The following is a 55,477-nucleotide window of genomic DNA, read 5'->3' as shown; positions in this document are numbered from 1 at the left end:
AAACAGCGGGCGTTATCAGCAGCGCCAATAACGTTTTAGTCCATTGATTCATCATGATGCCCGCCGCTTACTTGTTACCCAGGATCGAGTCGAGGTTGTCCATCATCTGGCCTTTTTCCTGAATCGGCGCGAGCTTGAAGAACATCTGCTGCAAGCCCTGAATCATCTGCAGATACTCCATCTTGCCCAGCGCAATCATGTCCTTTTTATTGGGTGAGCAAACAAACTCGCTGGTGCGCTGCACCCAGAACTCCTTCGGCTGCTGCCATTGGTCATTAACTTTCAGGTTGCGCATCATGTAAGCGATGCGATCAACCGACTGGCCGTTGAGAATTCGGACCTTGTTCGTTGAACACTGAACTTCGAGGTTGTAGGCATCGATCATCGGTTTGCCGGGTTCCTCATACACCAGCGTTACGGCGACCAACTTGGCCCCCTTGGTTTGTTTCGACGGCACGACTGAAGTGCTGTCGGCCACATACATGATGTTCTTGTGGGGAACGCCGTTGCCGTAAATGATCCACCAGTCACCAACGAGCTTCTGCTCCTCTGCCAAGGCTGAAGAGGTAGCGGTCATGAGTGCGGTCAGCAGAACAACGGATTGATTGAGTTTGAAAAACGACGACATGGTGTTGCTCCATTCCTTGGCGCTTTTGTAATGCACAAAAACAGAATGGAAATTTAGTGGTGAGGTTGGGCGCGGGGCAATTAGGGCGGATGTGCTAATGGCTTATTGCGATGCCCGTTTCAGTCAGGGCATGGTAATGGGGCAAGTATTTCTTGCCCCATTTCATAACGATGTCAGGCCGCCATTTCCGGGCTGAAGCTGGTGGATGTCAGACGCGTGATCGCAATTCCTAGTGCCTGATCATCGAATAATTTGTTTTTACGCACCGCAGCTCCGGACCCACCGTCCCAGTTCATCAGTGCTTTACGTACCGCAGGAACGGTTGGAGCAATCCTTTCCCGAATCAGCAACCAATCAACGGTCGCCAGCAACTCCATGCCGAAAGGTGACTCAAAACCGTCGATCAATTCAGCCGTTCGCTCTAAAGCTTGGGAGTATTCCTTGGCTTCAGTCTTGAGGTAGGTTTGCAAAAAGGCTTTGCGATCTTGATCAAACCAAATGACATCGGTGATTCCAGCATCACTGATGCGCTTGTCGCAATGTAGATAGCTGCCATCCAGATTGTTGAGCAGATGCTCCAATCGATTGGCATACGGGCCGAATTTATGAGCGACAAATTTGAGGTTTAGCGGATTCTCCGTACCTGGGATTTTCTCGATTGCACGTTCAAGAAACCAAGCCAGTTTCTGAATTTCGAGCAGGCTGCATTCCATGCCCAGAACCCAATAACGCCGGACCAATTCAGCAATCAGTGCTCGCGCCGGAGTGAGTTGCTCGACGCCATCGCGCTTAGCGACATTCAGATACTGATTGGAGGGTTCGAACACTAATACATCGACATCCAGGTCACCCAGCACTTCTACAATCTGCTCGCGCACTTCAGGCCACTTCAAACCACCGTTACCAGCGCCCAGCGGAGGAACAGCAACGGATTTCACATCGTTTTCAAGCAGGAACCGTCGCAGGTCATGCAAACCTTCGGTTATCCACGCCATTTGCGACGGAGAACGCCAATGGCGCTTGGTCGGGAAATTCACGATCCAGCGGGGGCCATCGAGTTCGTTGGTGGCCGTCACATGCATCTTGCCGGTTTCTACTTCCCCGGCCTTACATGCCGCTGCATACACGCGGTAATTCTGCGCAAAGCGCTCTTTGAACATCAGCGCGATGCCCTTACCCATCACGCCAACGGTATTCACCGTGTTGACGAGGGCTTCGGTTTTGGCTTCCAGCAGGTTACCTTGGGTAAATCTGATCATTGGAAATACCATGTGGGGCGCGCATGAACCGGCAACGTCAGGCCTCTGGCGGCGACGTCTGCTTCTATGCGTACTTTCATTGCATCGGTGTGGCACATGATGCCCAGTAGTCCCGTAATCGGTAAGTGATGGTGGATCAGCGCCTCAGCCTGATAACGCTCCATTTTGCGAGGGTCGTCAGGATCGCGCTTGAAGTCGCGCCGTTGAAGGATAGACCAATCGATCTGTTCGAGATTCGCCAGATCGCTGTAGTAGTTTGTCCAACTCGGGTAGGCATGTGCATTTGTGAACACAAATGGTAGGCCGAGCTCTTCAACGCGATAGAGGCTTGAGACCAGAATCACGATCTCATCGTTACTGCGTTGCTGAACACTCCAGCCCGAGTGAATGTTCTGCATCATCACCGAGAAGGGCGTGAAATAGAAGGGCACGTAGTCGGCCAGTACGCCTTCGGGTGCGATAGGCACCTGACGGGAACGGCGCTTGTCGATCAATTCGACGTTGCCGATGTTCACGTACTGAGGTGCCTGTACTTCCGAGTTTGAGCAATGAAGACCGTTGTCCAGAATCCATGGCAGGTTATCGCGATGGACGATACGCCAAATCAGAGCTTTCTCTGGATTCAGGTTGGTATAGATCATTGATAAAACATTCTCTGGTTCACGCTGGTCTGCACATTAACATCGGCCGTCTGTAATTTAGCTACGCAAAGTGCATCAACTTCTTCGCTGGGGGTGAAGATTTTGAAGAAGGCATCAGGTTTAACAACCCCCGGTGCGAGACACTCTGCCATGCAGATGCTTTTGCAATGAGGGTCCAGGTAATCGCGACTGCTCATGACATCCCACTCGATGGCTTCGAAACCCTGTTCGTAATCAAGTAGCTGTATTGAGTCGCCTGCTAACGGGTGGCGTGGAATGACTTTCCAGCCGTATTGCTTGGCTGTTGATCTGTAGACCGAGATCAACACAAATTGTGCCTCTGGCCTACTGCGCTGAACGCTTCCGTCAAATGGATTCTTCGCAAACCAGTGGAAGGGGACGTAGTTGTCGAGCTGCAGAGCCTGCCGCTTTTTCAGGATTTCAGCATCTGCGACGTCTTTGAAACCCGAGAGGCCGGCGCGAGGTTTCAAGCCATCCCTGAAAATCCCGTCCAGGTTTTCAACTGAAGTGAGATGGTAGAGAAGCTTCTGATCCTTGATGCTTTTAACGTCCGGCATAGTGGTCTCCTTGACCTGCACATCAACCTATATTGAATTCAGTCCCGGCCTCGCCCCGTGCTGATGTAACCCTCGATCCGTGAGGGTTGGTAGAACAATTGTCGTGATTCTAGTGTGCCATCACTTTTCACGGCAAGCCCAATATGGGAATCGAATAACCGGGCCAAATTGACTCACCACTGAACTCATTCCTCATCAAAATAATCGCGATCCAGCGTTGGCAACCGTAACAAACGGGATGTCACGCCCACCTCATGATCCATCATCAGATGCACCAGCCGCGTGCCGTCTACCAACACAATACCGTCCACCGATTTGGCAAAGTCGACAGCGTGCGCTGTGAAGCCGGACGTAGTGATGAAAACGCCACGCTTGGCTTTTTGCCCAGCGAGCGCTCCGTAGAACGCCTGCAGTTCAGGCCGGCCAACCGTGTTCTGCCAGCGCTTGGCCTGAACGTAAACCTTTTCCAGCCCCAATTTATCGAGCGAGATAATGCCGTCGATGCCGGCATCACCGGAACCGCCGACACGTTGCAGATCATTACGACTGGCGCCGTAACCCAGGCGATGAAGCACATCCAGCACGATCACTTCGAAGCGGTTGGGGCTGACTTGCAGCAAGTTATCCAAAAGGTCGGCCGCCGTGGCATCGCGCAATTCTTTTAGCGCTCGCTCCAGTCGGTCGTCGGGGCTTTCGGTGGCGGAGGCCAGATCTGGCTCAACGTTTGGTTGGTCATCCAGTGGCTCGGCATCAGGCGCGACTTTCAGCTTCACATTCATGTACCCGATTGCTAAATGCTCCACATCCTTGGCCGACAGCGGAAATGCATGCTCCTTGGCGTACTGCAGGCCTGCATCAGTCAACTTCCAATAACCGCGTTTGGCACTGCTGGAAAGGCCTGCACGCTTGAGACGATCGTGCGCCCAACCTGATCGGTTCTTGTAGGTAGCTTGGCCACTGGCGATCAGTTCTTCGCGCTGTGCTTCGGTCAGTTGCAGCATTTTCGCTGCTGCTTCGTGCGCGTCCCGAGCAATAGCGCCCTCGGGCTTTGTAGCGAGAAAACGCAGGATCGGCTCAATGAACTGATCGTAGGTTGGAACGGACATGGGCGCATCCCTGTGCTGATGGGTGTTTTTTAACTGACTGGCGGGCGAGTATAAATTAACGCTCGCTGAGGATGCCTTCGCGAGTTAGCGCTGGTGCGGTAAAAGCGTAAGTCGCCGTGTCTCGGCTCATTTATATGCCGAAAGGCCGAATAGGATATTTTTTAGCAGGCATTAAAAAGCCGGCTTGTGGCCGGCTTCTCGGGGACTGGCTTGGTTTATTTTTGGTAAACCGCGTCAGCCTTCAAAACGTACACCCGGATCTGCGTCCGGCTGTGGGACTTGGTCAGACGTTGGTCTGCCGCGTCAGGCGTCATCTGAGCCGCGGGAGCGGGTCGATGCGCAAATGTGGGGCGCAGGATACTGAGTTTTGTCGGGGATTCCCAGTCTCAAGTGCGGAATAGAGCCACCGCGGCGGGCAAAAATCGTAATTTGTACTGATTTTCGGGGCCTCTTCGCGAGTAGGTTCGCTCCCACAAGGGGTGGTGCAGGGTTGAAGATCCGTATCCGATCAGAGAAAAGGTACCACCGGTCGGCGTTTGCCCAGGGTCGACCACCAGAATACCCAGCCCAGAATGTGTATGCGCTGCTCATCGATCTGCGCTGCGCGGAAGATTTCGTCCGGGTATTCGGCGCTGTTGTGGCTGCGCAGGCGCAGGGCGTTGCCGGGCATGCGGTGCAGGTATTTGATGCGCAGCATGCCGTCGTGTTCGATGGCGTAGATTTCGCCGTCGACCACCTGGGTCAGGCCGCGGTCGATGCCGACGATGGAGCCGTCTTCGATGCGCTCGGCCATGCTGTTGCCGATCATGTGCGCGCAGATGGCGTCGCTTGGGCGGATTTCCAGTTGGGCGAGATGGGCGCGGGGCAGGCGGACGGTCTGCTCGGGGTCGAGGATGACGTGGGTTTTGTCGGCGCCGGCGCTGAGCGGTGTTTCCTTGAAAAACGGCAGTTCGATGTCGTTGGGGTTGATGATGGAATAGACGCCGTTGACGGACTGCGCGTCGAAGGTGTCGCCGTTGCTGGCAGGCGTTTGCAGGCGGGGTGACTCTTTGCTGCCTTCGCCGGTTTTCAGCCACTCGCTGTTGACCGAGAGCAGGCGTGAGACTTCCTCCATGCGATACGCCGGGACGCCCCGGGTGTACCAGTTATGAATGTTTTGGGCTTCCGTGCCCCAGAACTTTGCGAATCCCGTGGTGGTGATGTTCGCTGCTTCCAGGAGTGCCTTGAATCTTGGACCGCTAGTGTTCTTTCTCATAAACACCGAGTCTACGGCCGTGCCAGAGCGGTTTGAATAAACCGGCTGTTCAAAAAAAGCCTGTATTTTGCGACTGGATGTAAGGCGTGCTTGTGGGAAATCACTCACTTCGAAACTTTTCTGTAGTCCGCGATAAACACACTGTTTAAAGCGGCGTTTCTCAGGCACAAAAAACCCCGGATCAACCGGGGTTTTCTTCAAGCATCATGCAGCCAGCCGGCGCTTAGCCCTTGTAGGCAGCAACCGACTTGGTGATCGCGTCGCGAGCGGCATCAGCGCCAGCCCAGCCTTCGATCTTGACCCACTTGCCTTTTTCGAGATCTTTGTAGTTCGCGAAGAAGTGCTCGATCTGCTGGATCAGCAGCGGTGGCAGGTCGGTGTATTCCTTCACGTCGACGTACAGCTGGGACAGCTTGTCGTGTGGGACTGCGATGACTTTGGCATCACCGCCGCCGTCGTCGGTCATGTTCAGGATGCCGACTGGACGCGCGCGGATCACCGAGCCTGGAGCAACCGGGTAAGGGGTCACAACCAGCACGTCGAGGGGATCACCGTCGTCAGCCAGGGTGTTCGGGATGTAACCGTAGTTGGCCGGGTAGAACATTGGGGTGGCCATGAAACGGTCAACGAACAGGCAATCGCTGTCTTTGTCGATTTCGTATTTGATCGGCGCGTGGTTGGCCGGGATCTCGATCGCGACGTAGATGTCGTTCGGCAGGTCTTTGCCAGCCGGAATCTTGCTGTAGCTCATTGGGCGTTGCCCCCGTAGTTGACCAAAAACACTTGGCCGGATTGACCAAAAAGTGGCGGCGATTATAGGCATATTCCTACGTCGACGCCACGTACCAGAAGTCGTGCAGCGCTTACTCGTGCGCCTGATAGACCGGGTCTGTGGCCTGAAGTTGCCGCAGCCTGCCCAACGGATCCTGCCGGTAGAAAAGCTGCAGTTGCAAGTAGACCTGTGGATAAGCCGCGTGCAGCAGATCCGGAGCGCTGAAGAAGTATTCGCTGGTGACCGCAAAGAACTCCGCCGGGTTTTCCGCGGCGTACGGGTCGATGGCGGTTTCGGCATCGGGATTGCGGTCGAGCTGGCGGTTGAGGTCATCGTAGGCGTGTTGCATGACCTCGGCCCAGTCGCTGACGCGCATGTCGGCGTGCAGCGGCGGCAGGCCGTTGGCGTCGCCGTTGAGCATGTCGAGCTTGTGCGCCAGTTCGTGGATCACCAGGTTGTAGCCTTCCCAGCCACCACTGGCCATCACCCCCGGCCAGGCGAGGATGATCGGCCCCTGTTGCCAGGCTTCGCCGCTGTGCTCGCCGTCCCACTCGTGCTCGACGCCGCTGGCATCGCGATGCCGTTGCGGGCTGAGGAAGTCGTCGGGGTAGAGGACGATTTCGTGGAAGCCCTGATACCAGTTCAAATCGCCCAGATTGAGCAACGGCAACTGGGCCTGGGCGGCGAGCAGCAGGCGTTGTTCCTGATGCAGTTCGACACCGGGCAGGGCGGTCAGGTGTTTTTCTTCGAGAAACAGCACGCTGGCTTCACGCAACCATTGGTCTTCGGCGGCGCTGATGCCGTCGAGAAAGCTCAGGTGATGGCGCACCCGTTGCCACAGGTCGTCGGCAATCGGGTGCCTGGCCAGAATGCGCCGGCGACGCCAGGCGCTCAGTGACCACATCGGATCAGTGGGTTTCGGCTTTCGCGCCGCCGAAACGGCTGCGCACCACGCCGATGATCATCGGCACCAGCGACAGCAGGATGATGCCAACCACCAGCAACGACAGGTTCTTCTTGATGAACGGCACGTTGCCGAAGAAGTAACCCAGGGTCACCAGGCCGCCGACCCAGAGGATGGTGCCGAACACGCTGAACGCGAAGAAACGCGGGTAGGGCATTTTCCCGACGCCGGCGACGAACGGGGCAAATGTACGGATGATCGGCAGGAAGCGCGCCAGGGTCACGGTTTTGCCGCCGTGCTTGTCGTAGAAATCGTGGGTTTTTTGCAGGTAGTCGCGACGGAAGATTTTCGAGTTCGGGTTGCTGAAGAGTTTTTCGCCCGCCGTTCGGCCGATCACATAGTTGGTGCTGTCGCCGAGGATCGCCGCGAGCATCAGCAGCCCGCCCAACAGCACCGGATCCATGCCACCGCCCGCCGCCACGGCACCGGCGATGAACAACAGCGAATCACCCGGCAGGAACGGCATCACCACCAGACCGGTTTCACAGAAGATGACAGCGAACAGAATCGCGTAGATCCACGGCCCGTAGTTGGTGACCAGCAAATCGAGGTACACATCGAGATGCAGGATAAGGTCGAGCGGGTTGAAATCCATGGGGGCACCTGTGGTGACGGCCCGACTCGGCAGGCCTGTGCGGATGATTCGGGTGTAAGCCTACAGCGAGGTGTAGTTTTTCTTACAAGCCGGAAAGCTCGGGATTATACGGTCTGAGAGGTGAAAAGCGCGTTGGTTTTGTAGCGAGGGATGTCGGGGTGTGAACAAATGTCAGGCAGGCATTGATGGTGGCGGCAAGGTGGGTGTGGCGAGGGAGCTTGCTCCCGCTGGAGGGCGAAGCACTCCCAAGCCTTGATTTGCCTGACCTGTTGAGATGACTGAGGTGGGGCCGCTTCGCAGCCCGGCGGGAGCAAGCTCCCTCGCCACAACAGGCCCTTGATGAGTGCTAGAGCTCGTCGCTGATCGGCAGCACGTAGTTCTTGAACTCGGTGTCTTCCTTGAAACCAATGGATTCGTAGGTTTTCTGCGCCACTTCGTTGTTGCTGCTGGTGGAAACGCGCATGCGCACGGCCTGGGTTTCCTTGGCCATTTTCTTCGCGGTGCGGATCAGGTTGTCGGCCACCAGTTGGCGGCGGGCGTCTTCGGCGACATAGATGTCGTTGAGGATCCACACGCGCTTGAGCGACAGCGAGGAAAAGCTTGGATACAGCTGGCAGAACCCCATGAGCTTCTTGTCGTCATCATCGGCCAGGGCCAGATAAATCACCGACTCCTTGCGACGCAGGCGTTTTTCGAGAAACGCGCGGGAGGAATCCGGGTAGGGCAGGGAACCGTAGAACTCGCGATATTTGACGAACAACGGGGTCAGCAAATCCAGGTGTTCAAGGGTCGCTTGAATAATCCGCATGATAGGTCTCGTCTTCAAGTGGCTGTCTTCAACTGCTCTGACGGCGATGGGAAACCCTGCGGCCGTGCATCGATCCTGCCTGAAAGCAGCGCAGAAACGCAATGCGGAAACGGTTCAGGTTGTGGGCGGATCGAGTAGGAAGTTTCCCTTCATGTCCGCACCGGCCTCCGACTCCAGCGTCTGCACCTGTGCTTCGTCCTTCAGATTGACCCCCGACAGCTGCCGCCGGCAGGCCTCGCGCATCAGATACAGCAGGCGATGCGCCGCCATGCCGTAGCTCAAGCCCTCAAGCCGCACGTTGGAGATGCAATTGCGGTAGGCATCGGTCAGCCCGACTTTTGGATTGTAGGTGAAATATAAACCGAGGCTGTCGGGCGAGCTGAGGCCCGGACGCTCTCCGATCAGCATCACGACCATTTTTGCACCCAGCAACTGACCGATCTCGTCACCGATGGCGACGCGGCCCTGTTCCACCAGCACTACCGGGGCAAGCGACCAGCCGTCGGCGCTCATCTGCTCCTCCAGGCGGGTCAGAAACGGCAGGGTATGCCGATGCACCGCCAGTGCCGACAGGCCGTCCGCCACCACAATCGTCAGATCGACCCCGCCGGGGTTGGCCTGCGCGTAATCCCGCAGGCTCTGCGCCGAGGTGTCGCTGAGCTTGCGCCCCAGATCCGGGCGTTGCAGGTAGCTGTTGCGATCAGTCGCGGCGCTGTGAAGCAACAAGGTCTCGCGCCCGCGCTCGCTCAGTTGCGCGCTGAGCCCGGCGTGGTCGAACGGCAGATGCACCGCATCCCGTGCCTGAGCGTGGGCGAACTGGAAATCCAGCTGGGCGCTGGTCGGCAGGCTGGTGCCGGTGCGGCCGAGGGCGATGCGCGCCGGGGTCAGGCGGCGCAGTTCCAGCCACGGGTTTTGCGGGTCGACAGGCGGTTTTTCCATAACACTCATCCCAGTTGCGCCAGCGCCTGGCGGAAGGCCGGCGGCAGGTTGTTGCCAAAGCGAACCTTGCCGTCCGCCTGGGTGAAGATGCCCATGTTCGCCAGCCATTGCTCGAACTCCGGCGCCGGTTTCAGGCCCAGGGTCTGGCGCGCGTAGAGCGCGTCGTGAAACGAGGTGGTCTGGTAGTTGAGCATGATATCGTCGGAGCCGGGGATGCCCATGATGAAGTTGATTCCGGCCACACCGAGCAGGGTCAGCAGGGTGTCCATGTCGTCCTGATCGGCTTCGGCATGGTTGGTGTAGCAGATGTCGCAGCCCATCGGCACGCCGAGTAACTTGCCGCAGAAGTGGTCTTCGAGGCCGGCGCGGATGATCTGTTTGCCGTTATAGAGGTATTCCGGGCCGATGAAGCCGACCACGGTATTCACCAGAAACGGCTTGAAATGCCGCGCCACGGCGTAGGCCCGGGTTTCGCAGGTCTGCTGGTCGACACCGTGGTGGGCGTTGGCCGACAGCGCGCTGCCCTGACCGGTTTCGAAATACATCAGGTTCTGCCCGAGGGTGCCGCGCTTCAGGCTCAGCCCCGCGTCATAGCCTTCCTGCAATACATTGAGGTTGATGCCGAAACTGGCGTTGGCCGCTTCGGTGCCGGCGATCGACTGGAACACCAGGTCCAGCGGCACACCCCGGTTGATCGCCTCGATCGAGGTGGTGACGTGGGTCAGCACGCAAGCCTGGGTCGGGATGTCGTAGCGCTGGATGATCGCGTCAAGCATTTCCAGCATCGCGCAGATCGAGGCGATGCTGTCGGTGGCCGGGTTGATCCCGATCATCGCGTCGCCATTGCCGTACAGCAGACCGTCGAGAATGCTCGCGGCGATGCCGGAGGGCTCGTCGGTCGGATGGTTCGGTTGCAGCCGGGTCGACAAGCGCCCGCGCAGGCCGAGGGTGCCGCGAAATTTTGTGACCACGCGGATCTTCTGCGCCACCAGCACCAGATCCTGCACGCGCATGATTTTCGACACGGCGGCGACCATTTCCGGGGTCAGACCGGGGGCGAGGGCGCGCAGGCTGGTTTCGTCTGCCGCGTCGCTGAGCAGCCAGTCGCGGAAACCACCGACGGTGAGGTGGCTGACCACGGCGAAGGCTTGTTTGTCGTGGGTGTCGATGATCAGTCGGGTGACTTCATCGGCTTCGTAGGGAATCAGCGCTTCCTGCAGAAAATGCGTGAGCGGGATGTCGGCCAGCGCCATTTGTGCAGCCACGCGCTCGCCGTCATTGAGCGCGGCAACGCCGGCCAGAAAGTCACCGGAGCGCGCCGGGCTGGCCTTGGCCATGACGTCCTTGAGGCTGTCGAAGCGGTAGGTCTGGGCGCCGACGGAATGGGCAAATGCGGCCATGGGGCGGTGTCCTCCTGATTCTGTGGGTAACTCGGTCTCCCTGTGGGAGCGGGCTTGCTCGCGAAAGCGTCGTGTCAGACGACATCGTTGTTGGATGACACGACGCCTTCGCGAGCAAGCCCGCTCCCACAGGGGACCTTCATGCACTTCTATATAGCGGGCACCGGGCGACAGGCCCGGTGCCGGTGCAACTAGATACCTTCGAGCATAGCGTCTGCCGGGGCTTCGGCGCGTTGCTTGGCGGTGAGCTGGAAGTACAGATAACCAGCGGCCATGAAGCCAAGGAACACACAGCCGATCAGCGTGTTGAACCACGCCATCGCCACCAGGCACACCACGGCCAGAAACAGCGCAATTGCTGGCACCACCGGATAGCCCGGGGCGCGGAAGGTGCGTTCCAGGTTCGGTTCGGTTTTGCGCAGTTTGAACAGGCTGAGCATGCTGATGATGTACATCACGATCGCGCCGAACACCGACATGGTGATCATCGCTGCGGTCAGGGTCATGCCTTGCAGATTGACCAGACCGTCGCTGTAGATCGCCGCGATGCCGATCACACCACCGGCCAGAATCGCCCGGTGCGGGGTCTGGAAACGTGACAGCTTGGCCAGGCTCTTCGGCAGATAACCGGCGCGGGCGAGGGCGAAGAATTGTCGCGAGTAGCCGAGGATGATCCCGTGGAAACTCGCCACCAGGCCGAACAGGCCGATCCACACCAGCATATGCATCCACGATGAGTTGTTGCCGACTACCGCTTTCATCGCCTGCGGCAGTGGATCGTTGATGTTCGACAGTTGGCGCCAGTCGCCGACACCGCCGGCCATCACCATCACGCCGATGGCAAGGAACACCAGGGTCAGGATGCCGCTGACGTAGGCCTTGGGAATCGTGCGTTTCGGATCCTTCGCTTCTTCGGCGGCCATGGCCGCGCCTTCGATGGCGAGGAAGAACCAGATCGCGAACGGGATCGCGGCAAAGATTCCGGGGATCGAGCCCAGGGTGAACTCGTTGGCACCCGACCAGCCGTTGAGCACGAAGTTGCTGAAGCTGAAGCCCGGCGCGACCACGCCCATGAACACCAGTAATTCGGCGACCGCCAGCACGGTGACCACCAGCTCAAAAGTCGCGGCGATGCTGACGCCGAGGATGTTCAGGGTCATGAACACGAAATACGCGCCGACCGCTGCCACCTTCGGATCAAGCTCCGGGTACTGCACGTTGAGGTAGGCGCCGATGGCCATGGCGATCGCCGGTGGGGCGAAGACGAATTCGATCAGCGTGGCGATGCCGGCGATCAGTCCGCCTTTTTCGCCGAACGCCCGGCGGCTGTAGGCAAACGGCCCGCCCGCGTGGGGAATCGCGGTGGTCAGTTCGGTGAAGCTGAAGATGAAGCAGGTGTACATGGTCGCGACCATTAGCGCCGTGACCAGAAATCCGAGGGTGCCCGCGGTGCCCCAGCCGTAACTCCAGCCGAAGTATTCGCCGGAAATCACCAGGCCGACGGCAATGCCCCACAAATGCAGGGTGCCGAGTGTGGGTTTGAGCTGTGTGGTGGAAGTCATAAGTCCTCTCTGTTTTTTATTGTTCGATCTGTTGGACTTTCGGGTGCAGCGGTTGAGGTGGATGGATGCTGTTCACGCAGCGGCAGTTTTTGTGCAAAACCTGAATGACGGGTACGCAAGGGCCGTGCCAGAGCGGCCAGGCCTTGTGTCGTGTCATTTAGGACGCCATCGCTGGCAAGCCAGCTCCCACAGGTTTATGTGGTGAACCCATTATTGAGATCGAATTCAGATCCCTGTGGGAGCGAGCTTGCTCGCGAAGGCGGTTGAACAGGCGACACAGAAATATCTGTATCGCCCCCGGGTTTTAGAAGAAGCCCAACGGATTGATGTCGTAGCTCACCAGCAGGTTTTTCGTCTGCTGATAGTGATCGAGCATCATCTTGTGGGTTTCACGGCCGACGCCGGACTTCTTGTACCCGCCGAACGCGGCGTGCGCCGGGTACAGGTGGTAGCAGTTGGTCCACACACGACCGGCCTTGATCGCGCGGCCCATGCGGTAGGCGCGGTTGATGTCGCGGGTCCACAGGCCGGCACCGAGGCCGAACTCGGTGTCGTTGGCGATCGCCAGGGCTTCGGCTTCGTCCTTGAAGGTGGTGATGCTCACCACCGGGCCGAAGATTTCTTCCTGGAACACGCGCATTTTGTTGGTGCCCTTGAGCAGGGTTGGCTGGATGTAATAGCCGGTCGCCAGATTGCCCTCGAGTTTTTCCACCTTGCCGCCGGTCAGCAGCTCGGCGCCTTCACCCTTGGCGATTTCCAGGTACGAAAGAATCTTGTCGAATTGCTGCTCGGACGCCTGCGCGCCAACCATGGTGTCGGTGTCCAGCGGATCGCCACGTTTGATTTGCAGGACTTTCTTCATCACCACTTGCATGAATTCGTCGTAGATCGACTCCTGCACCAGCGCGCGGGACGGGCAGGTGCAGACTTCGCCCTGGTTGAAGAACGCCAGCACCAGGCCTTCGGCAGCTTTTTCGATGAAGGTCGGTTCGGCCTGCATGATGTCTTCGAAGAAGATGTTCGGCGACTTGCCGCCCAGTTCCACGGTCGATGGAATGATGTTCTCGGCGGCGCATTTCATGATGTGCGAGCCGACCGGGGTCGAGCCGGTGAAGGCGATCTTGGCGATGCGTTTGCTGGTGGCCAGGGCTTCGCCGGCTTCTTTGCCGAAACCTTGCACCACGTTGAGCACGCCCGGTGGCAGCAGATCACCGATCAGCTCCATCAGCACGCAGATGCCCAGCGGAGTCTGCTCGGCAGGCTTGAGCACCACGCAGTTACCGGCGGCCAGTGCCGGAGCGAGTTTCCACGCGGCCATCAGCAGCGGGAAATTCCACGGGATGATCTGCCCGACCACGCCCAGCGGTTCATGGATGTGATAGGCCACGGTGTTGCCGTCGATTTCGGCAGCGCTGCCTTCCTGCGCGCGCAGGCAACCGGCGAAGTAGCGGAAATGGTCGGCTGCCAGCGGGATGTCGGCGTTGAGGGTTTCGCGGATGGCTTTGCCGTTGTCCCAGGTTTCGGTGATCGCCAGCAGTTCGAGGTTCTGTTCGATGCGGTCGGCGATTTTCAGCAGGATCAGCGAGCGCGCCTGCACGGAGGTCGCGCCCCACGCATCGGCAGCGGCGTGGGCGGCGTCCAGTGCCTTGTCGATGTCTTCGGCAGTGGAGCGAGGAAATTCGGCAATCGGTTGGCCATTCACTGGCGAGGTGTTGGTGAAGTACTGACCTTTGACAGGCGCGACGAACTCGCCGCCGATGTAGTTACCGTACTTGCTCTTGAACGAGACTTTGGCGCCTTCAGTACCGGGGTGAGCGTAACGCATGATTTGTTCTCCTTGGCTTTGTACTTATTAGAGAAACGCGCAAGTGCGCTTGCTATAAGCGTAGAGCAAAGGTCGGGCCACTGCCGTGCAGGGCAGGCAAATCAAGGCTTTGCGTATTTTTTGTCGGACGGGCGGGCGGCGCCTGTGATGGTTTCGGTACAGAGGGGGTGACAGTTTGTACCGCTTTTGGCACAGCCAGTGACCGGCTGGTCTTGCCAGCATTGCAATGCGCCGATGGCTGGAGGATGCTGACTGCCAATCGCCCAGATGCACCCCTTGTGGCGAGGGGATTTAGCGAAACGTCGCACCGCCCCGATCGGCTGCGCAGCAGTCGTAAATCCGGTGTACGCGGTGAATCTAAGAAGCCACGTTGGTTTGATTGGGGCTGCTTCGCAACCCATCGGGGATAAATCCCCTCACCACAAGGTATGTGCCAGCCAATAAAGAGGCGGCACTGATCTCGGGGAGAATAATAAGAAATGCACGATAACCATTTGAGTCGCCATGCCCAGCAGGTGCTCACCGTCAGTCAGGGCAAGCCGCACCTGCACGGGCCCGGTGCCGATCCGTCGATTGCCCGCTCGTGGCTGCGCTGTCTTGAGGACTATCACCTCGACCCGGCCCTGACCATGGCGCCCACCGTGCTCGAGCACGGGCGCGTGCTTGAAAGCCGCGAACGCCTGCAACAGGTGTTGCAGATCGCCGGCAATGAAATGAGCAGCCTGCATCAACAACTGTCGGGCGCCGGTCATGCGGTGCTGTTGACCGACGCGCGCGGGGTGATCCTCAACTGCGTCACCGCACCGGCCGAGCGCAAAATATTCGAACGTGCCGGCCTCTGGCTCGGCGCCGACTGGAGCGAAGCCTGCGAAGGCACCAACGGCATTGGCACCTGTCTGGTCGAGCGCCAGGCACTGACCATCCATCAGGACGAACACTTTCGCGGCCGCCACACCGGCCTGACCTGCTCGGCGAGCCCGGTGTTCGACCCGCACGGCGAACTGCTGGCGGTGCTCGACGTGTCCTCGGCGCGCCACGACGTTTCGCGGCAGAGCCAGTTCCACACCATGGCGCTGGTCAATCTGTCGGCGAAGATGATCGAGAGCTGCTATTTCCTGCGCTGCTTCGATAACCAATGGCTGCTGCGTTTCCATCTTCAGGCCGAATCCGTCGGCTTGTTCAGCGAAGGGCTGCTGGCGTTTGACGGGGAAGGGCGGATCAGCGCGGTCAACCAGAGCGCGCTGAACCTGCTCGGGCATATTCGCGGTGGTTTGCTCGGCAAACCGGTGGAAGCATTTTTCGATTGTTCGCTGGACGAGTTGCTCGGTCGGGCCAGCGCCAATGCCAGCGCCAGTTGGCCGCTGCGCACCCGCGACGGACGGCATCTGTTTGCCTTGCTGCGTGGCGAATCGCGCAAGCCGGCGCCGATCCTGCCGGCTCCGGTCGTGGCCAAGCCGCAAGCGCTGGCGGGCATTTGCCTCGGCGACGCGGCGCTGCAAGCGGATTTCCGCAAGGCGCTGCGGGTGTTCGAACGCGACGTGCCGCTGCTGATCAACGGTGAAACCGGCTCCGGCAAGGAAGCATTCGCCAAGGCTGTGCATCACGCCAGCCAGCGCGCCAACAAAGCCTTCGTAGCCCTCAACTGCGCGGCGATCCCCGAAAGCCTGATCGAGAGCGAACTGTTCGGTTATCGCGGCGGAAGTTTCACCGGTGCGCGCAAGGACGGCATGCGCGGCAAGTTGCAGCAGGCCGATGGCGGCACTTTGTTTTTGGATGAAATCGGTGACATGCCGCTGGCGTTGCAAACCCGTTTGTTGCGGGTGCTGGAAGACCGGCAGGTGGTGCCGATCGGCGGCGAGCCGGAAGCGGTCAACGTGCGGATCATCAGCGCCACTCACCGTAATCTGCTGGAGCGGGTCGAAGGCGGCAGCTTCCGTGAAGATCTGTATTACCGGCTCAATGGGCTGGAGGTCGCGCTGCCGGCGCTGCGTGAGCGTAGCGACAAGTCGCAGTTGCTGGATTTTCTGCTGGCCGAGGAGGCCGGCGGCGAAACAATCGTGATCGACGACCCGGCGCGCCAGGCGTTGCTGGCCTTCAACTGGCCGGGCAACGTTCGGCAGTTGCGCAATGTTCTGCGCACATTGGCGGCATTGTGTGATGAAGGGCGAATCGGGTTGGAGGATCTGCCGGCGATGATTCGGCAGGGGCGGCCAACGCTGGAACTGAAGTCGGTTGAATCCGAGCATCCGCTGGAAGATGCCGAACGTCTGGCGTTGCTCAATGTGCTGGAACAAACGCGCTGGCACATGACCCAAACCGCGCAGCAGCTCGGGGTCAGCCGCAATACCCTCTATAGAAAGCTTCGTAAGCACGCGATCTCCCCTTAAACCGCGTCGCGCCATTCGCGAGCAAGCCCGCTCCCACAGGATCAGCGCCAACCTTGTGGGAGCGGGCTTGCTCGCGAAGGCGTCGGCGCAGGCGAAACACCAGGTGCGATTTTTCCCACCCTACGCTAACCTGCGGCCATGTTTTACGAGGTCGACTATGCACATTCATATTCTGGGTATCTGCGGGACTTTCATGGGCTCGATGGCGGTTCTGGCCAAAGAGCTGGGCCATCACGTGACCGGCTCCGACGCCAACGTCTATCCGCCGATGAGCACGCAGCTTGAGGCCCAGGGCATTCAGTTGACCCAGGGCTACGACCCGGCCCAGCTCGATCCGGCACCGGATCTGGTGGTGATCGGCAACGCCATGTCCCGCGGCAACCCGGCGGTGGAATATGTGCTGAACAAAGGCCTGCCGTACGTCTCCGGCCCGCAGTGGCTGGCCGATCACGTGCTGCAAGGGCGCTGGGTGCTGGCGGTTGCCGGCACGCACGGCAAGACCACCACCAGCAGCATGCTCGCCTGGGTGCTGGAACATGCCGGCATGAGCCCGGGGTTCCTGATCGGCGGCGTGCCGCAGAACTTCTCGGTGTCCGCACGTCTGGGCGGCACGCCTTTCTTCGTGATCGAGGCCGACGAGTACGACAGCGCGTTTTTCGACAAGCGTTCGAAGTTCGTCCACTACCGCCCGCGCACCGCGATCCTCAACAACCTTGAGTTCGATCACGCCGACATCTTCCCCGATTTGCCGGCGATCGAGCGGCAGTTCCACCACTTGGTGCGGACTATTCCGAGCGAAGGTCTGGTGATCCACCCGACCACCGAACCTGCCCTGCAGCGCGTGATCGAAATGGGCTGCTGGACCCCGGTGCAAACCACCGGCGTCGGCGGTCAGTGGCAGGTCAGGTTGCTCAAAGACGATGGCTCGGCGTTCGAAGTAATGTTCGAAGGCGTGTCCCAGGGCACTGTCGAATGGGAGCTGACCGGTCAGCACAACGTCGCCAACGCCTTGGCTGCGCTGGCAGCGGCGCGGCATGTCGGTGTGGTGCCGTCGATGGGCATCGCCGGCTTGAGTGCATTCAAGAACGTCAAACGCCGGATGGAGAAAGTCGCCGAAGTGCGCGGCATCACTATCTACGACGACTTCGCCCACCACCCGACTGCGATCGCCACCACCCTCGATGGCTTGCGCAAGCGTATCGGCGACGCACCGCTGATCGCGATCATCGAGCCGCGCTCCAACTCGATGAAGCTCGGCGCACACCGTGACGGTCTGCCGGACAGCGTGGTCGATGCCGATCAAGTGATCTGGTACGCCCCGGCCAACCTCGGTTGGGATCTGGGCGCCACCGCCGCGCTGTGCAGCGTGCCATCGATTGTCAGCGACTCGCTGGAAGGCATCATCGAACGCGTGAAGAGCCAGGCCCAGCCCGGCACTCACGTGGTGATCATGAGCAACGGTGGCTTCGGCGGTCTGCACGGCAAACTCGCCGAGGCACTGCAATGAACACTTTTGCCCAGAGCGGCGGCCCGGAACGCATCACGCTGGCGATGACCGGCGCGTCTGGCGCGCAGTATGGATTGCGCCTGCTCGACTGCCTGGTACGGGAAGATCGCGAAGTGCACTTCCTGATCTCCAAGGCCGCGCAACTGGTGATGGCCACCGAAACCGATGTCACGCTGCCGCCCAAGCCGCAGATGATGCAGGCGTTTCTCACCGAATATACCGGGGCGGCTGCCGGGCAGATCCGTGTGTACGGCAAGGAAGACTGGATGTCGCCGGTAGCCTCGGGCTCCGGCGCGCCGGCGGCGATGGTCGTGGTGCCGTGTTCCACGGGTACCTTGTCGGCGATTGCCACGGGCGCGTGCAACAACCTGATCGAGCGCGCGGCGGACGTCACCTTGAAGGAGCGGCGCCAGTTGATTCTGGTGCCGCGCGAGGCACCGTATTCGAGCATTCATCTGGAGCACATGCTCAAGTTGTCGAACATGGGCGTGACCATCCTGCCGGCTTCGCCGGGCTTCTATCACCAGCCGCAGACCATCGACGACCTGATCGATTTCGTCGTCGCGCGGATTCTCAATCTGTTGGGCATTCCACAGGACATGCTGCCGCGTTGGGGCGAGCATCATCTGAGCAGCGATGAATAAGCTGTTGATGATTGCGCTGGCGCTGCAACTGGCCGGCTGCGCCACCGCGCGCACGCTGGATGCCGCCAAGCCGGGGGCGCCGGTGGTGTATTCCGGGACGCGCCTGGATTTGTACGCGATGAATGGCGGGTGCTGTGCGATGGACCGCTTCGGAGCTGAGGCGCCGAGTTATCCGGGAGTGGACCTGCCGGCGAGTGCGTTGCTCGATACGCTGTTGTTGCCGTTGTCTTTGCTGACCGTGATTGGCGTGGGGTTTCAGGCGACTGGCGGATTGTAGGGGAGTGTGGCGAGGGGATTTATCCCCGATGGGGGGCGCAGCGCCCCCAAAATCTGAAAAACGACGACTGCTGCGCAGCCGATCGGGGATAAATCCCCTCGCCACAAAGTACGGTGTTTACTTGCCGAGCTTGCGCAACTCATCCGACTCGACGATCCGCACCCCATCCTGTTCTTCCAGCGCCAGGCGCCACATCGCCCGGGCCAGTTGGCAGGCTTCGATGCCGCGGTACTTGCCGGGAATCAGTTTGGAAAACGGCGCCGCCAGCTGTTCGCCCAGGCGCGGTTCGGTACGATCACCCAGCAACAGCGATGGCCGGCAGATGGTCAGTTGCGGCCAGTCCTGCGCGCGCAACGCCTGCTCCATCTCGCCTTTGACCCGGTTGTAGAAAATCGACGATTTCGGATCGGCGCCCAGCGCGCTGATCACGATCAGGTGCCGCGCGCCCATCTCCCGCGCACGTTTGGCGAAGGCCACCACCATGTCCAGATCCACCGCGCGGAACGCGGCTTCGGAACCCGCCTGTTTGATGGTGGTGCCGAGGCAGCAATAGGCGATATCGACGCGACCACCGAGTTGCGGCAGAAACGCTTGTGGGTCGCCCACCGGGTTTTCCAGGTGCGGATGCTCCGCCAATGGACGACGGGACGGGGCGAGCACGCGGGTGATCGTCGGCTCGTTGAGCAAACGGTCGAGCAGATGCTCACCGGTCAGTCCGGTGGCTCCGGCAAGCAAAACGTGCTGAGGCGTCAAGTACATAGTGTTTCTCCCTTGATACTGTTCAGCTTAGTTGCTGTTTGTTGCTCCGTCGTTCAATGCAGCACTCTGCAACGCTTTTCTGGCCTGCTGTTTACGCAGCAGTTGCCAGTGTGCCAGCACGGTTTTCGGTGCCCAGATCTGTGGCTCCGAGGCTTCGAAGTTATCCGCCAGTTCGCGCTCGGCGACGGTGGCCTTGGCCAGTTTGAAGGCCTGCTCCAGATCGTCGGTCTGGTTCAGGGCCTGAGCGAACAGAGCGTCGCCGAAGTAGGTGAAGTTGGCTTCTTCCGAGCAACCGAACGACACGCGATCGGCGCGCGAGGCGGTCATGATCAGTGTGCGCTCATCTTTCAGCGCGGGGATGAAACCGCCGGAATAGCACGATGAGATCACGATCACCTTGTCGCGATTTTTCAGTGGCGCGAGCACGGCGGCGAGTTCGTCGGCGGGCAGGTCGGCCAACTCCATGCGCGACTGGTCGAGCACCAGCTCGTGTTCGGCGGTGCCGTGGCTGGTCAGGTAGATGAACACCAGGTCTTCCGGGCCGCTGCGTTCAGCGAGGGTCTGCGCGGCGCGGCGCAGGTTTTCGCGAGTGGCCATCGGCCGGTCGACGAGGTGGTCGCGGTGGTTGACCAGACGAATCTGGCCGTAGGCACCGAAACGTGTGGTGAGCATGTTGGCGACGTAGTCGGACTCGCGCAGGAACACGCTTTGCTTGCCGTCGCCGCCGAGGGTCAGGGTGTACAGCTCGACTGCCGGAGTTGAGGCAGGCACGGCGGCCAGTGCGTCATCGAGCAGACGCCCTTGGGCCAGCAAGCCGAGTTCGAGGGTGTCGGGCAACAGCTTGCCGTCGGCGTCACGTACGCGCTGGCCGTTGATCCACGTGCCGCTGAGCACGGTGCCGTCAGTCAGCACCAGAGTGCCGCGTCCGGCGTAGCTGTCGCCGTCGAACCCGCCGATGTAGAAGCTGCCGTCAGACAGGTTCAAACGGCCCTGGCCGCTGAAGCGCCAGTCGTTGAAGTAGCCGATGTAGTGGCTGCCGTCGGCGCCGATCAATTCGCCCTTGCCGGTCAGCGCGCCTTCCTTGAACTGGCCGAGCCACACGTCGCCGTCGGCGTTCTCGTAGCGGCCCTTGCCGTGCAGCTGGCTGTTCTTGAAGCCGCCGACATAGATGTCGCCATCGGCACTGTTGAAGGTGCCATTGCCTTCGAGCTGGCCGTTGACGAAATGGCCGCTGAAGGTGTTGCCGCTAGAGTCGCCGCGCTGGCCTTCGCCGTTGGGTTTGCCGTGGGCGAACTGGCCTTGATAGGAGCTGCCGTCGTCCATTTCCAGACGGCCCAGCCCGGAATACTGGTCAGCCTTGAACTCGCCACGGTAGGTCATGGCGTTTTCCTTGAGGGTGCCTTCGCCATCGCGCCGGCCCTGCTTGAAACCGCCGGTGTAACTGCTGGCGCTGGTGGTCAGGCTGCCCTGGCCATCGAACAGCCCCTGCTGAAACTGGCCGCGATAGACTTCGCCGTTGCTGCCGTGCCACTCGCCCTGGCCATGCCATTGGCCCTTGTCGAACTGCCCGGCGTACCAACTGCCGTTGGGGTAGTCGACGCGGCCCTGGCCTTGCAGCAAGCCGTTGACCAGTTCGCCGCGATAGCGTCCGCCGTCCGGCAGCCGTGCATCCGGGGGCAACAGCGATTCGCCGTCGCCGCACGCGGTGAGCATCAGGGTCAGGGCAAGGGGTGCAAGAGAAGCGAGTGGGCGCATAGCGGGATCCGGGCAATTAGGCGACCGAGTATGCCGCAGCTATGTGACCTTATACAGCCGGGAAAACAGCGCTGATGCGAAACAGCGTGCGCTGTTTCGCATCCCGTGACTCAAACGAAGCAGAGCGACAGCGGTTCTGCGATATAGGCCGGTTTGTCCGAGCCTTCTATCTCAAGCGTCGCGGTGGCCTTGAGCAGCCATTGACCGGGTTTTTTCTCGGTCACTTCGGCCAGATCGACCTTCAGGCGCACTTTTGAATTGACCTTCACCGGCTGGATGAAACGCACGCTGTCCAGACCGTAATTGACCACCATCTTCAGGCCTTGCGGCAGCACGAGGATGTCTTCCATCAGTTTCGGGATCAGCGACAACGACAGGAAACCGTGGGCAATGGTGCTGCCAAAAGGCGTTTGCGCGGCTTTGACCGGATCGACATGGATGAACTGATAATCCCCGGTGGCTTCGGCGAACAGGTTGATGCGCTCCTGATCGATGGTGAGCCATTCGGAACGTCCGAGTTCCTTGCCGACATAATCTTTGAGCTCTGCAACGGGAACATAGGGCATTGAGACTCTCCTTGGGTTCATCGGTTTTATAGTTTTTCAGGTGGGGGATTTGACCGCCCTGCGAACCACTGTAGATCAACATGGCGATTTGCTCCGGTCAACCGACCATGCTTTTGGCGAATGCCGATCCATAGCGCTGCCGTGCTTATAATGCCGAGGACTTGCGGGGGGAGATGTCTGATGTTGTTACGTGGCCTGACCATGCTGGTGCTGTTCCAATTGCTCGGCACGGCACTCAACCATTTGCTGTTGCCGGTGCTGCCGGGGCCGATCATCGGCCTGCTGCTGTTGCTGGTGTTCCTGATCATTCGCGGTGAAGTCGGCGAGCCGCTGAACCTCGCGGCCGGCAGCCTGCTGCGCTATCTGCCGTTGCTGCTGGTGCCGCCGGCGGTGGGCGTGATGGTTTATGCGAGCGACATTGCCGCTGACTTCTGGGCCATTGTCGGCGCGCTGGTGTTGTCGTTGATCCTGTCGATGGCCTTCGCCGGGGTGCTGATGCAACGCCTGGTCAAGCGCCATGCGCCGCACTCGGAGGAGTCGTGATGCTCTTCGATTGGCAAGGCGCCTGGGCTTCGGTCATTCATCATCCGTTGTTCGGCATCGGCATCACCCTCGGTGCCTATCAACTGGTACTGGCGGCGTTCGAGAAAACCCGCTGGATCTTTCTGCAACCGGTGCTGGTCTCGATGCTGGTGGTGATCGGCGTGCTGGTCGGCTGCGGCCTGACCTACGCCGAGTACCGCAAGAGCACCGAAATCCTCAGCATTCTGCTGGGCCCGGCGACGGTGGCGCTGGCGGTGCCGCTGTATCTCAACCTCAAGCGCATCCGCCAATTGTTCTGGCCGATTTTTACTACGCTGGTGATAGGCGGCGTGGTCGCCACGGGCATGGGCGTGTTGCTCGGCTGGTGGTTCGGTGCCGAGCACATGATTCTGATGACCATGGCGCCGAAGTCGGTGACCTCGCCAATTGCCATGCTGGTGGCCGAGCAGATCGGTGGCGTGGCGGCGCTGGCGGCGGTGTTCGTGCTGATCACTGGGGTGATCGGCGCGATCTTCGGTCCGGCGTTGCTGACCCGGCTCGGCGTGCACCGCCCTGAGGCGCGCGGCATGGCGCTGGGCATGACCGCACACGCGGTTGGCACGTCGGTGGCGTTGCAGGAAAGCGATGAGTGCGGCGCCTTCGCGGCGCTGGCGATGAGTCTGATGGGCGTGGCCACGGCGGTGTTCCTGCCGTTGGCGGTGTCGATGGTGGTGTAAGGAAATGTCTATGAGTTTGCCGCTTTTTCCGCTCAACACAGTGCTGTTCCCCGGCTGCAACCTCGACTTGCAGATCTTCGAGGCGCGCTACCTGGACATGATCGGCCGCTGCATGAAGCAGGGCGGCGGTTTCGGCGTGGTGTGCATCCTCGATGGCCATGAAGTCGGCGTCGCGGCAGAAGGCTTTGCCCTGGTCGGCTGCGAAGCGCGGATCACCGATTTCCAGCAACAGGACAACGGTCTGCTCGGGATCCGGGTGCAGGGCGGGCGGCGTTTTCAGGTGTTGCGCACGGAAGTGCAGCGCGATCAGTTGATCCTCGCCGACGTCGAGTGGCTGGACGATGAGCCGGAGCAACCGTTGCAGGACGAAGACGCCGATCTGGTGGCGCTGCTCAAGGCCTTGGCCGAGCACCCGATGGTCGAGGCGTTGAACATGGGCACCGAAGCGCTGGGGCAGCAGTCGCTGGCCAATCAGCTGGCGTATCTGCTGCCGTTCGCCGAAGAAGACAAGATCGACCTGCTGCAACTCGACGATCCGCAGCAGCGACTGGATGCGATCCAGGCGCTGCTCGATGAGCTGCAGGGTGAGCTGTTCGCCTGAGTATCAGTAGGCGTAACGCAACATCGTGTCCGGCAGATGCCGCAGAACGAACAGGCTGAACAACGCCAGCAGCGCCGGCAGAACCAGCCACCAGACCTTGAACGGCATGGCGTTGAGCGGCGCCTTGCGCTGGCTCAGCCACAAGCCCGCCGCACATACGCATGCCGCCAGCATTGCGCCGGCCAGAATATCCGTCGGCCAGTGCGCCCCCAGATACACCCGTGACAAAGCAATCGACAGCGCCGGAATACAGCCGAGCAGCAGCCAGGTCAGGCGCATGCGCGGCGGTTGGCCGCGACCGGCGAGGACCGCCAGCACCAGAAACAGCGCGAACGAACCGGAGGCATGACCGCTGGGCATGCTGTAGCTGGTCAGCGGATCGGTCAGCACCTCCGGGCGTACCCGGGCGAAAAACTGTTTGGTGACGGTATTGAGGAGCGCGGTGCACAGCAGCACGCCACCGGCAAAGATTGCCTGGCGCCATTGCCGGCACAGCAGCAACAGACCGGTGAGCAGGGCGCTGAACATCAGCATATTGCGGAATTCACCGATCAGGGTGAACGTCACCGCGATTTCATCGAGCATCGGCTGCCGATGTTCCTGCACCAGGGTCATCACGCCCTGGTCGAGGGCGTGCAGATACGGATAGCCAATAAACAGGCCGATCAGAATCAACAGGCTCATGCTGCTGATCCAGATCGTCGCCCGGCGATGCTGGCGCAAGCTGCTGTTGACGCTCATGCCGACCATCACCGCAATACTGGCGGCAACGATGCCGGCCTGCAGCCAGAAACCTTCCGGCAGCGGCAAGCGGATCGCCGCTCCGGTGGCCCAACCCGGCAGCAGGTAGGCGACGCTCCAGCCGGCAGCGGCCAGCAGGCTGACGGCGGCGAAACGCGGGAAGGGCATGTCGCACATCCCGGCAACCATCGGCAGCATCGGCCGCAACGGGCCGATGAAGCGCCCGACCAGCAGGCTGGCGATGCCGTAACGCTGGAAGTAGGTTTCGGCCCCGGCCATCCATTCCGGATGGTGGCGCAGCCCCGGCAGGCGGCGGATGTTCTGATGGAAATGGCGGCCGAGGAAGTACGAGATCACATCGCCGAGTATCCCGCCGAGAAAGCCCAGCAGCAGGGTTTCACTCAACGACAGTGCGCCGCTGCCGGCGAGTACGGCCACGGCAAACAGCAACACCGTGCCGGGCACGATCAGCCCGGCAATGGCCAGACACTCCACGAATGCGACGATAAACACCGCAGCGGCCAGCCACTGCGGATTGGCGGCGAGCCACCCGGTCACGCTATCGAGCCATGGGCCCATACACACAACTCCATCAAATCTTCAATAAGTCCCGAAGGCTGCACAAAATATCAGCAATCACTCAGTACCCCTGTGGGAGCGGGCTTGCTCGCGAATGCGGTGTGTCATCAACGAGCTCGTATCTGACACGCCCTCTTCGCGAGCAAGCCCGCTCCCACAAGGGCGCATTGGGTTCAAAACCTGTGTCACTTCAGGACAGCAAAAAATAATCGCGACCTTCGACCTGGCCCCGGCGCAGCGGGTTCCGCGTGCACCACTGGGCATACGCGGCGTCGACGAAGCGGTACATCAGGTGTTCGTCGCGGCCATGGGGGATGCCCAGGCGGGTGGTCTGGATAATCTGGGTCGGCGCCGGCCCGGTGTCTTCCACCAGCATCAGCTCATGATCGAAACGCTTGGCGTCCCACATTGGCACCTTCAGCCCAAGCGCCTTGCACAGCAGCGTCTGCCCGGCGCAAAGCTTTTGCGAAGGACGCGGCCGGCCTTGGGCATCGGGATTGTTCAGCAGCATCTGCGCCAGACTCGCCGGCCCGCTGACCTCATCGACCCACGGGTAAGCGGACTTGATCAGCACCGCATTGCCCGGCCCCTGAGCGCTGAAGTTCAGCGAATCGCCACCGCGGGCGTAATACATATAGATGTGCCCGCCATCCAGAAACAAAGCCTTACGTTTTTCCGTATAGCCGAGCGATGCATGACTGCCTTTTTCCGCGCAGTAATAGGCTTCGGTTTCGATGATCCGGGCGCTGAGCCACAGATCGCCGACCCGGTGGCGGATGACTTTGCCGAGCAGATCGCGGGCCAGCACTTGCGCGTCACGGTCGAAAAAAACGTCCGGGAGGCCCAGTGGCAGGCGCTCGGCGATGGCGCGATCGGTCAGGTTGGACATGGCAAACGGTGTTTATCCAGGCGAAGGAGGTCGTGATGATAACAATCCGCGGCTTAATTACGGCTGAACGTCGGCAAATTGCAGTCCATTTCGACCATCCGCCTGTCACCGCTGTTAGTCCCGGGACGCGACAGCTATAATCTGCCGCTTTCCTCTTTGCCAAGACCCCAGCAGACCATGACTGAGTCCGTTCTTGACTACATGACCCGATTGGGTCGCGCCGCCCGCGAAGCTTCCCGGGTCATCGGCCGTGCCAGCACCGCGCAGAAAAACCGCGCCTTGCAGGCTGCTGCCAATGCGCTGGACGCTGCTCGCGCCGAGCTGGCCGCAGCCAATGAACAGGATCTGGCCGCCGGTCGCGCCAACGGTCTGGAGCCGGCACTGCTGGAGCGCCTGGAACTGACCCCGGCGCGCATCGACGGCATGATCGTCGGACTGCGTCAGGTGGCGGCACTGCCGGATCCGGTCGGTGCGATCCGTGACATGAGCTTTCGTCCGTCCGGGATTCAGGTCGGCAAGATGCGCGTGCCGCTGGGCGTGATCGGGATCATCTACGAATCCCGGCCCAACGTGACCATCGATGCCGCCAGCCTGTGCCTGAAGTCCGGTAACGCGACCATCCTGCGTGGTGGCTCCGAGGCGATTCATTCCAACCGGGCGATTGCCGCGTGCATTCAGCGCGGTCTGGCCGAGGCCGAATTGCCGGCAGCCGTGGTGCAAGTGGTCGAAACCACCGACCGTGCCGCCGTCGGCGCGATGATCAGCATGCCCGAGTATGTCGACGTGATCGTGCCGCGCGGTGGCCGTGGCCTGATCGAACGTATCAGCCGTGATGCCCGGGTGCCGGTGATCAAACACCTGGACGGCATCTGCCACGTATTTGTCAGCGAGCACGCCGATCTGGCCAAAGCCCAGCGCATCGCCTTCAATGCCAAGACTTACCGTTATGGCATCTGCGGCGCGATGGAGACCTTGCTGGTTGATCAAAGTGTTGCGAAGGATTTCCTGCCGTCGATGGCTGCCCAGTTCCGCGAGAAAGGCGTCGAGCTGCGTGGCTGCGAACGCACCCGCGCGATCATCGACGCGGTGGCGGCCAGCGAAGACGACTGGAGCACCGAGTATCTGGCGCCGATCCTGTCGATCCGCGTGGTCGACGGACTGGATCAGGCCATCGAACACATCAACCATTACGGCTCGCATCACACCGACTCGATCGTCAGCGAAAACCTCGCCGACACCCGGCGTTTCGTCGCGGAAGTCGACTCGGCGTCGGTGATGATCAACACCCCGACCTGCTTCGCCGATGGATTCGAATACGGATTGGGTGCCGAGATCGGCATTTCTACTGATAAGCTGCACGCCCGCGGCCCGGTGGGCCTCGAAGGACTGACCTGCGAGAAGTACATCGTGGTCGGTGATGGCCAGTTGCGCGGCCAGGCGACGGTCTGACTTGACCGACCTCGACTTGACAGCGCCGCTGCCTGACGGCGAACTCCGACCCCGGCGCATCGGCGTACTGGGCGGCACGTTCGACCCGGTGCACATCGGCCATTTGCGTGGTGCGCTGGAAGTCGCCGAAGCGCTGCTGCTCGACGAGCTGCGCATGATGCCCAGCGCCCGGCCGCCGCACCGCGATACGCCGCAGGTGTCGGCGCAGGATCGGTTGGCAATGGTCGAGTGCGCGGTGGCCGGAGTGCCGCCGCTGGTGGTGGACGCCCGCGAATTGCAGCGGGACAAACCGTCTTACACCATTGATACCCTGGAGTTGATGCGTGCCGAAATGGCCGCCGAGACCCAGGTTTTTCTGCTTTTGGGCTGGGACGCATTTTGCGGCCTGCCCACTTGGCACCGCTGGGAAGAGTTGCTCCAGCATTGCCACATCCTGGTGCTACAGCGCCCGGACGCCGACAGCGAACCGCCGGATGCCTTGCGCAACCTGCTGGCAGCGCGTTCGGTGAGCGACCCGCTGGCCCTGAAAGGGCCGAGCGGACAGATTGCATTCGTCTGGCAGACACCGCTCGCGGTTTCCGCCACCCAGATCCGTCAACTGCTGGCCAGCGGTAAGTCGGTACGTTTCCTGGTGCCCGACGCGGTCCTGGCCTACATCGATGCGCACGGTCTGTACCGTGCGTCGAACTGAACAAGGCGTGCTTCACTGATACGAATCCACGTATCGCCAAGCCGCCGAATATACGAGCAAAACGAGTTTTATATGACTGACAAAGACGTAAGCAAAGTTAAGCGCAAAGGCACGTTCAAGAGCGCACCGCTGCCGGAAGTCGCCAACACCAACGAGCCGCTCAAGGGCGACGAGCTGGTCAAGGTTGCCGTGGCAGCTCTGGAAGACGTCAAGGCACAAGACATCCAGATCATCGATGTGCGCGACAAGCAGAGCATCACCGACTACATGATCATCGCCACCGGTACGTCCAATCGCCAGATCAACGCGATGCTGGACAAGGTCCGTGAAGAAGTCAAAAAGCAGGGCGCCAAGCCGCTGGGCGAAGAAGGCAAGGGCGACAGCGACTGGGTGCTGCTCGACCTCGACCTGGTGATCGTGCACATGATGACTGCCTCGGCGCGTCAGTTCTACGACCTGGAACGCCTGTGGGCCGGTGCCGAGCAAAGCCGTGCGGCAGACGCCAAGCACCACAGCCCGGAAAACACCCACGAGCATTTCACCAAGCTCAACAAAGACCAGCTGTAAGGGATTGCTGTGCGACTGCGACTGATCGCCGTCGGTTCACGCATGCCCAAGTGGGTGGAAGAAGGCTGGCATGAATATGCCAAGCGTCTTCCGTCCGAACTGGCGCTGGAACTGGTGGAAATTCCGCTCAATACCCGTGGCAAGAACGCCGACGTGGCCCGTTTCATCCGCCAGGAAGGCGAAGCCATGCTGGCCAAGGTCGGGCCGAACGAGCGGATCGTCACGCTGGAAGTCCACGGCAAGCCCTGGAGCACCGAGCAACTGGCGGTCGAACTCGACCGTTGGCGGCTGGATTCGCGCACGGTCAATTTCATGGTCGGTGGCCCCGAAGGGCTGGCGCCGGAAGTCTGCGCCCGCGCCGATCAGCGCTGGTCGTTGTCGCCGCTGACCTTGCCGCACCCGCTGGTGCGGATCCTGATCGGCGAACAGCTGTACCGTGCCTGGACCGTGCTGTCCGGTCACCCTTACCACAAGTAGTCCTGCTCTCATGTCTCAGCCGATCCGCATCAAGGACCACGAAAAGGACGCCCGCCTGGTGCGTAGCCGCGTCGTGTTCGGGGCCATTGCGGTCATGCTGTTGATCTGCGTATTGATTGCGCGGCTGTACTACTTGCAGGTGATCCAGTACGAGTACCACTCGACGCTCTCGGAAAACAACCGCGTCCACGTGCAGCCGATTCCGCCGACCCGCGGCTTGATCTTCGACCGCAACGGCGTGGTGGTGGCGGACAACCGCCCGAGCTTCAGCCTGAGCATGACCCGCGAACGTTCCGGCGACTGGCAGCAAGTGCTCGACGTGATCGTCGAAGTGCTGCAGCTGACGCCCGAGGACCGGGTGATCTTCGAGAAACGCATGCGTCAGGGGCGTCGGCCATTCGAGCCGGTGCCGATCCTGTTCGAGTTGACCGAAGAGCAGATCGCCCGGATCGCGGTGAACCAGTTCCGCCTGCCAGGGGTGGAAGTGGTCGCGCAGCTGGTGCGCCACTACCCGCAGGGCGCGCATTTTGCGCACTCGGTGGGTTACATGGGGCGCATCAACGAGAAAGAGCTGAAGACCCTCGACCCGGTCAACTACAGCGGCACCCACCACATCGGCAAGACCGGCATCGAGCGTTTCTACGAGCCGGAACTGCACGGCCAGGTGGGTTACGAGGAAGTCGAAACCAACGCTCGGGGCCGCGTATTGCGCGTGCTCAAGCGTACCGATCCGATTCCCGGCAAGGACATCGTCCTGAGCCTGGACATCAAACTGCAGGAAGCGGCCGAAGCCGCGCTGGGCGGGCGTCGCGGCGCGGTGGTGGCGCTCGATCCGAAGACTGGCGAAGTGCTGGCGATGGTCAGCCAGCCGAGTTTCGACCCGAACCTGTTCGTCACCGGCATCAGCTTCAAGGCCTATGCCGAACTGCGCGATTCCATCGACCGGCCGCTGTTCAACCGCGTGCTGCGCGGCCTGTACCCGCCGGGTTCGACGATCAAGCCGGCGGTGGCGATTGCCGGTCTCGATTCTGGCGTAGTGACAGCGTCGAGCCGGGTGTTCGACCCCGGTTACTACATGCTGCCCAACTACGATCACAAGTACCGCAACTGGAACCGCACCGGTGACGGCTTCGTCGATCTCGACACGGCGATCATGCGTTCCAACGACACCTACTTCTATGACCTGGCGCACAAGCTGGGCATCGATCGGTTGTCGGCCTACATGAACAAGTTCGGCATCGGCCAGAAGGTCTCGCTGGACATGTTCGAAGAATCCCCCGGCCTGATGCCGTCCCGCGAGTGGAAGCGTGCGACGCGCAAGCAGGCGTGGTTCCCGGGTGAAACTCTGATTCTGGGGATTGGCCAGGGTTATATGCAGTCCACACCGTTGCAACTGGCGCAGGCCACGGCGCTGGTCGCCAACAAAGGCATCTGGAACCGGCCGCACCTGGCCAAGACCATTGAGGGCGCCAAACCGGTAGACGAGAACCCGATGCCGGACATCGTCCTGCGCGATCCGTCGGACTGGACCAAGGTCAACCACGGCATGCAGCAGGTGATGCACGGCGCCCGGGGTACTGCGCGCAAGGCAGCAATCGGTGCGCAATACCGCATCGCCGGCAAGTCCGGTACCGCTCAGGTCGTCGCGATCAAACAAGGTGAAAAATACGACCGTTCCAAGGTTCAGGAACGCCACCGCGACCACGCCTTGTTCGTTGGTTTCGCCCCGGCCGACAACCCGAAAATAGTGGTTTCGGTGATGGTCGAGAACGGTGAGTCCGGCTCCGGTGTCGCCGCGCCAGTGGTGCGTCAGGTCATGGATGCCTGGCTTCTGGATCAGGAGGGTCGATTGAAGGCCGAATACGCCGGTCCTATCAGTGCGGAGGCTACGGCCCGTGATGAATAATTTTGATCGCATGCTCTCTAGCGAGGATGTGATGCGTCGCCGGGCGACGCTGCTGCAACGCCTGCATATCGATGGCCCGCTGTTGATCCTGCTGCTGATCCTCGCTGCGGGCAGTCTGTTCGTGCTGTATTCGGCCAGTGGCAAAAGCTGGGATCTGCTGGGCAAACAAGCCACTTCGTTCGGCATCGGCCTGGTGTCGATGATTGTCATCGCCCAGTTCGAACCACGGTTCATGGCGCGTTGGGTACCGCTCGGTTACGTGATCGGCGTGGTGCTGCTGTTGGTGGTGGACATCATGGGCCACAACGCCATGGGCGCGACGCGCTGGATCAACATCCCCGGGGTGATCCGCTTCCAGCCCTCGGAGTTCATGAAGATTCTGATGCCGGCGACGATTGCCTGGTATCTGTCCAAACGCACGCTACCGCCGCAACTCAAGCATGTCGGCATCAGCCTGATGCTGATCGGCGTGCCGTTCATTCTGATCGTGCGCCAGCCTGACCTTGGTACGTCACTGCTGATTCTGGCCGGCGGCGCGTTCGTGCTGTTCATGGGCGGGCTGCGCTGGCGCTGGATCCTCAGCGTGCTGGCCGCCGCCGTACCGGTGGCGATCGCCATGTGGTTCTTCATCATGCACGACTACCAGAAGCAGCGGATCCTGACCTTCCTCGACCCGGAAAGCGATCCGCTCGGCACCGGCTGGAACATCATCCAGTCGAAAGCCGCGATCGGTTCCGGCGGTGTGTTCGGCAAGGGTTGGCTGCTGGGCACCCAGTCGCACCTGGACTTTTTGCCGGAAAGCCACACCGACTTCATCATCGCCGTACTGGGCGAGGAGTTCGGCCTGGTGGGCATCTGCGCGCTGCTGCTGATCTATCTGTTGCTGATCGGTCGCGGCCTGGTGATTACCGCCCAGGCGCAGACGCTGTTTGGCAAATTGCTCGCCGGCGCGCTGACCATGACGTTTTTTGTTTATGTTTTCGTCAACATCGGTATGGTCAGTGGCCTGTTGCCGGTGGTGGGGGTGCCGTTGCCCTTCATTAGCTACGGAGGAACTTCGCTGGTGACACTGCTGTCAGCGTTTGGGGTTTTGATGTCGATTCATACGCATCGCAAGTGGATCGCACAGGTTTGAATAAGGTGAAGAGTTCAATGCAAGTCATGCGCAGCTGGGCGACTCGTTACGCGCCGTGGGTCGGCCTGGTCGGCATCCTTGGCAGCGCGCAGGAAGCGCTGGCCGGCGATTACGAAGGCTCACCGCAGGTGGCCGAATTCGTCGGTGAAATGACCCGCGACTACGGTTTTGCCGGCGAGCAACTGATGGCGGTGTTCCGCGAGGCGCAGCGCAAGCAGGCGATTCTCGACGCCATCTCCAAACCCGCCGAGCGGGTCAAGCAGTGGAAAGAATATCGCCCGATGTTCATCACCGACGCGCGCATCGCCCGTGGTGTGGACTTCTGGCGCCAGCACGAGGCCGTGCTGGCCCGTGCCGAGCAGGAGTACGGTGTACCGGCACAAGTCATCGTGTCGATCATTGGCGTCGAGACCTTTTTCGGACGTAATACCGGCAATTACCGGGTGATTGATGCGTTGTCCACGCTCGGTTTCGACTATCCTCCCCGTGCCGAATTTTTCCGCAAGGAATTGCGTGAGTTCCTGCTGCTGGCCCGTGAAGAACAGGTCGATCCATTGACCCTCAAAGGCTCGTACGCCGGGGCGATGGGCCTGCCGCAATTCATGCCGAGCAGCTTTCGCGCCTATGCGGTGGATTTCGACGGTGACGGTCACATCAATATCTGGACCAATCCGGACGATGCGATCGGCAGCGTGGCCAGTTACTTCAAACGGCATGGCTGGCTCGCCGGGGAACCAGTGGTCAGTCGCGCCGATGTGCGCGGCGAGCAGGTCGATGAAGGCCTGACCACCGGCATCGAGCCGACGAAAACGGTCGGAGAGTTGCGGGCGTTGGGCTGGTCAAGTCATGATGCGCTGCGCGATGATATGCCGGTTACTGCATTTCGCCTCGAAGGCGACAACGGCCCTGAATACTGGATGGGCCTGAAGAATTTCTACGCGATCACGCGTTATAACCGCAGCGTGATGTACGCCATGGCCGTACATCAACTGTCTGAAGAGCTGGTAAAAGCACGGGGCGTCAAGTAATGCGGGCATTGCCTATCAATAAACCCCTGAAGCTGGTGGCATTCGCCGCGTTGGCGGTGCTGGTCGCCAGCTGTTCGACCAGCCGCGCGCCAACCCAGAAGACCTCGTCCACCGCCGTACGTGCGCAGCCGGGGCTGGACATCAACCGCGCGCACAAAGACGGCGCGCCGTGGTGGGATGTCGATGTTTCGCGCATCCCCGACGCCACGCCGACCCTGCACACCGGCCCCTACAAGGCCAACCCGTACACCGTGCTGGGCAAGACCTATTTCCCGTTGCAGGAATCCAAGACCTACGTCGCCTCGGGTACGGCGTCCTGGTACGGCACCAAGTTCCACGGGCAGAACACCGCCAACGGCGAAGTGTATGACCTGTACGGCATGAGTGCCGCTCACAAGACTCTGCCACTGCCAAGTTACGTTCGGGTGACCAACCTGGACAACAACAAGAGCGTGATCCTGCGGGTCAACGATCGCGGGCCGTTCTATTCGGACCGGATCATTGACTTGTCCTACGCGGCCGCGAAGAAGCTCGGTTATGCCGAAATCGGCACCGCGCGGGTCAAGGTCGAGGGCATCGATCCGCAGCAATGGTGGGCCGCCAAGGGCCGTCCGGCGCCGCTGATGCTCAACGAGCCGCAAGTCGCGCAGAATAGCGCCCCGGTGATCACGGCGTCGGCCGGTACCATCGAGCAGTGGACCCCGCCGCCGCAGCAACATGCCTCTGATACTGTCCCTGTACAGATCAGCGCAAAAAAAAACGCTTCTGCACCAGCGTCTGGCCAGTATCTGCAGGTGGGCGCGTTCGCCAACCCGGACGCTGCAGAACTCCTGAGGTCGAAGCTCAGCGGGATGGTGAGCGCTCCGGTGTTCATCAGCTCGATCGTGCGCAATCAGCAGACCCTGCACCGGGTACGCCTGGGGCCGATCGGGTCGCCGGGTGAGATCGCGCAGGTGCAGAACAGCGTGCGCCTGGCCAATCTCGGCTCGCCGAGCGTGGTCACCGAGTAAGAAACGTAGCACTTGATTGACGGTTCACTTGCGGTTTTGGGGGGTGAACCAGGTTGTTGGCTCGTCGAAGAACAAAAGCCCGGCAAGGGTGACTGGAGTGAGCAACTGAACACGCGATGGCCCGTTAGAAGGCTGTCTGAATAGTTTTGCCTTCGGGCAAGTTTCCATTAGCGATTTCGAGAGACGGATGAACATCACCACCTTTGCCAAACGCCTGTGTCTGCTAGTCCCGCTGCTCCTCTCGCCAGCCGCTTTCGCGGCCGAGATGATGCCGTCGCCACCTCAACTGGCTGCAAAAGCCTACGTGCTCATGGACGCCAGCAGCGGCAACGTGCTGGTGGAGAACAACGGTGACCAGCGTCTGCCGCCAGCCAGCCTGACCAAACTGATGACCGCGTACATCGCTACGCTGGAAATCCGTCGCGGCCAGATCGGTGAGAACGACCCGGTGACCGTCAGCGAAAACGCCTGGCGTACCGGCGGTTCGCGGATGTTCATCAAAGTCGGCTCGCAAGTGACCGTCAGCGACCTGCTGCACGGCATCATCATCCAGTCCGGCAACGACGCCAGCGTGGCGCTGTCCGAGCACATCGCCGGCAGCGAAGACGCGTTCGCCGACCTGATGAACAAGACGGTCGCCGATCTGGGCATGACCAACTCGCACTTCATGAACCCGACCGGTCTGCCGAACCCTGAGCACTATTCGTCGGCTCACGACATGGCGATCCTGGCGCGCGCGATCATCCACGAAGACCCGGCTCACTACGCGATCTACTCGCAGAAAGAGTTCTTCTGGAACGGCATCAAGCAGCCTAACCGCAACCTGCTGCTGTGGCGCGACAAAACCGTTGACGGTCTGAAAACCGGTCACACCGACGAAGCCGGCTACTGCATGGTGTCCTCGGCTGTCCGTGATGGCCAGCGTCTGATCGCCGTGGTGTTCGGCACCAACAGCGAAGTGGCCCGTGCTGCTGAAACCCAGAAGCTGCTGACCTACGGTTTCCGTTTCTTCGAAACCCAGACCTTCTACCAGAAGGGCACCGAACTGGCTCAGGCCCCGGTGTGGAAAGGCACCACCAGTCAAGTCAAGGCCGGCCTGGCTGAAGACCTGACCATGACCCTGCCAAAAGGCCAGCTGAAAAAGCTCGCTGCCAGCATGACCATGAACCCGCAACTGACCGCGCCAATCGCCAAGGGCGACGTGATCGGTAAAGTCGAAGTGAAACTGGACGACAAGGTAGTGCACAGCGCTGACCTGATCGCTCTGGACGCTGTCGAGGAGGGTGGTATCTTCCGCCGCATGTGGGATAGCATCCGTCTATTCTTCTACGGCTTGTTCAACTGATTTGTGTTGACCTGCATGGCCCCGCCCCGATCCGGTGCGGGGCCATGTGCGTTACCACGGCTTGCGCTCTAGAGGCCGTTACGCCATGACCGATACCGAAGTAAAGGCGCCAAAGATCGAATTTCCGCAGACTGATTATCCGATTAAGGTGATCAGCGATACGGGCGTCGGCAACAAAGACAAGATCATCGACATCGTCAAGAAACACGCGACCATCAATGATGAGCGCATCGACGAGCGTCAAAGCAGCAACGGCAAGTACACCACCATTCAGCTGCACATCGTCGCGACAGACCAGGATCAGCTGTACAACATCAACAGCGAACTGCGGGCTTCCGGTTTCGTGCACATGGTGTTGTGATGCCAGGCACGCTGGGCTTTCGCGAACTTGGCCAGATGGCTTACGAGCCGGTCTGGCATGCCATGCAACGCTTCACCAACGAACGCGGCAGCGATGCCGCCGACGAAATCTGGCTGGTCGAGCACCCTCCGGTGTTCACCCAAGGCCAGGCCGGCAAGGCCGAACACCTGTTGCTGCCGGGCGATATCCCGGTGGTACAGGTCGATCGCGGCGGGCAGGTGACTTATCATGGCCCGGGCCAATTGGTGGCTTACCTGTTGCTGGATGTGCGCAAGCTGGGCTTTGGCGTACGTGATCTGGTCACGCGCATGGAACACTGCCTGATCGAATTGCTGGACAGCTACGGCGTGACCGCTGTAGCCAAGCCAGATGCTCCCGGCGTCTACGTCGACGGAGCGAAAATCGCTTCTCTGGGTTTGCGGATTCGCCACGGTTGCTCCTTTCATGGCCTGGCCCTGAACGTGGATATGAACCTGGAGCCGTTTCGACGGATTAATCCCTGCGGCTATGCCGGGCTGGCGATGACCCAGCTGAGCGATCACGCAGGATCGATTGAATTTGCCGAGGTAAGTGCCCGGCTGCGCGCGCAGCTCGTCAAACACCTCGACTATGCTGAGCAGACGACCCTGACGGGCGGAATCGACTGATATGACTACTGATGCAGTGCAAACCATGATCCCGACGCTCGACGTGACCGAGCGCCCGGCCCCGCGTCCCAAGGTTGAAGCCGGCGTCAAGCTGCGCGGCGCCGAGAAGGTTGCACGCATCCCGGTAAAGATCATTCCGACCACCGAACTGCCGAAGAAACCCGACTGGATTCGCGTGCGCATCCCGGTTTCGCCGGAAGTCGACCGGATCAAGAGTCTGCTGCGCAAGCACAAGCTGCACAGCGTCTGCGAAGAAGCCTCCTGCCCGAACCTGGGCGAGTGCTTCTCCGGCGGCACCGCGACCTTCATGATCATGGGCGACATCTGCACCCGTCGTTGCCCGTTCTGCGACGTTGGCCACGGTCGTCCGAAACCACTGGACGTCAACGAGCCGGAGAGCCTGGCGATCGCCATTGCCGACCTCAAGCTCAAGTACGTGGTGATCACCTCGGTTGACCGCGACGACCTGCGTGACGGCGGTGCCCAGCACTTTGCTGATTGCATCCGCGAGATCCGCAAGCTGTCGCCGAACGTGCAGCTGGAAACCCTGGTCCCGGACTACCGTGGCCGCATGGACATCGCCTTGGAAATCACCGCTGCCGAGCCGCCGGATGTGTTCAACCACAACCTGGAAACCGTGCCGCGCCTGTACAAGGCTGCGCGTCCGGGTTCGGATTACCAGTGGTCGCTGACCCTGCTGCAACGCTTCAAGCAGATGATGCCGCACATCCCGACCAAATCCGGCCTGATGCTGGGTCTGGGCGAGACCGACGAAGAAGTCATCGAAGTCATGAAGCGCATGCGCGAACACGACATTGACATGCTGACCCTCGGCCAGTACCTGCAACCGTCGCGCAGCCACTTGCCGGTGCAGCGTTTCGTGCACCCGGACACCTTCGCCTGGTTCGCCGAGGAAGGTTACAAGATGGGCTTCAAGAACGTTGCTTCCGGCCCGCTGGTACGTTCCTCGTATCACGCCGACGAGCAGGCGAAACTGGTCAAGGCTGAACTGCTCGGTTCCTGATCCGGCGCTGATAGCCTCGAAAAATACCCGCTTCGGCGGGTATTTTTGTTTGGGCCTGCCACGCACTCTTTTGTTTGTCTCTGTACCTGACTACTGTGTGTTCATGAATTCACAGGGAGACCCATGGATGACCGTTCGACCGACTCACACCCTTTTTCCGCATAAGCCTGTGCCGGCGCTGCCGTCCGAAGGACTGATCGGTGTGATTGCCCCCGCCGGCCCCGGTGCACTGGACACTGACAAGGCTGTGCAGTGGATGCGTGCCCGCGGCTATGCACTGAAGGTGTTCCCCGGTGTCTACGAGAAGGACGGCTATCTGGCCGGCAGCGATGACGTGCGCCTCAACGACCTGCACGCCGCTTTCGTCGACCCTGAAGTCGACGCGATCATTTGCCTGCGCGGTGGTTACGGCACGCCGCGCCTGCTGGACCGGATCGATTACGACTTGCTGAGTCGTCACGCCAAGCCGTTTGTCGGCTACAGCGACATCACCGCACTGCATCTGGCGATCAGTCGCTACGCAGGGTTCGTGACCTTCCATGGCCCGCTGCTCAATGCCGACCTGCTGGGCGACAAGGAGCCACCTACCGTCACCTCATTCTTCGCCATGTTGCGCGGTCAGTTGAAGGCGGGGAGTGTGTTGAGCCATCCGGTGGCTTATCCATTGACCACGGTCGAACCTGGCATCGCTCACGGGCGTTTGCTTGGCGGCAATCTGGCGATGATTGCCTCGACGCTGGGCACACCTTATGAGATTGACGTCGAGGGCGTGATTCTGCTGATCGAAGACGTCAACGAGCCGCTATATCGGATTGACCGTTTGCTCACGCAGATGCGCCTGGCTGGCAAGCTGGCCAGATTGCGCGGTGTGCTGGTGGGGGATGTCGCCGGGGTGGATGTCGAGACGTTGAATCGCTTGCTCAAGCAGACCTTCGAGCCGTTACGGATTCCGGTGCTGTCGGGGTGGCGCAGCGGGCATTGTGATCCGAACCTGACGCTGCCGATGGGGGCGCTGGTTCGCTTGGATGCCGGGAAGAAGGAATTGATGTTGGAACAGGATGTAGTGATCAAACGCTAGGGTTTGGTTGCCAGTGAGTCAGTCTTCGGGAGCAAGCCCCCTCCCACATTTGATTTGTGTCGTACACGGAACCAATGTGGGAGCGGGCTTGCTCGCGAAGGCGGCATCAGCCATACGACGATCTTTCTATTGGGAGCGCAGGCTCTCAAGCAACTTATGCGTCGGATAACCATCCGCCGGCCAGCCAAACGACTGCTGCGCACTGCGGATCGCCTTGCGGGTATTGGCGCCGATAATCCCGTCCGCCGTGCCCGCATCATAGTTACGCGCGCTGAGCAGGTTCTGCAATTCGATGCGTTCGGAACGGCTCAGTGGCAGATCGTCTTTCGGCCAGGTGCCATTGATCAGGCCTGCGCCGTTGAAGCGCTCGGACAACAGGCTGACCGCCAGTGCGTAGGACGACGAGTTGTTGTACTTGAGGATCGCCCGGAAGTTATCGAGGATCAGGAACGCCGGGCCACGGTAACCGGCCGGCAGCAGCAGGGCGGCAGACAGTTGTTCCGAGCCGGCCGGGGCCTGACCGCCATTGGGCAGGATCACTCCCAGTTGACGCCATTCGGCAACGGTCTTGCGCATCGCGCCATCGGCCAGGGTGTAGTTGAAGCCGCTCGGCAGTTGCACTTCGAAGCCCCATGGCTGACCACGCTGCCAGCCTGAGCTTTGCAGGTAGTGTGCGGTGGAGGCCAGCGCATCGGCCGGGCTGCCCCAGATGTCGCGGCGACCGTCACCGTCGAAATCCACGGCGTGGGTGTTGTAGGTCGTCGGAATGAACTGGGTCTGGCCCATCGCGCCGGCCCACGAGCCAAGCATCTTTTCTGGCGTGATGTCGCCCTGTTGCAGGATCTGCAGCGCCGCGATCAGTTGTGCATGAGCAAATGCGGGGCGACGGCCTTCGTAGGCCAGGGTCGCCAGCGAGTTGATCACCGATTTGGTGCCCTGGAACTGACCGAAGTTGCTTTCCATGCCCCATACCGACACCAGTGCCTGGCGATCCACGCCATAACGCTGTTCGATGCTCTGCAGGATGTCGGCGTACTGGCTGATCAGCGCCTGCCCCTTGCGCACTCGCAGCGGCGACAGGGCGCCATCGAGGTATTCCCATACCGGACGAGAGAACTCCGGCTGACTGCGGTCGGCTTTGATCACGCTGGCATCGAAGCTGACATTGGCAAACGCGCGGTCGAACAGATCGGCGCGGATCCCGGCTGCCAAGGCATCCTTGCGGAAACCCGCCTGCCATTCGGCAAAGGTCTGGGTTGGCTGAAGATCAAGCGGGTCAGCGGACGGCACTACCGGCGGGATGATTGCCGGGGCTGTTGCGACAGGGGCGGCTTGAAGGGGTTGCGCATCGGCGGCGGTAGGTTTTTCCGCGCAGGCGACAAGCAGAATGAAGCTGGAGGCAGCGATCAGTTGGCGAACGGGCCAACGACGGGAAAGACTGAAGGGCATGCACAGTTCCAGGGGATACGAATCAGGTGCAGACCTTAACATGACCAGGGGGTGCTGTGCTTCAGGCAGCCAGAAAGTAAGAAGCCTCCCAGCTATTAGACTGGAAGGCTTCGCGGCGGTAGCTGCCTTTACCCTTGGTTGGTCGTTCCTGGCGACTGCGGAACAGGGGTTGGGCGATGATGGATTTGGCCTTGTTCGGGCCATGTTTCGATGGCTTTTTGCTCATGAGGGTTCTCTCGGTAGGTGGGTGCTGCGGGGCGAATAATCTGCCGAAGCCGCGCGTCTGTCCAGCCTCTATTGCGTAGGAATATTCTGACGCCTTCGCGAGCAAGCCCGCTCCCACAGTCGACCGAGTTCTATCATGTGAATGCGATCGACTGTGGGAGCGGGCTTGCTCGCGAAAGGGCGTTATGCGGTTGAACGTCTTACTCGGCGGGCAGTGAAAGACGCTGGCCCGACATCAACAGCGCCAACCGGCTCAGACTCATCCACGGCGAACCGGCGGCCTGACCCTTGATCTGCGCATCGATGCGCTGGGCTTCGAGCAACAACTGCGCCCAGCGTTGCGCCGAGTAGCGTTGCAGGGCTATGCTCATCAGGGGTTTGCGCTTGTCCCAGACTGGCGGTTTCGCCTGGCTGAAGCACTTGTCCAGCGGCGTGCCCTGGCTGTACTGCAGCGAGATATTGGCCAGCAGGCGCAACTCCCGCGCCAGTGCCCAGAGAATCACCGGTGGCTCGACGCCTTCACCGCGCAGGCCTTCAAGCATGCGCAAGGCGTGGGCCGGTTCGCCGTTGAGTACGGCGTCGGTCAGGCCAAACACGTCGAAGCGCGCACTGTCGGCCACCGCGGCCTGCACGGTTTCGACGGTGATCTGCCCACCTTCGGCCATCAACTTGAGCTTTTCGATTTCCTGCGCAGCGGCGAGCAGGTTGCCCTCGACGCGTGCGGCGATCAGTTCGACCGCGTCCTGGCTGGCCGACAAGCCGGCCTGCGACAGACGCTGGCGAATCCAGCTCGGCAACTGGTTGGCATCCACCGGCCAGATCTGGATGAACTGGGTCTGCTGGCCTTCGACCAGGGCCTTGCCCCACTTGGTCTTCTGCGCACTGCCGTCGAGCTTGGGCAAGCTGATCAGCAGCACCGTGTCTTCAGCGGGGCGCGAGCAGTATTCGATCAGCGCGGCAGCGCCCTTGTCACCGGGCTTGCCCGAAGGCAGGCGCAGTTCCAGCAGGCGTTTTTCGGCGAACAGCGACATGCTGGCGCCGGCCTGCAACAAGGTCCCCCAATCGAAATTGGCGTCGGCGGCGAACACCTGGCGTTCGTCGAAACCTTGCTGGCGGGCAGCACTGCGAATGGCGTCGGCGGCTTCCTGGCACAACAGCGGGTCATCGCCGCTGATGATATAGACGGGCGCGAGCGCGCCTTGCAGGTGTTTGCCGAGTTGAGCGGGAGCGAGCTTCATAAGAGAGGGCGAACGGGGCGCCTGAGCGCCCCGTACGTCTTACTGCTGCGGCAGTTCGAGCGGCGACTGACGCGGGGTTTCCGCTTCAGCTTTCTGTGCCGCCTTCAGCGCGTCGGCTTCAGCCCGGGCACGGTCGTTGGCCGCTTGCTGCAATTGCTGCAGTTGGCCCGGCGTCAGCTGTTGCAGGCGCAGCATCATGCGTTGAACCAGTTCGCGACGGGTTTCGCGACGGGCGTCGTTGGCTTCCTGATCGGAGCCGACGAGGTTGTTGCCGTCGTGGATGAACACTTTCTGCACTTCAAGCTTGTCGCTCAGCAGGTTCAGATTGTGTTCGCCTACGATGTCGTAGTTCAGCACGGTGGTCACTTGGTACTCACCCGTACGACCGGCACCGGCGTAGCTGAGGATGCGCTGGTTTTCCTGTTCGTCAGCCAGATACAGCTTGTACGGTGCACCGCTGTAGACCTTGACGCCGCTGGACTCGAGCACCTGACGCAGCTGGGTGACGGTCTCGCCATACGCGTTACGGGCGCTCAGATCGAGCTCCTTGATCGACAGTTCGTTGGTGCCGGTGCCACGCAGCTGGAAACCGCAGGCGCTCAGCAGAACGGCGAGGCCCATCACCAGCAGATTGCGTTTGATCATTGTGTTGCTCCCCTTGAAACCATGTGGGCCGACCCTGCGGCCCGAAAGGTTTTACAGTGCGTCAGGCGAACCTGACGCCCAATCCAATTTAGCTGGCGACGATGTTAACCAGTTTCCCTGGTACAACGATCACTTTGCGAATGGTCAGACCGTCGACGAAACGCAGCACGTTTTCGTTGGCGCGGGCCGCCGCTTCAACTTCTTCGCGGGTGGCGCTGGCCGGCATTTCGATCTGGCCACGCAGCTTGCCGTTCACTTGAATGACCAGTTGCAGGCTGTCCTGCACCAGTGCGCTTTCATCGACCGCAGGCCAGCCGGCATCGATCACCGGGTCAGCGTGGCCCAGTTGATTCCACAGCTCATGGCTGATGTGCGGCGTGATCGGAGCCAGCAACAACGTCACGGCTTCCAGACCTTCGTGAATCAGCGCGCGGTCCTGTTCGGAGCCTTGCGCGGCTTTTTCCAGCACGTTCATCAGCGTCATCACCTGAGCGATGGCGGTGTTGAATTTGTGGTTCTGGCCGACGTCATGGCTGGCCTGTTTGATGGCCAGGTGGATGGCGCGGCGCACGGCTTTCTGCTCGTCGTTCAGGCCGGCGATGTCCAGCTTGCCCGGCAGGCCCTGAGTGACGTGGGCCTGCGCCAGACGCCAGACGCGCTTGAGGAAGCGGTGCGAGCCTTCAACGCCGGAGTCCGACCATTCGGCGCTCATGTCCGGCGGCGAAGCGAACATCATGAACAGGCGGCAGGTGTCGGCGCCGAACTGATCGATCATCGACTGTGGGTCGACGCCGTTGTTCTTCGATTTGGCCATTTTCTCGGTGCCACCGATTTCCACCGGCAGGCCGTCGGATTTCAGTTTGGCGCTGATGACCTTGGCCTTGCTGTCACGCTCCAGTTCCACGTCCGCCGGGTTGAACCAGGTGTAGGCACCATTGGCTTCGCGGCGATAGTAAGTTTCGGCGATCACCATGCCCTGGGTCAGCAGGTTCTTGAACGGCTCGTTGGAGCTGACCAGACCTTCGTCACGCATCAGCTTGTGGAAGAAGCGCGCGTACAGCAGGTGAAGAATGGCGTGTTCGATACCGCCGATGTACTGATCCACCGGCAGCCAGTGGTCGGCCGCGGATTTTTCCACCAGGCCACCTTCGAAGTGCGGCGAGGCGTAACGGGCGTAGTACCACGAGGACTCAACGAAGGTGTCCATGGTGTCGGTTTCACGCTTGGCAGGCTGGCCGCATTTCGGGCAGCTGCACTCGTAGAATTCCGGCATGCGTGCCAGCGGCGAACCGGCGCCGTCCGGCACCACGTCTTCCGGCAGCACCACCGGCAACTGGTCTTCCGGCACCGGCACGTCACCGCAGGTGGCGCAGTGGATGATCGGGATCGGACAGCCCCAGTAGCGCTGACGGCTGATGCCCCAGTCGCGCAGGCGGAACTGGGTACGTGAGGCGCCGAGGTTTTTCTTGATCAGGGCGACTTCCATGGCGTCGAACGCGCCGGTGAAGTCCAGGCCGTCGAACTCGCCGGAGTTGATCAGCGTGCCGTGCTCGCCGTAGGCGTCTTGCCACGGAGCCGGGTTGGTGTCGCCGGAGCTGGTGCGCACCACCGATTTCACCGGCAGGTTGTACTTGTGGGCGAATTCGAAATCGCGCTCGTCGTGCGCCGGGACCGCCATCACGGCGCCGTCGCCGTAGTGCATCAGCACGTAGTTGGCGACCCATACCGGAAGTTTTTCACCGGTCAGCGGGTGCTCGACGAACAGGCCGGTCGGCAGGCCTTTTTTCTCTTGAGTAGCAACGTCGGCTTCAGCCACGCTGCCGCCCTTGCATTCGGCGATGAACGCTTGCAGCTCAGGATTGTTCTGCGCGGCCTGGGTGGCCAGCGGGTGTTCGGCAGCCACGGCAACGTAGGTTGCGCCCATCAGGGTGTCCGGACGGGTGGTGAAGACCTTGAGGGTGCCTGCTTCGCCGATCGAGTCGACGTTGTACGGGAACTGCACTTCCATGCCGCGGGACTTGCCGATCCAGTTGCGCTGCATGGTCTTGACCTGTTCCGGCCAGCCAGTCAGTTCGTCGAGGCTCTCCAGCAGCTCATCCGCGTAAGCGGTGATCTTGAAGTAGTACATCGGGATTTCGCGCTTTTCGATCAGCGCGCCGGAGCGCCAGCCGCGCCCGTCGATCACCTGTTCGTTGGCCAGCACGGTCTGGTCGACCGGGTCCCAGTTCACGGTGCCGTTCTTGCGGTAGATCACGCCTTTTTCGAACAGGCGAGTGAACAGCCATTGTTCCCAGCGGTAGTAATCCGGCTTGCAGGTGGTCACTTCACGGGACCAGTCCACCGCCAGGCCCAGGCTGCGCAGCTGGGACTTCATGTAGGCGATGTTTTCGTAGGTCCACTTGGCGGGTGCCACGTTGTTCTTCATCGCGGCGTTTTCCGCCGGCATGCCGAAGGCGTCCCAACCCATCGGTTGCAGAACGTTCTTGCCTTGCATGCGCTGGTAGCGGGAGATCACGTCGCCGATGGTGTAGTTGCGCACGTGCCCCATGTGTAGCTTGCCGCTGGGGTAAGGGAACATCGACAGGCAGTAGTAGGTTTCCTTGCCTGGCTGTTCACTGACTTCAAAGGACTTTTGCTCGTCCCAGAACGACTGGGCGGCGGCTTCGATTTCACGGGGCTGATATTGTTCGTGCATGGCTACTTTTGTACTGGATAGGGGTGGCCTAATCCTCTTCAACGCGCCCTCCGGGGATGCTCCGGACAGGCTGGAAGTGGAATGACAGGAAGCGCCGTAGCATACATGACCGCGCTTGGCCTAGGGAAACCCTGATTACAGCTGTCTGGCCCCGGAAAACCGTGGCGAGGGCCGTTGGTCGCGGCGTTCAGCCGGTTTGTGCAGCGAAGCTAAGCTCTTATTGGGGAGTGAGTCTTATCTTCAATGAGGTGAGGGATGGTGGAGCAACGGCAAAAAAACGTGACGAAACCCGAGTTGTATGAACGGTTGATGGATCGTCTGGGCATGGCGCTCGACGCTGCAAAGACCGCTGGCCGGCTGCGCGATGAGCGCCCCGTGGAACTGGAATTGCGTGGCTTGAGCCCCGCCGAGTTCAAACTGGTCAAGGCCTATCTGGATCGCAGTGAGCGTGAATCGCATGGATACCTGTCGCAGGCAGTGAAACAGCTCGATGCAGCACATTCAGCCAAGGTCATCTGGCTCAAGGACAAGGCGCCCGGCAGAGACACCGTAAAGGTTCGTTCTGTGCAGGCCAAGTAATCGCATGGCAGGTCAAGTAACGGATCTTTTCCAACAGGATCCTACCTATCGGTTGTAACGTTTCATTAACACTCTTAGGCTTCGGGCATCTCTGGAGATGCCCCGATGCCTTTTCGTTACTTCATCAAACAACTGCTCTTGCCGCCCGGCATTCTTTTGCTGCTGTTGCTGCTCGCCTGGTGGCTGCGTCGCTCCCGGCCACGGCTGGCCGGCCTGTGTTTTGCCCTTGGCCTGGGTGGTTTCTGGCTGATGAGCCTGCCGGTGGTGGTGCAATGGGGCGCCAAAGCGCTGGAGCGTGAGCCGCCGCTGCCCCGTGAGTCGTGGTCGATATTGGCGCAGCGCGCCGATGCTATCGTGGTGCTGGGTTCCGGGCGCGAGCGCGGCGATCTGGCCTGGGGCGAGGACCAGCCAACCGGCGTGGGGCTGGAGCGTCAGCGCTATGCCGCGCGACTGGCCAAGGCCTCCGGGCTGCCGATTCTGACCAGCGGTGGCCTGCATTACGGCACGCCGCCGACCGAGGCGAAGCTGATGGCCGATTCGTTGCGCGATGATTTCGGCGTGACCACGCGCTGGCAGGAAGGCGAGAGCCGTACCACCTGGGAAAACGCCAAATTCAGCGCCGACATCTTGTTGCCACAAGGCATCAAGCGCGTCGTGGTGGTCACGCAGGCCTGGCACATGCCGCGCGCCGTGTGGTGTTTCCAGCAGGCAGGATTCGAAGTGGTGCCGGCGCCCGTCGGGTTTCTCGGAACCGATAATGCGCGCCCGTTTGGTGGCTGGCTGCCGGAGTTCAAGTCGATCTGGCAGAGCGGGCAGTTGCTGAATGAGGCGGTGGGGCAGGTGGGGTATTCGTTGTTTTACCGCTAAGAGCACTGTTTTGAGAGGGCTTCCGTGGCGAGGGGATTTATCCCCGATGGGTGGCGAAGCCGCCCCAAAACCTGCATCTCGGACTTTCAGGTAAATCGAGTGCAATGGATTTGCGATGACTGCGTCATCGATCGGGGATAAATCCCCTCACCACAGTGTTTATGGATCGCTTTTAAAGGGTTTTCGACATCCGGCTCGCCATCAGCGCCCAGCCAAACAGCAGCACACAGACGATGATCAGCGGCCATGAACGCCATTGCAGGTACGGCGTCAGGTTGTGCATCGGCACCACTTCGCCATACAGAATGCCCTGCTCGAACTGCGGGATCTGCTCGGTGATCTGCCCGAACGGGTTGATCAGTCCGGTCACGCCGTTGTTTGTAGCGCGGATCATCCAGCGGCCTGCCTCAAGTGCGCGCATCTGCGCCATTTGCAGGTGTTGCAGCGGGCCGATCGAGGTGCCGAACCAGGTGTCGTTGCTGATCGTCAGCAGCAGATCGCTGCGTGCCGACAGCCCAGCGGCGAATTCCGGGTACACCACTTCGTAGCAGATGAATGGCGCGATTTGATAACCCTTGGCCTGCAGCAACGGCTGATCCGCCGGCCCGCGAGCGAAGTCGGACATCGGCAAGTCAAAGAACGCGATCAACCCGCGCAGCAGATCCTGCAACGGCACGTACTCACCGAACGGCACCAGTTTCTGCTTGAGGTAGGTGCCATCGCCCTCGCCGACCACGGTGATGCCGTTGAAGAAGCGTTTTTCGTGGCGGACCGTCTCGCGGATCGGCACGCCGGTGATCAGCGCCGATTTACGCTCGGCGGCGAAGTTGCCCATCATGTTCAAGTAGCCCTCGGCGGACTCCTTGAGCACCGGTACCGCGGTTTCCGGCCAGATCAGCAGGTCCACCGGCTTCGAGCGAAAACTCAGGTCGCGATACAGCGCCAGTTGCGCGTTGAGCTGCGCCGGATCCCATTTCATGCTTTGTTCGACGTTGCCCTGAATCGCGGCGACGCTCAGTGCCGGGCCGGACGGACTGGTCCAGGCGTGGCCCTTGAGCGCAATACCCGCCACCCATGGCCCGACCAGCAACAGCAAACCGGCCGCGATAAAGCCTTTACGACCGGTTTGCAGCAGGCGCGGTGCGTTGTAGATCAGCGCCGCAGTCAGCGCCAGAACGAACGACACCAACCACATGCCGCCCACGGGCGCGAGCCCGGCCAATGGGCCGTCGAGCTGGCTGTAGCCGGAGTAGAGCCACGGAAAACCAGTGAGGAACCAGCCACGAAACGCTTCCTGGCCGACCCACAGCGCGGCAAACGCCAGCGCATCGGCCAACGGTGCCTCGTTGCGGCGCAACCAGCGCGCCCAGACCCAGGCGGGCAGGGCGAAGAAAAAGGCGATCGCTGCGGTGAACAGCAGCATCAGGAACCCGGCCAGCAGCACCGAGGCACCACCGAAGTGGTGGATGCTGTAGTAGATCCAACTGGTGCCGGCGCCGAACAGGCCGAAACCGAAACACCAGCCACGGCCCAGCGCCTGACGCGGTTTCAGCTCGCGCAGGCCGGCGTAGAACAGCCCAACCGCGAGTAAAGCCAGCGGCCAGATGTTGAACGGGGCCAGGGCGAAGGTGGTGATTGCACCGGCCGCCACGGCCAGCAGGTTACCGGGCCAGCCGGGGCGGGTTGTCCAGCGCATTTCAGTCCTTAGATTTCTTACCGGGCGATAGGGGTCAGTCGCAGCAAATGAATCCGACGGCTGTCGGCGTTCAGGATGCGGAAACGATAGGCGCCGATTTCAGTGATTTCGTTGCGTTTTGGCAAGTGCCCGAACGCGCTCATCACCAGACCGCCGACGGTGTCGAACTCGTCGTCGGAGAATTCGCTGTCGAAGAACTCGTTGAAGTTCTCGATCGGTGTCAGGGCCTTGATCAGGAAGTCACCGCTGGGCAGCGGCTTGATGTAGCTGTCTTCTTCGACGTCGTGCTCGTCTTCGATGTCGCCGACGATCTGTTCCAGCACGTCTTCAATCGTCACCAGGCCGGCGACGCCGCCGTATTCGTCGATGACGATGGCCATGTGGTTGTGGTTGGCGCGGAATTCACGCAGCAACACGTTCAGACGCTTGGACTCCGGCACGAAGGTGGCCGGGCGCAGCAGGTCCTTGATGTTGAAGCTGTCGCCGTTCTCCTTGAGGATCAGCGGCAGCAGATCCTTGGCCAGCAGCACGCCCATCACGTCGTCGTGGCTTTCGCCGATGACCGGATAGCGCGAGTGGGCCGAGTCGACCACGGCCGGGAGGAATTCACGGGGTGTCTGGTTCGCCTTGATGCTGATCATCTGCGAGCGCGGCACCATGATGTCGCGTACTTGCAGGTCAGCCACCTGGATGGCGCCTTCGACGATGGCCAGCGCTTCGCTGTCCAGCAGTTTGTTCTGATGTGCATCACGCAGCAGCTCAAGCAGCTCCTGACGGTTCTTCGGCTCGTGGGCAAAAGCCTGGGTCAGTTTACCCAGCCATGACTTCTGCCCGTTGCTCGATCGATCTTCGCTCATAGCGATTACTCTGAATCCTTTGTTGTAACGATAGGGGATGTTTCGGCTTCGTCGTCCGCGTACGGATCGGGATAGCCCAGTTCGGCAAGCAACTCGCGTTCCAGTGCTTCCATTTCTTCGGCTTCGTCGTCATCTATATGGTCGTAACCGAGCAGATGCAAGCAGCCGTGAATGACTAGATGTGCCCAATGGGCCTGGAGTTCCTTGCCTTGTTCGGCAGCTTCGCGCTCGACCACGGCCACGCAGATCACCAGATCGCCGAGCAGCGGGATGTCGAGAAACTCGTCAGGGACTTCGGCCGGGAACGACAGGACGTTGGTCGCGTAATCCTTATGGCGCCAGGTGTGATTCAGCTCACGACCTTCTTCCTCATCAACCAGACGAATGGTCATTTCCGAGTCAGCGCTGCGCTGGCGCAGGGCCAGTTCGCACCATTTGCGGAAGTCGGCTCCACTCGGGGCGTTCGCTTCGGTAGCGATTTGCAGATCCAGCTCAAGCATCGCGCGAGGTTTCCCTGGCGGCTTCGGCACGGGTCTCGAAGCGCTCGTAGGCCTCGACGATCCGCTGCACCAACGGATGGCGCACGACGTCTTTGGGCTGGAAATGGGTGAAGCTGATGCCCGGAACGTCCTTGAGTACTTCGATCACATGATGCAGCCCGGACTTGGTGCCGCGCGGCAGGTCGACCTGGGTGATGTCGCCGGTGATGACCGCGGTGGAGCCAAAGCCGATCCGGGTCAGGAACATTTTCATCTGCTCGACAGTGGTGTTCTGGCTTTCGTCGAGAATGATGAAGCTGTTGTTCAGCGTACGACCGCGCATGTAGGCCAGCGGCGCGACTTCGATCACCTGGCGCTCGATCAGCTTGGCCACATATTCGAAGCCGAGCATTTCGTAGAGGGCGTCGTACAGCGGGCGCAGGTACGGGTCGATCTTCTGGCTCAGATCACCGGGCAGGAAGCCGAGCTTTTCACCGGCTTCAACCGCCGGACGCACCAGCAGGATGCGGCGGATCTGCTCGCGCTCCAGGGCATCAACGGCGCAAGCCACGGCCAGATAGGTCTTGCCGGTACCGGCCGGACCAATGCCGAAGTTGATGTCGTTGCCGAGGATTTCCTTCACGTAGCGCAGCTGATTCAGGCCGCGTGGGCGAATCATGCCTTTCTTGGTGCGCAGGGCGACGGAGGCTTCGGCGGGGGCGTGGTTGTCCAGTTCGACGACGGCCGATTCCTGGAGGAACAGGTGCACCATGTCCGGCGACAGCTCGGTACCCTTGGTTTCGCGGTACAGGCGGCGCAGCAGGTTTTCCGCAGACGTGGTGTGCTTGGGGTCGCCGATCAGCTCGAACTGGTTTCCGCGGTTGCGGATCTCGATGGCCAGGCGCTGTTCGATCAAGCGCAGATGCTCGTCGAATTGCCCGCACAGATTGGCGAAGCGGCGAGCCTCAAAGGGCTCGAGGATAAAACGATGTGGTTCTATGGGTGCGTTCAAGGTCGTATTTAGCCGCCCTGGGGCAATTAAGATGAAATCAAGGATAACGCCAGTGGCGTGGGTGCGAAAGCTCTTAAATATCGATGCGAGTCTGGAACGCCTTTCTGTGGCGGGTGGAGTTATCTGTGGCGAGGGGATTCATCCCCGATGGGCCGCGGAGCGGCCCCAAAACCAGAGCTTTCGGTATGGCAGATTCACCACAACTTCAGCTTTGGGTCGGCTGCGCCAACCATCGGGGATAAATCCCCTCACCACAACAGCCCTACTACAGAAGACGCGCGGTGTTATTGAATCAACGAGCCGCGCAGCGAGTGCGGTTGCGCCGCGTCGATGTGCACGTCGGCGAACTGGCCGATCAGGGTCGGATTATCGCAGCGGAAGTTGACGATACGATTATTCTCGGTACGCCCTTGCAGCTCGCCCGGGTCTTTCTTCGAGTAGTCGGTGACCAGAATGCGCTGGATCGAACCGACCATTTGTCGGCTGATCTCGAACCCTTGCTGATTCAAACGATGCTGCAAGGCGTTCAGGCGTTCTTTCTTCAGCTCTTCCGGGGTGTCGTCGGCCAGATCGGCCGCCGGGGTGCCCGGGCGCTGGCTATAGACGAACGAGTAGGAGAAGTCGAAACCGACGTCGGCAATCAGCTTCATGGTCTGTTCGAAGTCTTTCTCGGTCTCGCCAGGGAAGCCGACGATGAAGTCCGAACTGATGCAGATCCCCGGTACCGCAGCGCGCAGTTTACGCAGCTTGGATTTGTACTCCAGCGCGGTGTGGTTGCGCTTCATCGCCGCGAGGATCCGGTCGGAACCCGACTGCACCGGCAAGTGCAGGTGTTTGACCAGCTCCGGCACTTCGGCGTGGGCCTGGATCAGGCTGTCGGAGAACTCCAGCGGGTGCGAAGTGGTGTAGCGGATGCGGTCGATGCCGTCGACAGCGGCGACCACGCGGATCAGCTCGGCCAGATCGGCCAGGCGACCGTCATGAGTCGTACCGCGATAACCGTTGACGTTCTGCCCGAGCAAGGTCACTTCACGCACGCCGTTCTCGGCGAGGTGGATGATCTCGGCAATCACGTCATCGAACGGCCGGCTGACTTCTTCGCCACGGGTGTAGGGCACCACGCAGAACGTGCAGTATTTGCTGCAGCCTTCCATCACCGACACGTAAGCGCTCGGGCCGTCGATGCGCGGCTCGGGCAGGTGGTCGAATTTTTCGATTTCCGGGAACGAGACGTCGACTTGCGGCAACTTGCTGCTGCGTGCGGCGTCGATCATTTCCGGCAGACGGTGCAGGGTCTGCGGGCCGAAGACCACGTCGACATACGGCGCGCGATCACGGATCGCCGCGCCTTCCTGGCTGGCCACGCAACCGCCGACGGCGATCACCATGTCCGGATTGGCCAGTTTCAGTTCACGCCAGCGGCCGAGCTGCGAGTACACCCGATCCTGGGCACGTTCGCGGATCGAACAGGTGTTGAGCAGAATCACGTCGGCGTCTTCCGCACGGGCGGTGACTTCCAGGGCCTGATGTTCGCCCAGCAGATCGACCATGCGCGAGCTGTCGTACTCGTTCATCTGGCAACCGTGGGTTTCGATGTAAAGCTTCTTGGCCATGGAGTAAGGTCGTCACCTGATTCAAAGAACCGCGCATTATAGGGAACAAGCCCTCAGGTTCCTACCGCTGTGCGTCCGGCGGCTATGCTATAGTTTGCGCCCTCATTTTTATCCCCGATGTTATCCCCCCGCCATGACCAAACGCGAAGCTCCAATCTATAAGGTGATTTTCCTCAACCAGGGCCAGGTGTTCGAAATGTACGCCAAGCAGATCTATCAAAGTGATCTGTGGGGTTTTCTGGAAGTGGAAGAGTTCGTCTTTGGCGAGCGCACGCAAGTGGTGGTCGATCCGAGCGAAGAGAAGCTCAAGGCGCAGTTCGAAGGCGTGGTGCGCAGCTTTGTGCCGATGCATTCGATCGTGCGCATCGACGAGGTGGAACGTCTGGGCACCCCGAAAATCAGCGAAGCCCGTGGCGCGGTCGGCAATGTGATGCCGTTTCCGATGCCGATGCCTGAGAAGTAAGCCCGGATCTGGATTTGAAATGATTTGTGGCGAGGGGATTTATCCCCGATCGACTGCGAAGCAGTCGCAAGTCCATTCAGCAAGGTATGTCAGAAGGAGCTTGATTGCAGGGTTTTGGGGCTGCTTCGCAACCCATCGGGGATAAATCCCCTCGCCACAAAAGCTCCTATGGCAATGGCGAAAACGGCGTACGCCCATCGGCGCTCTGCAGTTCCATCAGGTATTTACGGAAAATTTGCCCGAGCACCTGGGTCGCGGTTTCGAGGTCTTCGCGGGACATTTTTTCCGAGACCTCGTCGGCGGTGTCCAGCGCATCTTCGGCGCCGTTGACCGCGGCCATCTTCAGCACGATGTAGGCCTGAATGTTGTTGGCCTGCACGCCTTCGCCGTGGAAGAACATGGTACCGAGCTTGAACTGTGCCTGAGCATGGCCTTGCAACGAGGCCTTTTCGAAATAGCTCAGGGCTTGATTGAGGTCGCGCGGCGCATTCTTGCCGTCGTAGTAGAACTCACCCAACTCGTATTGCGCTTGCGCATCCCCTTCATCCGCCGCTTTCTGGCAGGCAGCCAGTGCCTGCGTGACGTCTTGCGGCTGAGTATTGAGGGTGCAACGACCCATCGCCGGGATCAACAACGAGTTGCCGCCTGCTTGTGCATGCGCGAGCAGGGGCTGAAGGAGCAACAGGCAGCCCAAGGCAAGGGTGCGGCCGGTGCGGTTCATGGGAATCGACTTACCTCTGAAGGGCACGCGGACCCATCGAGGGATCCAATAAGCGCGCATTATGAAATAAGCAGGGCCAACCTTACAAAGTCTTTACTCGTTTTTCTGCTGCGCGGGGAATATATCGGCCACTTTCTGGCGGATTTTTAGCAGAGGCGTGGGAAAAAGAGCTTGGGTGTAGGTGAAAGCTGACGCTGGCTATGGCCAACGTCAGCGGTACGGCGATTACTTCAGTGCAGCAAAGGCGCGTTCGGCAGCGTCCAGAGTGATTTTCAGCTCGGTTTCGCCGTGGGCGATCGAGGTGAAACCGGCTTCGAATGCACTCGGTGCCAGGTACACGCCACCTTCCAGCATCAGGTGGAAGAAGCGACCGAACAGTGCTGCGTCGCTGGCCATCACGTCTTCAAAGGTGACGATGTCGTCGGCGCCGCTGAAATACAGGCCGAACATGCCACCCGCTTGCGTGGTCACGAACGGAATGCCCGCGGCATCGGCGCGTTGTTGCAGGCCGTCGAGCAGGCGCGTGGTGTAGTCGGTCAGCTCGGCGTGGAAACCCGGACGGCTGATCAGACGCAGGGTGGTCAGACCGGCGGCCATCGCCAGTGGGTTACCCGACAGGGTGCCGGCCTGATACACCGGGCCCAGCGGCGCGATGCGCTCCATGATTTCACGCTTGCCACCGAAGCAGCCGACCGGCATGCCGCCGCCGATGATCTTGCCGAAGGTGGTCAGATCCGGGGTTACGCCGTAGTGCGCCTGGGCACCGCCGAGGGCGACGCGGAAACCGGTCATCACTTCGTCGAAAATCAGCACCACGCCATGCTTGTCGCACAGCGAACGCAGGCCTTCAAGGAAACCCGGTGCCGGCGGTACGCAGTTCATGTTGCCCGCGACTGGCTCGACGATGATGCAGGCGACGTCCTGACCGACTTCGGCGAGCATCTTCTCCACGGCGTCGATGTCGTTGAACGGCAGGGTCAGGGTGTGTTTGGCGAACGCGGCCGGGACACCGGCGGAGCTTGGTACGCCCTGGGTCAGCGCGCCGGAGCCGGCCTTGACCAGCAGGCTGTCGGAGTGACCGTGGTAGCAGCCTTCGAACTTGATGATGCTGTCGCGACCGGTGTAACCACGGGCCAGACGAATCGCACTCATGGTCGCTTCGGTGCCGGAGCTGACCATGCGCACCATGTCCATCGACGGCACCAGCGAGCAGACCAGGTCGGCCATCTCGGTTTCCATCGCGGTCGGCGCGCCGTAGGACAGGCCGTGCTGCAGTTGATTGCGCACCGCATCGAGCACGTCCGGGTGGCTGTGGCCGAGGATCATCGGCCCCCACGAACCGACGTAATCCACATAACGCTTGTCGTCTTCGTCGGTGACGTAGGCGCCTTCGGCATGCTTGAAGAACAGCGGTGTGCCGCCCACGCTCTTGAACGCGCGAACCGGCGAGTTCACGCCACCGGGAATGTGTTTCTGGGCATTGGCAAACAGGGTTTCGGAACGAGACATGTTCGGGCTCTCAAATCAGATTTTCAGAAGTTCGTTGAAGGCGCGGGCGCGGCGGGTCACTTCGGCGGTGCTTTCGGCACCGAACAAGCCGTGGACCACCGCCAGCAGGTCGACCCCGTGGGCCACCAGTGGCGCGGCGTTGTCGAGGGTGATGCCGCCAATCGCGCAGACCGGCAGATGCAGCTTGCGTTTGGCCTCGTCGAGCAGATCGAGGCTGCAGCTTGGCGCGCCGGGTTTGGTGCTGGAATTGAAGAAGCGACCGAAGGCGACATAGCTCGCGCCTTCCTTGGCGGCCTGTTCAGCCAATTCAAGCTGCGCGTGGCAGGTCGAACCGATGATGGCTTTTGAACCAAGCAGCGCGCGGGTCGGAGACAACGGGCCGTCGGTCTGCCCCAGGTGCACGCCGACGTTGAGG

General features: G+C 60.8%; 56 protein-coding genes (2 of these 56 running past the window's edge). 23 read left to right on the top strand and 33 right to left on the bottom strand.

Translation table 11 applies throughout. The annotated features are described in order from the left end of the window. The 15 genes from KCG87_RS18670 to KCG87_RS18600 form a co-directional block, all read right to left on the bottom strand. A protein-coding gene (locus KCG87_RS18670) for a hypothetical protein (RefSeq protein ID WP_098968457.1) crosses the window boundary here: on the bottom strand, positions 1–52 show its 5' portion. Its footprint begins 383 nt before the window's first position; only the first 52 of its 435 coding nucleotides appear in the window; it begins with the start codon at positions 50–52; the stop codon falls past the left edge of the window. Positions 53–67: 15 nt separating this feature from the next. Continuing rightward, the gene (locus KCG87_RS18665; protein WP_210558594.1) at positions 68–628 is read right to left on the bottom strand and encodes a hypothetical protein; all 561 of its coding nucleotides are present in this window, start codon (positions 626–628) and stop codon (positions 68–70) included. Positions 629–801: 173 nt separating this feature from the next. Continuing rightward, positions 802–1,887 carry a macro domain-containing protein gene (locus KCG87_RS18660; RefSeq protein ID WP_202370612.1) on the bottom strand — a complete coding sequence of 362 codons (1,086 nt, stop codon included), beginning with the start codon at positions 1,885–1,887 and terminating at the stop codon, positions 802–804. Then, positions 1,884–2,528, bottom strand: a complete 645-nt coding sequence (locus KCG87_RS18655) for a DUF4433 domain-containing protein (protein WP_210558595.1) — start codon at positions 2,526–2,528, stop codon at positions 1,884–1,886. The genes KCG87_RS18660 and KCG87_RS18655 overlap by 4 nt, the downstream gene beginning before the upstream one ends. Further along, a complete protein-coding gene (locus KCG87_RS18650) occupies positions 2,525–3,106 on the bottom strand; it encodes a DarT ssDNA thymidine ADP-ribosyltransferase family protein (protein ID WP_210558596.1) in 582 nt (193 codons plus the stop codon). The genes KCG87_RS18655 and KCG87_RS18650 overlap by 4 nt, the downstream gene beginning before the upstream one ends. A 185-nt stretch (positions 3,107–3,291) precedes the next feature. Beyond that, the gene (locus KCG87_RS18645) at positions 3,292–4,212 is read right to left on the bottom strand and encodes a restriction endonuclease (RefSeq protein WP_098965795.1); all 921 of its coding nucleotides are present in this window, start codon (positions 4,210–4,212) and stop codon (positions 3,292–3,294) included. A 508-nt stretch (positions 4,213–4,720) separates the two neighbouring features. Next, positions 4,721–5,467, bottom strand: a complete 747-nt coding sequence (locus tag KCG87_RS18640) for a helix-turn-helix transcriptional regulator (protein ID WP_027612915.1) — start codon at positions 5,465–5,467, stop codon at positions 4,721–4,723. A 223-nt stretch (positions 5,468–5,690) separates the two neighbouring features. Beyond that, a complete protein-coding gene (gene ppa, locus KCG87_RS18635) occupies positions 5,691–6,218 on the bottom strand; it encodes an inorganic diphosphatase (protein ID WP_008052339.1) in 528 nt (175 codons plus the stop codon). Between the two features lie 112 nt (positions 6,219–6,330). After that, positions 6,331–7,143 (bottom strand): zinc-dependent peptidase, encoded by an 813-nt coding sequence (locus tag KCG87_RS18630; protein WP_027612913.1) that lies wholly within the window; start codon positions 7,141–7,143, stop codon positions 6,331–6,333. A 4-nt stretch (positions 7,144–7,147) separates the two neighbouring features. Next, on the bottom strand, positions 7,148–7,798 hold the full coding sequence (locus tag KCG87_RS18625) for a DedA family protein (RefSeq protein ID WP_003228594.1): 651 nt from the start codon (positions 7,796–7,798) through the stop codon (positions 7,148–7,150). A gap of 346 nt (positions 7,799–8,144) precedes the next feature. Further along, a complete protein-coding gene (locus tag KCG87_RS18620; RefSeq protein WP_003228592.1) occupies positions 8,145–8,606 on the bottom strand; it encodes a GNAT family N-acetyltransferase in 462 nt (153 codons plus the stop codon). A gap of 114 nt (positions 8,607–8,720) precedes the next feature. Then, positions 8,721–9,545, bottom strand: coding sequence for an ethanolamine ammonia-lyase subunit EutC (gene eutC, locus KCG87_RS18615; RefSeq protein ID WP_210558597.1), 825 nt, complete (start codon positions 9,543–9,545; stop codon positions 8,721–8,723). Between the two features lie 5 nt (positions 9,546–9,550). Further along, on the bottom strand, positions 9,551–10,945 hold the full coding sequence (locus KCG87_RS18610) for an ethanolamine ammonia-lyase subunit EutB (RefSeq protein WP_096796313.1): 1,395 nt from the start codon (positions 10,943–10,945) through the stop codon (positions 9,551–9,553). Between the two features lie 191 nt (positions 10,946–11,136). After that, positions 11,137–12,507: an ethanolamine permease gene (gene eat, locus KCG87_RS18605; protein ID WP_098965792.1), complete on the bottom strand. Its 1,371-nt coding sequence runs from the start codon at positions 12,505–12,507 to the stop codon at positions 11,137–11,139. Between the two features lie 304 nt (positions 12,508–12,811). Further along, a complete protein-coding gene (locus tag KCG87_RS18600) occupies positions 12,812–14,332 on the bottom strand; it encodes an aldehyde dehydrogenase family protein (RefSeq protein WP_025108675.1) in 1,521 nt (506 codons plus the stop codon). A 479-nt stretch (positions 14,333–14,811) separates the two neighbouring features. Here KCG87_RS18600 and KCG87_RS18595 point away from each other — a divergent pair, with 479 nt between their 5' ends. From KCG87_RS18595 to KCG87_RS18580, 4 genes are all read left to right on the top strand, one after another. Next, entirely contained in the window at positions 14,812–16,719 is a 1,908-nt protein-coding gene (locus KCG87_RS18595; protein ID WP_210558598.1) for a sigma-54-dependent Fis family transcriptional regulator, read from the top strand. A gap of 157 nt (positions 16,720–16,876) precedes the next feature. Next, the gene (gene mpl / locus KCG87_RS18590; protein ID WP_210558599.1) at positions 16,877–18,226 is read left to right on the top strand and encodes a UDP-N-acetylmuramate:L-alanyl-gamma-D-glutamyl-meso-diaminopimelate ligase; all 1,350 of its coding nucleotides are present in this window, start codon (positions 16,877–16,879) and stop codon (positions 18,224–18,226) included. Beyond that, positions 18,223–18,870: a flavin prenyltransferase UbiX gene (gene ubiX, locus KCG87_RS18585; RefSeq protein ID WP_007968137.1), complete on the top strand. Its 648-nt coding sequence runs from the start codon at positions 18,223–18,225 to the stop codon at positions 18,868–18,870. The genes mpl and ubiX overlap by 4 nt, the downstream gene beginning before the upstream one ends. Then, positions 18,863–19,147 (top strand): YceK/YidQ family lipoprotein, encoded by a 285-nt coding sequence (locus tag KCG87_RS18580; RefSeq protein ID WP_096796309.1) that lies wholly within the window; start codon positions 18,863–18,865, stop codon positions 19,145–19,147. Before ubiX ends, KCG87_RS18580 begins: the two co-directional genes overlap by 8 nt. 117 nt (positions 19,148–19,264) lie before the next feature. On the opposite strand, the gene KCG87_RS18575 is transcribed toward KCG87_RS18580, so the two are convergent. From KCG87_RS18575 to KCG87_RS18565, 3 genes are all read right to left on the bottom strand, one after another. Further along, the gene (locus KCG87_RS18575; RefSeq protein WP_210558600.1) at positions 19,265–19,906 is read right to left on the bottom strand and encodes an oxidoreductase; all 642 of its coding nucleotides are present in this window, start codon (positions 19,904–19,906) and stop codon (positions 19,265–19,267) included. Between the two features lie 27 nt (positions 19,907–19,933). Beyond that, on the bottom strand, positions 19,934–21,661 hold the full coding sequence (locus KCG87_RS18570; RefSeq protein ID WP_210558601.1) for a C13 family peptidase: 1,728 nt from the start codon (positions 21,659–21,661) through the stop codon (positions 19,934–19,936). A gap of 110 nt (positions 21,662–21,771) precedes the next feature. Then, on the bottom strand, positions 21,772–22,227 hold the full coding sequence (locus tag KCG87_RS18565) for a MaoC family dehydratase (protein ID WP_003228575.1): 456 nt from the start codon (positions 22,225–22,227) through the stop codon (positions 21,772–21,774). Between the two features lie 180 nt (positions 22,228–22,407). Between KCG87_RS18565 and KCG87_RS18560 the strand changes: the two genes are divergently transcribed. The 3 genes from KCG87_RS18560 to KCG87_RS18550 are packed head-to-tail and all read left to right on the top strand — an operon-like array spanning position 22,408 to position 24,087. Then, entirely contained in the window at positions 22,408–22,770 is a 363-nt protein-coding gene (locus KCG87_RS18560) for a CidA/LrgA family protein (RefSeq protein ID WP_095139173.1), read from the top strand. Beyond that, complete coding sequence (locus KCG87_RS18555) at positions 22,770–23,486, top strand: LrgB family protein (protein ID WP_210558602.1); 717 nt, start codon at positions 22,770–22,772, stop codon at positions 23,484–23,486. The genes KCG87_RS18560 and KCG87_RS18555 overlap by 1 nt, the downstream gene beginning before the upstream one ends. Before the next feature lie 10 nt (positions 23,487–23,496). Next, the gene (locus tag KCG87_RS18550) at positions 23,497–24,087 is read left to right on the top strand and encodes an LON peptidase substrate-binding domain-containing protein (protein ID WP_210558603.1); all 591 of its coding nucleotides are present in this window, start codon (positions 23,497–23,499) and stop codon (positions 24,085–24,087) included. A 3-nt stretch (positions 24,088–24,090) separates the two neighbouring features. Here KCG87_RS18550 and KCG87_RS18545 read toward each other — a convergent pair whose 3' ends face one another. Further along, positions 24,091–25,407, bottom strand: coding sequence for a bifunctional DedA family/phosphatase PAP2 family protein (locus KCG87_RS18545; protein ID WP_134787410.1), 1,317 nt, complete (start codon positions 25,405–25,407; stop codon positions 24,091–24,093). Positions 25,408–25,597: 190 nt separating this feature from the next. Further along, positions 25,598–26,296 (bottom strand): DNA-3-methyladenine glycosylase, encoded by a 699-nt coding sequence (locus tag KCG87_RS18540; protein ID WP_210558604.1) that lies wholly within the window; start codon positions 26,294–26,296, stop codon positions 25,598–25,600. Between the two features lie 177 nt (positions 26,297–26,473). On the opposite strand from KCG87_RS18540, the gene KCG87_RS18535 reads away from it, so the two are divergent. The 13 genes from KCG87_RS18535 (at position 26,474) to KCG87_RS18475 (ending at position 39,014) form a co-directional block, all read left to right on the top strand. Further along, a complete protein-coding gene (locus KCG87_RS18535) occupies positions 26,474–27,745 on the top strand; it encodes a glutamate-5-semialdehyde dehydrogenase (RefSeq protein WP_095139181.1) in 1,272 nt (423 codons plus the stop codon). Continuing rightward, on the top strand, positions 27,714–28,436 hold the full coding sequence (gene nadD, locus KCG87_RS18530) for a nicotinate-nucleotide adenylyltransferase (RefSeq protein ID WP_049827899.1): 723 nt from the start codon (positions 27,714–27,716) through the stop codon (positions 28,434–28,436). The genes KCG87_RS18535 and nadD overlap by 32 nt, the downstream gene beginning before the upstream one ends. Before the next feature lie 72 nt (positions 28,437–28,508). After that, entirely contained in the window at positions 28,509–29,003 is a 495-nt protein-coding gene (gene rsfS, locus KCG87_RS18525) for a ribosome silencing factor (protein ID WP_007960601.1), read from the top strand. A 9-nt stretch (positions 29,004–29,012) separates the two neighbouring features. Further along, positions 29,013–29,480 (top strand): 23S rRNA (pseudouridine(1915)-N(3))-methyltransferase RlmH, encoded by a 468-nt coding sequence (gene rlmH, locus KCG87_RS18520; protein ID WP_003185785.1) that lies wholly within the window; start codon positions 29,013–29,015, stop codon positions 29,478–29,480. 10 nt (positions 29,481–29,490) lie between these two features. Next, complete coding sequence (gene mrdA / locus KCG87_RS18515; protein WP_096796302.1) at positions 29,491–31,386, top strand: penicillin-binding protein 2; 1,896 nt, start codon at positions 29,491–29,493, stop codon at positions 31,384–31,386. A gap of 31 nt (positions 31,387–31,417) precedes the next feature. Next, positions 31,418–32,521, top strand: a complete 1,104-nt coding sequence (gene rodA, locus KCG87_RS18510; RefSeq protein ID WP_166497270.1) for a rod shape-determining protein RodA — start codon at positions 31,418–31,420, stop codon at positions 32,519–32,521. A 17-nt stretch (positions 32,522–32,538) separates the two neighbouring features. Continuing rightward, positions 32,539–33,549, top strand: a complete 1,011-nt coding sequence (mltB, locus tag KCG87_RS18505) for a lytic murein transglycosylase B (RefSeq protein WP_134787409.1) — start codon at positions 32,539–32,541, stop codon at positions 33,547–33,549. Next, positions 33,549–34,559 (top strand): septal ring lytic transglycosylase RlpA family protein, encoded by a 1,011-nt coding sequence (locus tag KCG87_RS18500; protein WP_007960588.1) that lies wholly within the window; start codon positions 33,549–33,551, stop codon positions 34,557–34,559. Before mltB ends, KCG87_RS18500 begins: the two co-directional genes overlap by 1 nt. 187 nt (positions 34,560–34,746) lie before the next feature. After that, on the top strand, positions 34,747–35,904 hold the full coding sequence (locus KCG87_RS18495) for a D-alanyl-D-alanine carboxypeptidase family protein (RefSeq protein WP_003228546.1): 1,158 nt from the start codon (positions 34,747–34,749) through the stop codon (positions 35,902–35,904). 85 nt (positions 35,905–35,989) lie between these two features. Beyond that, on the top strand, positions 35,990–36,265 hold the full coding sequence (locus KCG87_RS18490; RefSeq protein WP_027612895.1) for a DUF493 domain-containing protein: 276 nt from the start codon (positions 35,990–35,992) through the stop codon (positions 36,263–36,265). After that, complete coding sequence (gene lipB, locus KCG87_RS18485; RefSeq protein WP_098965778.1) at positions 36,265–36,912, top strand: lipoyl(octanoyl) transferase LipB; 648 nt, start codon at positions 36,265–36,267, stop codon at positions 36,910–36,912. The genes KCG87_RS18490 and lipB overlap by 1 nt, the downstream gene beginning before the upstream one ends. Before the next feature lie 25 nt (positions 36,913–36,937). Beyond that, positions 36,938–37,936 (top strand): lipoyl synthase, encoded by a 999-nt coding sequence (gene lipA, locus KCG87_RS18480; RefSeq protein ID WP_160768663.1) that lies wholly within the window; start codon positions 36,938–36,940, stop codon positions 37,934–37,936. Positions 37,937–38,063: 127 nt separating this feature from the next. Beyond that, positions 38,064–39,014, top strand: coding sequence for an LD-carboxypeptidase (locus tag KCG87_RS18475; protein ID WP_210558605.1), 951 nt, complete (start codon positions 38,064–38,066; stop codon positions 39,012–39,014). 126 nt (positions 39,015–39,140) lie between these two features. On the opposite strand, the gene KCG87_RS18470 is transcribed toward KCG87_RS18475, so the two are convergent. From KCG87_RS18470 to leuS, 5 genes are all read right to left on the bottom strand, one after another. Then, complete coding sequence (locus KCG87_RS18470; protein ID WP_210558606.1) at positions 39,141–40,463, bottom strand: lytic murein transglycosylase; 1,323 nt, start codon at positions 40,461–40,463, stop codon at positions 39,141–39,143. Positions 40,464–40,524: 61 nt separating this feature from the next. Next, positions 40,525–40,689 (bottom strand): alternative ribosome rescue factor ArfA, encoded by a 165-nt coding sequence (gene arfA, locus KCG87_RS18465; protein ID WP_027612891.1) that lies wholly within the window; start codon positions 40,687–40,689, stop codon positions 40,525–40,527. A 199-nt stretch (positions 40,690–40,888) separates the two neighbouring features. Then, entirely contained in the window at positions 40,889–41,926 is a 1,038-nt protein-coding gene (gene holA, locus KCG87_RS18460) for a DNA polymerase III subunit delta (protein ID WP_210558607.1), read from the bottom strand. A 39-nt stretch (positions 41,927–41,965) separates the two neighbouring features. After that, entirely contained in the window at positions 41,966–42,571 is a 606-nt protein-coding gene (gene lptE, locus KCG87_RS18455) for an LPS assembly lipoprotein LptE (protein ID WP_007960576.1), read from the bottom strand. 88 nt (positions 42,572–42,659) lie between these two features. Then, entirely contained in the window at positions 42,660–45,266 is a 2,607-nt protein-coding gene (gene leuS / locus KCG87_RS18450; RefSeq protein WP_210558608.1) for a leucine--tRNA ligase, read from the bottom strand. 255 nt (positions 45,267–45,521) lie between these two features. Between leuS and KCG87_RS18445 the strand changes: the two genes are divergently transcribed. Both KCG87_RS18445 and KCG87_RS18440 read left to right on the top strand, forming a co-directional pair. After that, complete coding sequence (locus KCG87_RS18445; protein WP_096796296.1) at positions 45,522–45,845, top strand: hypothetical protein; 324 nt, start codon at positions 45,522–45,524, stop codon at positions 45,843–45,845. A gap of 105 nt (positions 45,846–45,950) precedes the next feature. Then, the gene (locus KCG87_RS18440) at positions 45,951–46,712 is read left to right on the top strand and encodes a YdcF family protein (protein WP_210558609.1); all 762 of its coding nucleotides are present in this window, start codon (positions 45,951–45,953) and stop codon (positions 46,710–46,712) included. Positions 46,713–46,884: 172 nt separating this feature from the next. On the opposite strand, the gene lnt is transcribed toward KCG87_RS18440, so the two are convergent. The 5 genes from lnt to miaB all read right to left on the bottom strand — a co-directional run bounded on the left by lnt (position 46,885) and on the right by miaB (position 52,369). Beyond that, a complete protein-coding gene (gene lnt, locus KCG87_RS18435; protein WP_096795276.1) occupies positions 46,885–48,408 on the bottom strand; it encodes an apolipoprotein N-acyltransferase in 1,524 nt (507 codons plus the stop codon). A 17-nt stretch (positions 48,409–48,425) separates the two neighbouring features. Beyond that, entirely contained in the window at positions 48,426–49,265 is an 840-nt protein-coding gene (locus KCG87_RS18430) for an HlyC/CorC family transporter (RefSeq protein ID WP_027612886.1), read from the bottom strand. A gap of 5 nt (positions 49,266–49,270) precedes the next feature. Next, on the bottom strand, positions 49,271–49,765 hold the full coding sequence (gene ybeY / locus KCG87_RS18425; protein WP_210558610.1) for an rRNA maturation RNase YbeY: 495 nt from the start codon (positions 49,763–49,765) through the stop codon (positions 49,271–49,273). Continuing rightward, positions 49,758–50,756 (bottom strand): PhoH family protein, encoded by a 999-nt coding sequence (locus KCG87_RS18420; protein WP_007960560.1) that lies wholly within the window; start codon positions 50,754–50,756, stop codon positions 49,758–49,760. Before KCG87_RS18420 ends, ybeY begins: the two co-directional genes overlap by 8 nt. 284 nt (positions 50,757–51,040) lie before the next feature. Then, on the bottom strand, positions 51,041–52,369 hold the full coding sequence (gene miaB / locus KCG87_RS18415) for a tRNA (N6-isopentenyl adenosine(37)-C2)-methylthiotransferase MiaB (protein ID WP_064589373.1): 1,329 nt from the start codon (positions 52,367–52,369) through the stop codon (positions 51,041–51,043). Between the two features lie 133 nt (positions 52,370–52,502). On the opposite strand from miaB, the gene KCG87_RS18410 reads away from it, so the two are divergent. Then, positions 52,503–52,832 (top strand): DUF1820 family protein, encoded by a 330-nt coding sequence (locus KCG87_RS18410; RefSeq protein ID WP_003185742.1) that lies wholly within the window; start codon positions 52,503–52,505, stop codon positions 52,830–52,832. Between the two features lie 166 nt (positions 52,833–52,998). Here KCG87_RS18410 and KCG87_RS18405 read toward each other — a convergent pair whose 3' ends face one another. The 3 genes from KCG87_RS18405 to thiE all read right to left on the bottom strand — a co-directional run. After that, positions 52,999–53,553 (bottom strand): tetratricopeptide repeat protein, encoded by a 555-nt coding sequence (locus tag KCG87_RS18405; protein WP_003228518.1) that lies wholly within the window; start codon positions 53,551–53,553, stop codon positions 52,999–53,001. Between the two features lie 225 nt (positions 53,554–53,778). After that, positions 53,779–55,062 carry a glutamate-1-semialdehyde 2,1-aminomutase gene (gene hemL / locus KCG87_RS18400; protein ID WP_098965768.1) on the bottom strand — a complete coding sequence of 428 codons (1,284 nt, stop codon included), beginning with the start codon at positions 55,060–55,062 and terminating at the stop codon, positions 53,779–53,781. Between the two features lie 15 nt (positions 55,063–55,077). Continuing rightward, positions 55,078–55,477 carry the 3' portion of a thiamine phosphate synthase gene (gene thiE, locus KCG87_RS18395; protein WP_095139211.1) on the bottom strand. 224 nt of this gene lie beyond the right edge of the window, so 400 of the gene's 624 nt are visible here — the last part of the coding sequence; the start codon falls outside the window, past its right edge; the stop codon is at positions 55,078–55,080.

Origin of the sequence: Pseudomonas sp. MWU347 (assembly GCF_017947305.1) — a bacterium.
In the GTDB taxonomy this organism is placed as follows: domain Bacteria; phylum Pseudomonadota; class Gammaproteobacteria; order Pseudomonadales; family Pseudomonadaceae; genus Aquipseudomonas; species Aquipseudomonas putida_A.
This window is presented reverse-complemented; position numbering and strand designations above follow the sequence as displayed.

What these genes read in the sequence shown, in the direction of transcription:
- KCG87_RS18595 (WP_210558598.1), top strand. Translation starts at nt 14,812, where the DNA reads ATGCACGATAACCATTTGAGTCGCCATGCCCAGCAGGTGCTCACCGTC.
- lnt (WP_096795276.1), bottom strand. Translation starts at nt 48,408, where the DNA reads ATGCGCTGGACAACCCGCCCCGGCTGGCCCGGTAACCTGCTGGCCGTG.
- eutC (WP_210558597.1), bottom strand. Translation starts at nt 9,545, where the DNA reads ATGGAAAAACCGCCTGTCGACCCGCAAAACCCGTGGCTGGAACTGCGC.
- ppa (WP_008052339.1), bottom strand. Translation starts at nt 6,218, where the DNA reads ATGAGCTACAGCAAGATTCCGGCTGGCAAAGACCTGCCGAACGACATC.
- eat (WP_098965792.1), bottom strand. Translation starts at nt 12,507, where the DNA reads ATGACTTCCACCACACAGCTCAAACCCACACTCGGCACCCTGCATTTG.
- KCG87_RS18440 (WP_210558609.1), top strand. Translation starts at nt 45,951, where the DNA reads ATGCCTTTTCGTTACTTCATCAAACAACTGCTCTTGCCGCCCGGCATT.
- KCG87_RS18550 (WP_210558603.1), top strand. Translation starts at nt 23,497, where the DNA reads ATGAGTTTGCCGCTTTTTCCGCTCAACACAGTGCTGTTCCCCGGCTGC.
- KCG87_RS18555 (WP_210558602.1), top strand. Translation starts at nt 22,770, where the DNA reads ATGCTCTTCGATTGGCAAGGCGCCTGGGCTTCGGTCATTCATCATCCG.
- holA (WP_210558607.1), bottom strand. Translation starts at nt 41,926, where the DNA reads ATGAAGCTCGCTCCCGCTCAACTCGGCAAACACCTGCAAGGCGCGCTC.
- KCG87_RS18490 (WP_027612895.1), top strand. Translation starts at nt 35,990, where the DNA reads ATGACCGATACCGAAGTAAAGGCGCCAAAGATCGAATTTCCGCAGACT.
- KCG87_RS18620 (WP_003228592.1), bottom strand. Translation starts at nt 8,606, where the DNA reads ATGCGGATTATTCAAGCGACCCTTGAACACCTGGATTTGCTGACCCCG.
- KCG87_RS18410 (WP_003185742.1), top strand. Translation starts at nt 52,503, where the DNA reads ATGACCAAACGCGAAGCTCCAATCTATAAGGTGATTTTCCTCAACCAG.
- mrdA (WP_096796302.1), top strand. Translation starts at nt 29,491, where the DNA reads ATGTCTCAGCCGATCCGCATCAAGGACCACGAAAAGGACGCCCGCCTG.
- leuS (WP_210558608.1), bottom strand. Translation starts at nt 45,266, where the DNA reads ATGCACGAACAATATCAGCCCCGTGAAATCGAAGCCGCCGCCCAGTCG.
- mpl (WP_210558599.1), top strand. Translation starts at nt 16,877, where the DNA reads ATGCACATTCATATTCTGGGTATCTGCGGGACTTTCATGGGCTCGATG.
- KCG87_RS18600 (WP_025108675.1), bottom strand. Translation starts at nt 14,332, where the DNA reads ATGCGTTACGCTCACCCCGGTACTGAAGGCGCCAAAGTCTCGTTCAAG.
- lptE (WP_007960576.1), bottom strand. Translation starts at nt 42,571, where the DNA reads ATGATCAAACGCAATCTGCTGGTGATGGGCCTCGCCGTTCTGCTGAGC.
- arfA (WP_027612891.1), bottom strand. Translation starts at nt 40,689, where the DNA reads ATGAGCAAAAAGCCATCGAAACATGGCCCGAACAAGGCCAAATCCATC.
- mltB (WP_134787409.1), top strand. Translation starts at nt 32,539, where the DNA reads ATGCAAGTCATGCGCAGCTGGGCGACTCGTTACGCGCCGTGGGTCGGC.
- KCG87_RS18405 (WP_003228518.1), bottom strand. Translation starts at nt 53,553, where the DNA reads ATGAACCGCACCGGCCGCACCCTTGCCTTGGGCTGCCTGTTGCTCCTT.
- KCG87_RS18570 (WP_210558601.1), bottom strand. Translation starts at nt 21,661, where the DNA reads ATGCGCCCACTCGCTTCTCTTGCACCCCTTGCCCTGACCCTGATGCTC.
- KCG87_RS18500 (WP_007960588.1), top strand. Translation starts at nt 33,549, where the DNA reads ATGCGGGCATTGCCTATCAATAAACCCCTGAAGCTGGTGGCATTCGCC.
- KCG87_RS18655 (WP_210558595.1), bottom strand. Translation starts at nt 2,528, where the DNA reads ATGATCTATACCAACCTGAATCCAGAGAAAGCTCTGATTTGGCGTATC.
- KCG87_RS18565 (WP_003228575.1), bottom strand. Translation starts at nt 22,227, where the DNA reads ATGCCCTATGTTCCCGTTGCAGAGCTCAAAGATTATGTCGGCAAGGAA.
- rsfS (WP_007960601.1), top strand. Translation starts at nt 28,509, where the DNA reads ATGACTGACAAAGACGTAAGCAAAGTTAAGCGCAAAGGCACGTTCAAG.
- KCG87_RS18535 (WP_095139181.1), top strand. Translation starts at nt 26,474, where the DNA reads ATGACTGAGTCCGTTCTTGACTACATGACCCGATTGGGTCGCGCCGCC.
- KCG87_RS18575 (WP_210558600.1), bottom strand. Translation starts at nt 19,906, where the DNA reads ATGTACTTGACGCCTCAGCACGTTTTGCTTGCCGGAGCCACCGGACTG.
- KCG87_RS18545 (WP_134787410.1), bottom strand. Translation starts at nt 25,407, where the DNA reads ATGGGCCCATGGCTCGATAGCGTGACCGGGTGGCTCGCCGCCAATCCG.
- KCG87_RS18475 (WP_210558605.1), top strand. Translation starts at nt 38,064, where the DNA reads ATGACCGTTCGACCGACTCACACCCTTTTTCCGCATAAGCCTGTGCCG.
- KCG87_RS18495 (WP_003228546.1), top strand. Translation starts at nt 34,747, where the DNA reads ATGAACATCACCACCTTTGCCAAACGCCTGTGTCTGCTAGTCCCGCTG.
- KCG87_RS18580 (WP_096796309.1), top strand. Translation starts at nt 18,863, where the DNA reads ATGAATAAGCTGTTGATGATTGCGCTGGCGCTGCAACTGGCCGGCTGC.
- ubiX (WP_007968137.1), top strand. Translation starts at nt 18,223, where the DNA reads ATGAACACTTTTGCCCAGAGCGGCGGCCCGGAACGCATCACGCTGGCG.
- KCG87_RS18540 (WP_210558604.1), bottom strand. Translation starts at nt 26,296, where the DNA reads ATGTCCAACCTGACCGATCGCGCCATCGCCGAGCGCCTGCCACTGGGC.
- hemL (WP_098965768.1), bottom strand. Translation starts at nt 55,062, where the DNA reads ATGTCTCGTTCCGAAACCCTGTTTGCCAATGCCCAGAAACACATTCCC.
- miaB (WP_064589373.1), bottom strand. Translation starts at nt 52,369, where the DNA reads ATGGCCAAGAAGCTTTACATCGAAACCCACGGTTGCCAGATGAACGAG.
- KCG87_RS18625 (WP_003228594.1), bottom strand. Translation starts at nt 7,798, where the DNA reads ATGGATTTCAACCCGCTCGACCTTATCCTGCATCTCGATGTGTACCTC.
- lipA (WP_160768663.1), top strand. Translation starts at nt 36,938, where the DNA reads ATGATCCCGACGCTCGACGTGACCGAGCGCCCGGCCCCGCGTCCCAAG.
- KCG87_RS18640 (WP_027612915.1), bottom strand. Translation starts at nt 5,467, where the DNA reads ATGAGAAAGAACACTAGCGGTCCAAGATTCAAGGCACTCCTGGAAGCA.
- KCG87_RS18650 (WP_210558596.1), bottom strand. Translation starts at nt 3,106, where the DNA reads ATGCCGGACGTTAAAAGCATCAAGGATCAGAAGCTTCTCTACCATCTC.
- rodA (WP_166497270.1), top strand. Translation starts at nt 31,418, where the DNA reads ATGCGTCGCCGGGCGACGCTGCTGCAACGCCTGCATATCGATGGCCCG.
- KCG87_RS18430 (WP_027612886.1), bottom strand. Translation starts at nt 49,265, where the DNA reads ATGAGCGAAGATCGATCGAGCAACGGGCAGAAGTCATGGCTGGGTAAA.
- KCG87_RS18560 (WP_095139173.1), top strand. Translation starts at nt 22,408, where the DNA reads ATGTTGTTACGTGGCCTGACCATGCTGGTGCTGTTCCAATTGCTCGGC.
- KCG87_RS18630 (WP_027612913.1), bottom strand. Translation starts at nt 7,143, where the DNA reads ATGTGGTCACTGAGCGCCTGGCGTCGCCGGCGCATTCTGGCCAGGCAC.
- ybeY (WP_210558610.1), bottom strand. Translation starts at nt 49,765, where the DNA reads ATGCTTGAGCTGGATCTGCAAATCGCTACCGAAGCGAACGCCCCGAGT.
- KCG87_RS18610 (WP_096796313.1), bottom strand. Translation starts at nt 10,945, where the DNA reads ATGGCCGCATTTGCCCATTCCGTCGGCGCCCAGACCTACCGCTTCGAC.
- nadD (WP_049827899.1), top strand. Translation starts at nt 27,714, where the DNA reads ATGGCCAGTTGCGCGGCCAGGCGACGGTCTGACTTGACCGACCTCGAC.
- KCG87_RS18470 (WP_210558606.1), bottom strand. Translation starts at nt 40,463, where the DNA reads ATGCCCTTCAGTCTTTCCCGTCGTTGGCCCGTTCGCCAACTGATCGCT.
- KCG87_RS18665 (WP_210558594.1), bottom strand. Translation starts at nt 628, where the DNA reads ATGTCGTCGTTTTTCAAACTCAATCAATCCGTTGTTCTGCTGACCGCA.
- KCG87_RS18445 (WP_096796296.1), top strand. Translation starts at nt 45,522, where the DNA reads ATGGTGGAGCAACGGCAAAAAAACGTGACGAAACCCGAGTTGTATGAA.
- KCG87_RS18645 (WP_098965795.1), bottom strand. Translation starts at nt 4,212, where the DNA reads ATGTCCGTTCCAACCTACGATCAGTTCATTGAGCCGATCCTGCGTTTT.
- KCG87_RS18660 (WP_202370612.1), bottom strand. Translation starts at nt 1,887, where the DNA reads ATGATCAGATTTACCCAAGGTAACCTGCTGGAAGCCAAAACCGAAGCC.
- lipB (WP_098965778.1), top strand. Translation starts at nt 36,265, where the DNA reads ATGCCAGGCACGCTGGGCTTTCGCGAACTTGGCCAGATGGCTTACGAG.